The sequence below is a fragment of the Haloflavibacter putidus genome, from assembly GCF_006546625.1.
In the GTDB taxonomy this organism is placed as follows: domain Bacteria; phylum Bacteroidota; class Bacteroidia; order Flavobacteriales; family Flavobacteriaceae; genus Mesonia; species Mesonia putida.
The window spans coordinates 1-57,671 of sequence record NZ_VIAR01000001.1 but is presented as its reverse complement, the minus strand read 5'-3'; the positions used below and the strand labels follow the sequence as shown (position 1 = coordinate 57,671).

Below are 57,671 nucleotides of genomic sequence, written 5' to 3'. Positions count from 1 at the left end.
ACTGTCTAAAGCGTAGGTTATAGCTTCTTCTAATGTAAAACTGTATTTTTCGGTTTGGGCTTGAGTTACATTCGTATAACCAAAAATACAGAAAATAAAAATATAGCATAATTTCTTCATGAATCGCCGGATTTTGATAGGTTGTTTATGTATTCTAATCCTTTTTCGGAAGCTATTCCGCGAAGGTGATAATTTAAAAAGTGCTTTACTAAAAAAGGTATAGAGTAGCTTTTAAGGGTATAAAATTTACTGTTTCTTATGCCTTCTAAAGTCATAAAATAAAAGTTATAAACTACCTCTACATCCAAATCAGGGCGGTAATAGCCTTGCTGCATTCCTTTGGTAAGGTTGTTTACCATATACGAGCGCATATAAGTGATTTTTTTCTCCTGCAAAGCCGAATAAATCCTGGGATAATATTTTTCTAACTGAAATTGCGGCGAAAAATCTTCTTCGCGCAGACGTTGCAAGGTATACCTATGTACTTGCTGCAACTCAACTATTGGGTTTTGGTCTTTGGCAACAATATTATCTATATGATCTGTAATTTCCTTAAAGAGGGTTGAGGAACAATGCTGCACTAATTTGGCTTTGTTGTGGTAATGCGTATAGATGGTTTTTTTAGAAATGCCAAGTTCTTCGGCAATTTCATCCATCGTAACATTCTTAAACCCATAGTTTAAAAACAAATCGGTAGATGTTTTTAAAATCTTTTCTTTCATAGCGGCTGCAAAGATAGAAAAGAAACTTTTAGCTCTAAAAAAGTTTCCAAAGTTTTTTCCGTAAAGAATATCTTGGTAAAAGAAAATTTGAAATCTTTTTAATTATGGTATTTTTGTCTAAAACTAACAAAATAGATGAAGGCAGTTTCTTTTTACCAATCGGCTTTTTCTTCTTACTTGCAAGAAGAAATAAAAGTGCAAGAGCCTAAAAACCTATACGAGCCCATTTCTTATATTTTAAATATTGGTGGGAAACGCTTACGACCAGTAATGGTTTTAATGGCGGCAGAAGTATTTGGCACTTCGCATAAAAAAGCGTTAGATGCTGCTTTAGCTATAGAGGTTTTTCATAATTTTTCGCTTATGCATGATGATATTATGGATGCTGCACCCATACGCCGCGGTAAAGAAAGCGTTCATGAAAAGTGGAATATTAACACAGCTATTCTCTCTGGAGACGCAATGCTTATAAATGCATACCAACTTTTTGAAAATTACCAAGGCGCAACATTTAGAGAATTAGCAACCTTATTTACCAAAACAGCCATTAAAGTATGCGAGGGTCAACAGTATGATGTAGATTTTGAGACTATAGAAAAAGTGAGTTTAGAAGAGTATATTAAAATGATACGCTGCAAAACTGCCGTATTGGTGGGAGCTGCCTTAGAAATGGGCGCCATTATTGCTGGCGCTCAAGAAGATGCCAAAAAAATAATTTACGATTATGGTGTTAACTTAGGTATTGCATTTCAGCTACAAGATGATTATTTAGATGCTTTTGGAGATCCAGAAAGTTTTGGGAAGCAAGTAGGAGGTGATATTATAGAGAATAAAAAAACTTTTTTATACCTTAAAGCTATAGAAAAGTCTTCTGCACAAGAAGCCGCACAATTAGAGCATCTGTATACTATAACTCCTGCAGATGCTACCGAGAAGATAGAAACTGTAAAAAGTATTTTTGAAAGTAGTGGCGCAGCAACTTTGGCCAAAGCAGAAATAGAAAGATATACAGCTAAAGCTTTTGAAGTTCTAAAACAATTAGAGATAGAAGAAAATAAAAAAGAAATGCTTTTACAATTTGGTAACTCCTTAATGACTCGGACGGTATAAAAGCTTGTATGGTAGAAAAGAATAAAGGCATTATAAGATAAATTTATACTTAGAAGGGGCTTGTTGTTGCTAAAAGTTGTATTTTTGAAATGTTTAAAGAAAAAACATAATTGTAGTTTCCTCTTATGGATAAATATTCATTTCTCAATGCGGCGCACACCGCTTATTTCGCAGAACTTTACGATAAATACCTGCAGTACCCAGATAGTGTAGAACCTAGTTGGAGAGCTTTTTTTCAAGGTTTTGATTTTGGAAAAACGGTAGAAAATGGCACCGCTGAAAGAGATATGCCAATGGCGCAAGAAGAAGGCGTGGAAATTCCCGAAGTCTTCTTAAAAGAATTTAAAGTAGTACAATTGATTGACGCTTACCAAACGCGTGGTCATTTATTTACCGCAACTAACCCGGTGCGGGAACGTAGAAAATACCGGCCAACCTTAGCTTTAGAGAATTTTGGTCTATCTGAAGAAGATTTAGACAAAGAGTTTAAAGCCGGCGAGTTCTTAAAACTCGGTGCAACAAGCCTACGTAATATTGTAGAGCACTTGCAAAAAATATACTGTGAGTCTATCGGGATGGAGTATATGTTTATTCGTAAACCCCGTGAGATAAATTGGATACAGACATATATAAGAAGAAACGAAAATCATCCAAACTTTTCGGAAGAAAAGAAAAAACAAATTCTTAGAAAACTTAACCAGGCAGTTTCTTTCGAATCCTTTTTACATAGAAAATATGTTGGTCAAAAACGTTTTTCGCTGGAAGGAAATGAGACTCTTATTCCTGCTTTAGATACTTTAATAGAGCATGCAGCAGAAGTTGGCGTACATGAATTTGTGATGGGAATGGCGCACCGGGGTAGATTAAATACCTTAACCAATATTTTTGGTAAAAGCGCAAAAGATATCTTTAGCGAATTTGAAGGTAAAGATTACGAACAGGAAATTTTTGATGGAGACGTAAAATATCATTTAGGGTGGACTTCTTGTCGCAAGACAGAAAGCGGTAAAGAGATAAACCTTAATATGGCGCCAAACCCTTCTCACTTAGAAGCTGTTGGTCCTATTGTGCAAGGTATTGCGCGTGCAAAACAAGATGACCATCACTTAGACGATCCTAAAAGTGTATTACCTATTATTGTACACGGCGATGCAGCTATTGCTGGGCAAGGTGTAGTATACGAAACTATTCAGATGGCGCAATTAGAAGCCTATACTACTCAAGGTACAATTCATATAGTGGTAAACAACCAAATAGGCTTTACTACCAATTATTTAGAAGGCCGTTCTTCTACCTATTGTACAGATGTGGCGAAAATAACCAAATCGCCTGTTTTACACGTAAATGCAGACGATGCAGAAGCTGTAGTTCACGCTTCTATATTTGCTCTAGATTTTAGAATGCATTTTCAAAAAGATGTATTTATAGATTTATTAGGTTACCGAAAATATGGTCATAACGAAGGAGATGAGCCAAGATTTACTCAGCCAAAATTATATAAGGCAATTGCCAAACACGATAATTCTAGAGATATTTATGTAAAACGTCTTTTGCAAGAAAATGTAATTGACGAAGACTATGTAGAAAAATTAAAAGAAGAATATAAAAAAGAGCTAGAAGAAGATCTGGAAAGCTCTAAAAAAGAAGATAAAACCGTCATAACGCCAATTCTACAAGAAGAATGGGAAGGTTATAATTATGCTACCGAAAGTGATATGATGGAGCCGGTAGACACTACTTTTGATTTGGACAATCTTAGCAAAATTGCCAAAACTATAACCAAGCTGCCAGAAGATAAAAAATTTATGCGCAAACTCGGTAAATTAACTGAGACGCGCAGAAAAATGTATTTCGATAAAAATAAGCTAGATTGGGGTATGGCAGAACTCTTGGCTTATGGTACGTTATTGCATGAAGGTCACGACGTGCGTATGTCAGGTCAAGATGTCGAACGTGGAACTTTTTCCCATAGACATGCGGTTCTAAAGGTAGAAGATAGTGAAGAAGAAGTAATTTTACTTAACCAATTAAAAGAAGATCAAGGTGAATTTTATATTTATAACTCCTTATTGTCAGAATATGCAGTTTTAGCTTTCGATTATGGTTATTCCATGGCGAGCCCAAATAGTTTAACCATTTGGGAAGCACAGTTTGGCGATTTTAGTAATGGGGCGCAAATTGTAATAGACCAATATATTTCTGCCGCAGAAGATAAATGGAAATTACAAAATGGTATAGTAATGTTCTTGCCGCACGGTTACGAAGGTCAAGGAGCAGAACATTCTTCAGGAAGAATGGAGCGTTATTTACAACTTTGTGCTAAAGATAATATGTTCATAGCAGATGTAACTACCCCGGCAAACTTTTTCCACCTTTTAAGAAGACAAGTGAAAGTTGGGTTTAGAAAACCATTAATTGTCTTTACACCTAAGAGCTTATTGCGACACTCAAAAGTAGTTTCGCCAAAAGAAGATTTAGCAAACGGCAGTTTCCAAACCGTAATAGACGATGCAGACGCTAAAGTAGAAAAAATCAAAACTTTGGTTTTCTGTACGGGTAAATTCTATTACGACCTGTTAGAGGCAAAAGAAGAAAGAGAACGAGAAGATGTTGCTCTAGTACGTTTAGAACAACTATTTCCAATTCCTACCAGCAGAATAAGAGAAATAATAAGCAAATATGAAAACGCAGACGATTTGGTTTGGGCACAAGAAGAACCAAGAAATATGGGTGCCTATTCACACTTGCTACTGCACTTAGAAGAATTTAAAAACTTTAGGGTTTGCAGTAGGTTGTTTTACGGAGCTCCAGCAGCAGGAAGTTCAGTGCGATTTAAAAGACGACACGATCGTGTTATTGCGGGCGTTTTTGATAAAACATTAAACGAATAAAATTAAGTATACAGAAATAAATTAAATTATGGCTTTAGAAATGAAAGTCCCCTCACCGGGAGAATCTATTACAGAAGTTGAAATTGCAGAGTGGTTAGTAGAAGACGGCGACTATGTAGAAAAAGACCAAGCTATTGCAGAGGTAGACAGCGATAAAGCAACCTTAGAAATTCCTGCAGAAGCAAGCGGTGTTATTACGCTTAAAGCGGAAGAAGGAGACGTTGTAGAGGTTGGCGAAGTAATCTGCCTAATAGATACAGACGCAGAAAAATCTGGCGACGATAAAGAAGATAAATCAGAGGAAGAAGAGTCTAAAGATGACGATAAATCCGAAGATAAAAAAGACAAATCTGAAAAGTCTGAAAAAGATTTAGAAGACGATAAAGGCAAAAAAGAAAGTGAAAAGGTTAAAACCGATTCAAAATCACAAACGCCTTCTAAAGAATCTACACCAGAGCAAAAGCAAGACGATAAAAACTATGCAGAAGGAAGTCCTTCTCCTGCAGCTAAAAAGATTTTATCAGAAAAGGATATAGATCCTAAAGATGTAAAAGGAAGCGGTAAAAATGGTCGCATTACCAAAGAAGATGCGCAAAACGCCAAACCATCTATGGGTACACCGGGTAAAGGTAACCGCGGAGAAAAGCGCAAAAAAATGTCTATGTTGCGTCGCAAAGTAGCAGAACGTTTGGTGGGAGCCAAAAACGAAACTGCTATGTTAACCACCTTTAACGAGGCAGATATGACGCCAATTTTTGAATTGCGTAAAAAATATAAAGAAGACTTTAAAGAAAAACACGGTGTGAGCCTTGGTTTTATGTCTTTCTTTACCAAAGCAGTAGTAAGAGCTTTAGACGAATATCCTGCAGTAAACAGCATGATAGACGGCAAAGAAATGATTACATACGATTATAAAGATATCAGTATCGCGGTTTCAGGACCAAAAGGTTTAATGGTGCCGGTTATGCGCAATGCAGAAGATTTAAGCTTCCGCGGAATTGAACAGGAAGTAAAACGCCTTGCAACACGAGCAAGAGACGGTAAAATTACTGTAGACGAAATGACTGGTGGTACCTTTACTATTTCTAACGGGGGCGTTTTTGGCTCTATGTTATCTACTCCGATTATCAATCCGCCGCAGAGCGGAATATTAGGGATGCATAATATTCTTGAGCGTCCGGTAGCAGTAGATGGCAAAGTAGAAATTAGACCAATGATGTATTTGGCACTTTCTTACGACCATAGAATTATTGACGGAAAAGAATCTGTTGGCTTTTTAGTAGCCATAAAAGAGGCCTTAGAGAACCCCGAAGAACTTCTGATGGATAATGATGTAAAACACGCATTAGAACTCTAATTAATTTATTTTGTATACCAGCAAAAAAGCAACGAATGTCAATTCGTTGCTTTTTTTATTTTTATCCAGTGGTAGTAAACGTGCATTTGGTAAAAAAGTTTAACGTATATAAAGTCTTATAGAAAGCTTATTTCAGATAAACGCACTTTTGTTTATAATCTATTACTGCTTTGCTTTTTTGCAGAATATCTGCTCCAATAATGCCGTGCACGGTTTCTGCATCGTGTTGTATTAAAGCCTCATTTACATGCCGAAGATCAAAAAGTACCAAATCTACTTTTTTGGCTTTCCATTGGTCTATTTCCAAAACATTGTTGGCAGAAACCTGTGTAAGCATATTGGTTGCTCCGGCCCCCGCGGCTTTAATATCGCTATCTTCTGCAAAGAGCTTAAAATGCTCTGCCGTATTTGTGCCCACGCACGAACTGGAGGCACCGGTATCTAATAAAAAAATACCTTCAACGCCATTTATTTTGGCAGGAATCTCTAAGTGGTTGGTAGCAGTAATTTGTAATTTTATACGTTTGTAGCCTTTATCGGTTAAAAGTTTGCGTAAACTTGCCATCTCTTTTTGAGCAAATATAATTGAACAATTTAAATTACCTTCGCAAAATGACGTTAATAGACACACACGCACATTTATACAGTGAAGCTTTTGAAGAAGATAGAAAAGAAGTTGTAGATCGAGCAATAGCAGCCGGAGTAGAAAAAATATTTTTACCCGCCATAGATTCGGCTACCACACAGGCAATGTATGATTTGGCAGAAGCTTATCCAGGCAAAATGCATTTGATGATGGGCTTGCATCCGTGCTCTGTACAAGAAGCATATAAAGAAGAATTGAAGCACGTTGAAGAGCAATTCCGTAAAGATAAAAAGTTCTACGCAGTAGGGGAAATAGGTATAGATCTGCATTGGGATAAATCTACTTTGTCTATGCAACAGGATGCTTTTAGGAAACAAATAAAACTCGCAAAAAAATTAGGTCTGCCCATAGTAATTCACTGCAGGAAAGCCTTTGATGAGATTTTTGAAATATTAGAAGAAGAAAAAGACGAAAAGCTTTACGGAATATTTCATTGCTTTACCGGAAATTTAGAACAAGCCCATCAAGCCTTATCTTATAATTTAAAATTAGGAATTGGGGGCGTGGTTACTTTTAAAAATGGTAAGATAGATAAGTTTTTAGACCAAATACCACTTTCTGAAATTGTTTTGGAAACAGATGCTCCTTATTTGGCGCCGAGTCCCTTCCGCGGTAAGCGAAATGAAAGTGCTTATTTGGTTGAAATTAAAAAAAAATTAGCTGAAATTTACGGTTTGTCTTGGGAAGAAATAGCCGAGCAGACTACCAAAAATGCTAAAGAAATTTTTAGAATAGTTTAAGTATGTCTAATAATTCTAAAATATTGCTCATTTATACCGGTGGTACCATTGGTATGATAAAAGATTTTGAAACCGGAGCTTTAAAAGCTTTCAATTTTAACGAGCTTTTGCAAAAAATTCCGGAATTACGTCTGTTGGAGCACGAGATAGATACGGTGAGTTTTGAAGAACCCATAGATTCTTCTAATATGAACCCTGAATATTATATAAAAATAGCCGGAATTATAGAAGAAAATTACGATAATTACGATGGTTTTGTTGTTTTGCACGGTAGCGACACGATGTCTTATTCTGCATCGGCACTTGGTTTTATATTAGAAAATTTAAATAAACCAATTATTTATACCGGCTCGCAATTACCCATTGGAGATTTGCGCACAGACGCCAAAGAAAATCTCATTACCTCTATACAATTGGCCGGATTAAAGAAAAACGGCAAAACAGTTATAAATGAAGTAGGTCTTTATTTTGAATATAAGCTCTATCGTGCTAATCGAACTACTAAAATAAATGCTGAGCATTTTCAGGCTTTTTCTTCTTTAAATTATCCAGCTTTAGCACAATCTGGTGTGCATTTAACGGTAAACGAAAGCATTTTAAAACGCCCAAACCGGCGTAAAAAACTAATTGTACATAAAGAATTAGACAATAATGTGATGGTTTTAAAGTTATTTCCGGGAATAAATGCGCAATTAATACAGCAAATCATTCAAATAAAAGGATTAAAAGGTATTGTTTTAGAAACCTATGGTAGCGGAAATGCTTGCAACGAAGATTGGTTTATAAAATTAATTAAAGAGGCTTTGCAAAAAGGTATTTTAATAGTAAATGTAACCCAATGCATTGGCGGCAGTGTGGCAATGGGTCATTATGAGACAAGTACGCGATTAAAACGGCTTGGCGTTATCTCTGGAAAAGACATAACTACAGAGGCAGCAATAGCTAAAATGATGTATTTGCTACCCAAAGAATTGTCTCCTAAAGTTTTTAAAACTATCTATGAAACCTCCTTGCGGGGGGAAATGTTGTAAAATTAACGCAACATATTTTTAGGAGTAGTTTTTTTTTTGTTATTTGCAAGCCGTTTTTCGAGTAGAATAATGTAATTTAGAGAGGTGGCCGAGTGGTCGAAGGCGCACGCCTGGAAAGTGTGTATTCCGTTATCGCGGAATCGAGGGTTCGAATCCCTTCCTCTCTGCTAAATTTTCATTTTTCATAACTGATATTTTTTATATATATTTAACCTTTTAACTAATTAAATTAAGACAACACGTAATGAGAAGATTATTTTCTATTCTGGTAATCGCTACAATTATGGTCTTTGGAGGCCTTACTGCGAACGCGACTAATAGTGTAAATGCAATGCCTTCAGCAACAGTAAATTTTGTTCAAGATGATCAAGATGCTGCTGGTGATCAAGCAGCAACTGAGGAAAACTTAAGTTTTCACCAAACTTTGAAAAAACGATTTATAGAAGGAGGCCCGGTTTTTATGGGAATTGTTCTATTGTGTTTAATCCTTGGATTGGCAATTGCTATTGAGCGTATTATTTATTTAAACTTATCTACAACCAATTCTAAGAAATTGGCTCAAAATGTAGAAGACGCTTTAAACAGTGGTGGTATAGAAGCCGCTAAAGATGTATGTAGAAATACTTCTGGTCCTGTAGCCTCTATTTATTATCAAGGTTTAGACCGCGCAGACGAAAGTACAGAAGCAGCAGAAAAAGCTGTGGTAGCTTATGGAGGCGTACAAATGGGGCAACTTGAGAAAAACGTTTCTTGGGTAGCATTGTTTATTGCTTTGGCTCCTATGCTTGGGTTTATGGGTACTGTATTAGGTATGATTGATGCTTTTGATAGAATTGAAGCAGCCGGCGATATGCAGCCATCTTTAGTGGCAAGAGGTATTAAAATTGCCTTACTTACTACGGTATTTGGTCTTATTGTAGCGGTAATCCTACAGATTTTTTACAACTATATTATTGCAAAAATAGACAGTATTGTAAACGATATGGAAGATGCTTCCATTACTTTGATAGATATCTTAGTAGCACACAAAAACAGAAGATAATACTTAACATACAGCAATTATGACTTTACATAAAGTTTTAAAATATTTGGCAATCGTTATCGGGGTAATCGGGCTTATCTTCTTAGGAAGAATAGTCGTAGCCGGTGACGATGCTATTAAAGCCTCGGGAGACATGCAAGCCAGTATGTTAGACCCGTTTATCTATCTAACCTATGCAGTTTTAGCAGTAATTATAGTGTTGGTGGCAATATTTGTGGTAAAAGGTTTAATTACCGGCAATATTAAAAAGACCTTGTTGTCTATTGGTATATTTGCAGTGGTAGTTTTAATTTCTTACTTTATTGCAGAACCAACGGTTAATTTCGAATTAGCTGCAGGTTCAAGCGTAGATGAAACTACTTCTATTTGGGTAGATACCGGTCTTAGAACCTTTTATATACTTGCTATTGTAGCAGTAGGTACTATGGTTTTCTCAGGCGTTAAAAAATTAATTAAGTAACAAACATATTATGGCAAAAAGATCGGCACCAGAAGTTAATGCAGGATCTATGGCAGATATAGCCTTCTTGTTATTGATCTTTTTCTTGGTAACAACTACTATCGAAACCGATAAAGGTATCAACAGTAAATTGCCGCCAATAGAAGATCAACCGGAAGATCCACCACCAATTAAACAGAAAAATATTTTTATGGTATTGGTTAATCAGAATAATAAACTATTGGTAGAAGATGAGCCAATGAAGTTAACCAATTTGCGTGAAGCAGCTATAGAGTTTCTAGATAATGGCGGCGGAACTGGAGACGAAGCGTGTAATTATTGTCAAGGAGATGGTAATCCGGAATCGTCAGATAATCCTGTGAAAGCAATTATTTCTTTGCAAAATGACCGGGAGACAGAATACGGAACCTATATTGCTGTTAGAAACGAACTTACCGCAGCTTACAATGCTTTACGGAATAGAGAGGCACAGCGTTTATTCGGGACTTCTTTTGTAGAGTTGGAAAGTCGTTTTAACGATCCTGATTTTGAAGGAGATATCGATAAACTGAAAGAGAAAATAGGTCGTATACGAGATATGTATCCAATGAAACTTTCGGAAGCAGAACCCAAGAAAAGAAACTAATTAGGACTAAGAAATTAAGTTATGTCTAAATTTAAAAAGAAAAAAGACGGAGATCTACCTGCTATATCAACGGCATCATTACCGGATATTGTTTTTATGTTGTTGTTCTTCTTTATGGTTGCTACAGTAATGCGTCAAAATACTTTGATGATTCAAAACGACTTGCCGTATGCAGACCAAGTAGAGAAGCTGCAGAAGAAAGATTTAATTATGTATATCTATGCAGGAAAACCCAGCGAACGATACCAAAGTCAATACGGTTCTGAAGCCAGGGTGCAACTTAATGATAAGTTCGCAGATGTCTCAGATATACAGCAATTTGTAATAGAAGAAAGAGAGTCTAAGCGAGAAGAGTTGCAAAACAACTTAACCGCAGCACTTAAAATAGATACAGAGACCAATATGGGCTTGGTATCAGATATTAAGTACGAATTGCGTAGAGCAGAGCAATACCGGGTTAATTACACAACCAAAACAGGAGAAGCTTCTAAAAATATGCAATAAAGATTATCGTGTATAGAAAATAATTTTGAAAAAACATCCAACAAGAGTTGGATGTTTTTTTATCTTAAGCCCTATGAAAACTATCCTAATAAGTTTTTTTTTATGCTGCTTCTTGTTTCCTGCTTTGGTAGTAGGACAAGAAAATACTTTAGAAGAGTCTGAAAACGATACTATTGTTTTATCGCCAGATAAAGTAGATAAGTTGTATAGAGAAGATCAATTCTATTTTGGTTTTAGCTTTAACCTGCTTTCCAATCGGCCGCCCGGTGTTTCTCAATCCGGTTTCTCCGGTGGTTTGCATGTGGGTTTTATTAGAGATATGCCTGTAAATAAACAAAGAAATATTGCTTTTGGAGCCGGTTTGGGCTTATCTGCAAATTCGTATGGTCTTAATTTATTGATTGCCGAAGAAAACCAAAATACCATTTTTCAAGTATTAGGAAAAGATATTGGTTATGAAACCAACAGGTATTCTACCTATTTGGTAGAAGCTCCATTACAATTTAGATGGCGAACTTCTACCCCAGAAAGTCATAAATTCTGGCGCATCTACGCCGGTTTACGATTTGGTTATATGTTTCATTTTAAATCTAATTTTAAGCAAGCAAACAAGCAAATTGTACAACGCAATATAGATGAGTTAAACCGGTTTAGAACCGGACTAACCTTTAGCTTTGGGTACAATACCTTTAACTTTCACGTCTACTATAGTTTAAACCCCTTATTTGATGCAAATACCTTAGAAAATGCCAATCCGGTGGGTTTAAATACTATAAAACTCGGGTTAATGTTTTACATTTTATAGAGCATTTAATTCCGTAAAGAGAAAAATACCCTTTTTATTATTTTGTTGTTAAATTAAACTTTAAAAATTGTCCACTAATTTTATAGAGGGTTTAATAGTAGAAGAACGTATATCTTCTTATTTTTGCAGCCAAATTTTAATGCAAGACTATGTATAGAAGTCATAATAACGGAGAGTTAAGAATAGAGCAAGTTGGTAAAACGGTTAAATTAACCGGGTGGGTTCAAAAAATAAGAGATAAAGGTTTTATGATTTGGGTAGATCTTCGCGACAGATACGGCCTTACCCAATTGGTTTTTGATCAAGAACGCAGCTCTGCAAAAGTGATGGAAATTGCAGAAAAAATAGGACGTGAATTTGTAATACAAGTAGAAGGAAAAGTAATTGAGCGGGAGTCTAAAAACCCAAAAATGCCTACCGGCGATATAGAAATTCTTGTAAAAGAGATTGACGTTCTTAATCAATCTAAAAATCCACCTTTTACCATAGAGGACGCCACAGATGGCGGAGAAGAATTGCGCATGAAATATCGTTATTTAGATTTGCGTCGCAATCCGGTAAAAGAGAAATTAATCTTACGGCACAAAGTAACTATGGCGGTTCGTAATTATTTGTCTCAACAAGATTTTGTAGAAATAGAAACACCTTATTTAATAAAATCTACGCCAGAAGGCGCCAGAGACTTTGTAGTACCAAGCCGTATGAACGAAGGGCAGTTTTACGCTTTGCCACAATCGCCACAAACTTTTAAACAATTGTTGATGGTAGGCGGTTTAGATAAGTATTTTCAAATTGTAAAATGTTTTAGGGACGAAGATTTACGCGCAGACCGGCAACCGGAATTTACGCAAATAGATTGCGAAATGGCCTTTGTAGAGCAAGAAGATGTTCTTAACTATTTTGAAGGGCTTACGCGCCATTTATTAAAAGAAATAAAAAATGTAGAAGTAGGAGAGTTTCCGCGTATAACCTATGATGAAGCAATGCGACTTTACGGAAATGATAAACCCGATATTCGTTTTGGGATGCAATTTGGCGAGTTAAACGCTGTAACACAACACAAAGATTTCAAGATTTTTAATGAAGCAGAATTGGTAGTGGGTATTGCCATTCCGGGCGGAGCAGATTACAGTAGAAAAGAAATAGATAAATTAATCAATTGGGTAAAACGTCCGCAAGTTGGTGCACAAGGTATGGTTTACGCCAAATATAACACCGATGGCAGCTTTAAAACTTCGGTAGATAAATTTTATGATGAAGAAGATTTTAAGAAATGGGCAGAGAAAACCAACGCCAAACGGGGAGATTTAATATGTATTCTTTCTGGAGATATCAATAAAACCAGAGCGCAACTAAGCGCTTTACGTATGGAAATGGCAGAACGTTTAAACCTGCGCCATCCAGAAGAATTTGCTCCACTATGGGTTGTAGATTTCCCGCTATTAGAATGGGACGAAGAAACAAAACGTTACCATGCTATGCACCACCCGTTTACTGCGCCAAAAGTTGGACAAATGGCCAAGATGGCTACAGATCCGGGTTCAGTAAAAGCCAATGCGTACGATTTGGTGCTTAACGGAAACGAAATTGGCGGTGGTTCTATTAGAATTCACAATAAAAAAATACAAGCTCAAATGTTTGAGTATTTAGGCTTTACGGAAGAAGAAGCGCAAAAGCAATTTGGCTTTTTAATGAATGCTTTTGAGTATGGAGCTCCGCCACACGGTGGTATTGCATTTGGTTTAGACAGATTGGTGGCAATACTTGGCGGCCAGGAAAGTATTAGAGACTTTATTGCTTTTCCTAAAAACAATGCCGGTAGAGATGTTATGATAGATGCTCCCGCCGCAATAGATGAGCAACAACTCAAAGACCTTAACTTGCAATTACGCGAGTAATTTTGTTCTAGTTTAAAAGCGGGTAAAATTAAATTAGTGGAGATGATTGGGTAGCTTATGTTGAAAAATAAAAGTGCTTTTACCAAATTTTTAATTTGGAGGTATAAACACATCTCCAATAATAATTTTATATACATACTGGCTATAGTAATCGGGCTTTTGGCTGGTCTGGCATCGGTGGTGTTAAAAAATGCCACGCACTTTATTGCCTCTTTATTTGAACAGGGAAGTCTACAAAACTACCACCACTTGTTTTATTTTTTATTTCCATCTGTAGGTTTACTGTTGGTGTTTTTTATTAGTAAATACATTTTAAAAACCGGGGTGGGGCACGGAATCCCGATGGCGCTTTTTTCCATTTCTCAAAAGGAAGGAAAAATGGAGCGTCGCAATATAATTAGTTCCTTATTAACCGCTCCTATTACGGTTGGTTTTGGCGGTTCGGTAGGTTTAGAAGGACCATCGGTCGCTACCGGAGCTTCTGTGGGATCTAATATTGCTAAATTGTTTCATATGAATCCGCAAACCAGAAAATTACTTCTGGTCTGTGCAGCAGCTGGTTCTTTATCGGCTATTTTTAAAGCGCCCATTGCCGCAATTTTATTTGCCGTAGAAGTTTTTAGTTTAGACCTTACCTTTGCTTCTTTGGTGCCTTTGCTTTTAGCTTCCATTTCGGCAGTTATAACGCGTATGTTTTTTATAGGCGAGCAATATATTGTCAATTTTAGTAATATAGATGCTTTTAAAATCTCAGATCTTGCATTCTATGCTTTATTAGGTGTTTTAACCGCGGTGGTTTCTATCTACTTTTCTAAGGTTTATTTTGCGATAGAACGCCAGTTTTCAAAATTTAAAAATCAATTGCTAAAAGTTGGTTTGGCAGGCGTTATTCTTGGTGTTTTAACTTTTGCCGTTCCGCCACTTTACGGAGAAGGCTTTGGCTTTATGAATAATTTGATAGCCCAAGATCACGAATTAGCTTTTAGCGGATTTTACTTTCAGGAATGGTTGGGTAACAACTGGACAATTATTGGTCTAGTTTTAGGTCTTATTTTACTTAAACCCATTGCTACCGCTGTTACCCTTAGTGGTGGTGGAGTGGGAGGCGTTTTTGCACCGGTTTTATTTTTGGGGGCTGTAACCGGTAGTTTTTTTGTAAACCTTTCTAATAGTTTGGGTTTTAACCTATCTAATAGTAACTTTACTATGGTGGGAATGGCTGGTCTTATGGCCGGTGTTTTGCACGCGCCGCTTACCGCAATGTTTTTAATTGCCGAAATTACCGGCGGTTATCAATTATTTGTGCCGCTTATGATAAGTGTGGCCATTTCTTTTTTGATAAGCCGCAGCCAGTTGAGCTATAATATTTATACCAAAGAACTAAAGGAAAGCGATAAGCTCATTACTCAAGATAAAGATAAAGCGGTGTTGACTTTACTGAAATTAGATCAAATTATCGAAACTAATTTTATAAGCCTAAAGCCTAAAATGACTTTAAAGAAAATGTTGTTGCAGGGCGTGGCGAAATCTAAACGCAATCTTTTTCCGGTGTTAGATGACGAAGGTATTTTGGTTGGCGTCATTACGTTAGACGATGTGCGCGAGATTATGTTTGACACCTCTTTGTACGACTCTGTTTTGGTCGAATTTTTGATGCACGACCCACCAGAGTATATCTATTACGGGAAAGACAATATGCAGCGGGTAATGAATAAATTTCAAAATACCAGTGCGTGGAATTTACCTGTAATAAAAGAGGGTAAGTATGTAGGTTTTGTTTCAAAATCTAAAATGCTTACCGCTTACCGCAGAAAATTAATAAGTTATTAAATTATATATTATGTTGACTAAAATAATTTGGGTGATTTTTATAAGTATTGTGATAGCAGTAGGAGTTGGTTTTTATTTTAGGATAATAGAAGAAGATTTTGCTACCGGCGACAAAATAATTGGCGTAGCGGTTTTGGCTTCTTGCTTTATATTAATGCCTTTATTCTTATTTAAGACTTGGCGCGGAAAACGCCTAAAAGATTATACCTTAAGCCCGGAAAATCTGAAAAAAATGAAAGAAAAAGGAATCGATTAAAGCAATAGTTTAAAAAATATTTAAAAATAATAGAAGATTTACAAGTGTTCTCGGTTTTTTATACGTAGTTTTGTCGCTTATTATTAATTATTATTTTTATTACAATGGAAGGTACAGTTAAATTTTTCAATGAATCCAAAGGTTACGGATTTATTACTAACGACGAAACAGGTAAAGACATTTTTGTTCACGTTACCGGTCTTAACGGCGAAACTTTAGACGAAGGAGATAAAGTAGAGTACGAAGAAGAAGAAGGAAGAAAAGGTATGACCGCAGCTCAAGTGCGCGTTATCCACGAATAATATAAACCTATTATTTTTAGTTTTTTTCGTAAACACCGCTATTTTTAGCGGTGTTTTTTTATGCGTTTTAATGAGCCACCCAAAACATTTTTTTGCTCCGGTATAAAGCGCAAATGCTCCTCGTCTATAATTTCTAACCGCATTTCTGTTATTTTTTCTAAGCCTTTTTGTTCTTTAGTAAGCGGCAAATTGCGGTCTTGCTTTTTCAAATCTTCAATAGCTTGAATCTTTTCTACATTTAAATAAAACTTATCTTCTATCTTTTTATAATGGCCGCTATAAACAGAGCAACCCGTATATTTAAAAGTTTTATCCGAAAATAAAACAAGATCTCCCGCTTGCCCCAAATAACGATAACCTTGTGCTAAACTGGAAAATTTATCTAAAAAAGTGTTTTGTTCGCCTTTATAAACAATAGAATCGGTTGGGTAGGTTTCTTGGCAATAAGATTTAACGGAGGCAAAAAGCAGAGCTAACAAAACAAGATAGGATTTGAACATTTTCACAGTTTTACTAAAAATAATATTTTCCGTAAAGAGTAAGACAGTTTAGAGATATAAAATTACATAAAACAGAAGATTTGTCCGTATATCGTATTTATAAAGAAAGCAAACCGCTTTAATTTTTACCTAAACAAAAAAATTGTAAATTTAAATACTCTTGCTAACCAACCGTTTTTACTATGCAAAAAACCTGTTTAGAATGTGACGAAAAAATTATTGGCCGGGCCGATAAGAAGTTTTGTAACGATTATTGTAGAAATGCCTATAACAACAAGCGCAACAAAGACGCTAAAAATCTAATAAGAAATATAAATAACCGTTTACGGAAAAACTACCGGATTTTGGAAGAGCTAAATCCCGATAAAAAAACCAAAACCAGCCGTTCTACACTTATTAATAAAGGCTTTAGCTTTACTTATTTTACCGAACTTTATACCACCAAAAAAGGTACGGTTTACTATTTTGTTTATGACCAAGGTTATTTGCCCTTAGAAAATGATTATTACGCCTTAGTGCGAAAAACTACCAACTAATCGTGAAACAATATCTAACAAAATTATTGGTTTTAATAGGCTTGGTGCTTTTAACTTTCTACAGTTTTTACAGCATTATGCCGCACATTGGCGACCAAACAAAATTAGCTTCTGGTTTTTCTTTACGGAAAGCACAAAAGCACGTAAATAAAATTGGTGCAAAGCCACATTCCATCGGTACCAAGCAACACAGTTTGGTGCGCAATTATATTGTAGACCATTTGCAACAAATGGACTTAGAAGTGCAAACGCAAAAAGGTTATTACCTAAGTAAGTTTGGCACGTTTACCGCTCCCGAAAATATTATAACCAAAATACCCGGTACCAATCCGCAGCCGGGCAGCGATTTGTTATTATTAACACATTACGATAGTGCGGTACATTCTTCGCCCGGGGCCAGTGATGCCGGTTCTGGCATAGCAGTTATATTAGAAAGTCTACGTGTTTTTCTTGCCAAAGAAGAGAAGTTTAAAAACAATATTATAATTTGCTTTACAGATGCCGAAGAAATTGGTCTTAACGGCGCCGGCTTGTATGTAAAAGAACATCCTTGGGCGCGCGATATTGGTTTGGTTTTAAATTTTGAAGCTCGCGGCAGTGGCGGACCTTCCAACACGATTTTAGAAACCAACGCCGGTAACACCAAATTAATTCAAGCTTTTGCAAAAGCCGAGATTCCGTTTCCAAACGCTACTTCTTTAATGTATAGCGTGTACAAAAAACTACCAAACGATACAGATTCTACCATATTTAGGGAAGAAGAAAATATTCCCGGTTTCTTTTTTGCTTTTATAGACGATCATTACGATTATCATACCGCCAACGACACCGCACAAAATTTAGATAAAAATAGTTTAGCGCATCAGGCCACGTATTTAATGGGCGCGCTGCCGCATTTTGCCAATATAGATCTAAGCAATTTACGATCTGTAGATGAAGAAGTTTACTTTAATTTTCCGATTTTAAATTTTGTACATTATTCTTATTACTGGATTTTGCCGCTTTTATTACTCGCTTGGTTACTGTTTATTGGTCTTATTTTTTACGCTTTTAGAAAAAAACGTCTTAACGGAAAATACGTAGCCAAAAGCTTTATACCATTTTTAGCAAGTATGCTAATCTGCGGAGTCTTAGCATATTTTGGGATGAAGTTTATCTGGCAACTCTACCCGCAATACCAAGAAAATTTAAACGGTTTTACCGCCAATGGGCACGATTATATTGCGGCTTTTGTCGCGTTAAGTTTTGCGGTTCTGTTTTATGTTTATAGTTATAAAATAAAAAAAAGATATCGCCCTTCTTTACTAGTAGCGCCGTTATTTATTTGGCTGTTACTTAATACTATTTTGGCAGTTTTTTTAAAAGGAGCAAGCTATTTTATTTTGCCGGTATACATTAGTCTAATTGCATTTTTCTTTTCCGTAAAGCAAGGGCAACCCAATTTGTTTTTTATGCTATTACTTTCTGCGCCGGCTATTTTTATTTTTGCGCCGCTAATTCAGTTTTTTCCGGTTGGTTTAGGTTTAAAAATGTTGGTAATAAGTGCAATTTTATGTGTTTTGGTTTTTGGCTTGTTATTGCCCATTTTTAATGCTTTTAAAATAAAGAAAATTTTGGCCGGTCTGGCACTTTTAATAGCTGTATTCTATTTTGGTAAAGCGCATCTTAGTGCCGATTTTAGTAAAGACAATAAAAAACCAAACAGCTTGCTGTATTTGTATGATAAAGAAGAAAATAGTGCCTCTTGGCTTACGTATGATAAAATGCCGGACAATTGGACCGGACTTTATATGAAAGATGCGCAAAAGGCAGATCTTGGTGCAATATTTCACAGTAAATACCAAAATACATTTACCTATTCTTCGCCGGCGCCAATAAACAATATTCCTTTGGCAGATTTTAGCGTGCAAATAGATCCTTCGCAAAAAGATTTTAACCGCTTTCGCATACAGATAAAACCCCGTCGTAAAATTAATAGAATGGAGTTTTTCTTAGATAAGCAAATAGAGGTTAAACAACTTTCCCTTAACGGGAAAACGGCGTCTGCGCTAAACTCTGAAGAAGAAACACGAAATTATTTTTATGACAACCGCCAAAGCGATAGATTATTTACGTATTATGCTATAGACAGAGATATTTTGGAAATAGAGTTACAACTCAGTAAGAATCGTTTTCCTGAATTATCATTTTATTCGGCGAGCAATGATTTGTTACGGAATAGATGGTTTAATGTAAAAGCCAGGTCGAAAAGTATGATGCCCAAGCCCTTTATCTTAAACGATGCGATTATTACTAAACAAACAATAAATCTACAAGCTTATGAATAAAACTTGTGCCATATTAGGCTGCGGATGGTTAGGATTTCCCTTAGCCAGAAAACTCGTAAAAAGTGGTTATAAAGTGCACGGTTCTACCACTTCTGCAGAAAAATTAAACGCTTTGGAAGTTGAGGGAATAGTGCCTTTTCAAATTGCCTTGACGGAAAAAGCCGTGGAAGGTAAAATAGAAGCTTTCTTAGAAAACGTACATTTTTTAATTATAGATATTCCGCCGGGTTTACGAAAACAACCAACATCTGATTTTGTTCAAAAAATAAAAAATCTATTGCCGTTTATTGAGAAATCTCGTGTAGAAGAGGTGGTTTTTGTTAGCTCTACTTCTGTATTTAAAAATACAGACGAAATGCCCATTTACAAAGAAGACGATAAACCCAATGCCACCTCAGAAGCCGGTATACAATTGCGCGCAGTAGAGGAGTTGTTGTTAGAAAATTCTAATTTTAAAACAACTATCGTACGTTTTGGCGGTTTGCTTGGCGGAAAGAGACATCCCGTAAAATTTCTGGCAGGCAGAGAAAACGTATCCAATCCGGAAGCTCCTGTAAACCTTATAAGAAGAGAAGATTGTATAGCGCTTTTACAAACAATTTTAGAGAGTATAACCTATTTGCCAATTGTACACGGCGTTTTTCCTTATCATCCGCAAAAGCAATTTTATTATGCAGACAAAGCAAAAGAATTTGATTTGACGGAGCCACAATTTAACAGCGAAAAAACTTCTGTAGGCAAACACATTTCTTCGGAAATCACGATGCAAGCTTTAGATTTTAATTTTCGGTACCAACCATAAAAAAAATCCTCCGTAATTTTCCGTAAAGAAAAAACAGGAGGATTTTTATAGCTTCTAAAAAAGCATTTTTTTACCAGATAGAAACGCGTTTTTCTGGTTCTATATACATATCATCGCCTTTTTTAATGTCAAAAGCTTCGTAAAAAGCATCTACGTTTTGTAAAGGAACGTATGCTCTATACATTCCCGGAGAATGCGGATCTGTTTTGATTTTAGATTTTAAAGCTTCGTCACGCATTTTGGTTCTCCAAATAGTAGCCCAAGACATAAAGAAGCGTTGCTCTGGTGTATAACCGTCAATTTTTCCCGGACGACCATTTGCTTCGTAATATTTTTGTAAACCATCGTAAGCGGCTAAAACGCCTCCAAGATCGCCAATATTTTCTCCTAACGTAAAATCGCCGTTAATGTAAACATCTTCCAAAACTTCTATATCGCTATATTGGGTGGCAAGTTGTTTTCCGCGCACGGTAAATTGTTTAAGGTCTTCTTCTGTCCACCAATTGTTAAGGTTTCCATCGCCGTCAAAACGAGCTCCACTATCGTCAAAAGCGTGCGAAATTTCGTGCCCGATTACCGCTCCAATTCCGCCATAATTTACAGCTTCGTCTGCTTTATAATTATAAAACGGCGGTTGCAAAATAGCAGCAGGAAAAACAATCTCGTTGTTAAACGGATTAAAATAAGCATTTACCGTTTGCGGAGACATTCCCCATTCTGTTTTGTCTACCGGCTCGTTTATTTCAGATAAATTATCTTGGTAACTCCAATTGGCAATTGCTACCCTGTTTTGGTAATAATTATTATTGGCGTTAACTTCTAATTCTGAATAATCTTCCCACTTATCTGGATAACCTATTTTTACAGTAAACTTATCTAACTTTTCTATCGCTTTGGTTTTAGTATCCGGACTCATCCATTCTACTTGATTTATTCTATCTTCAAAAGCGCTTATTATGTTTGCAATCATTTTTTCTGCTTTGGCTTTTGCTTCCGGCGGGAATTTTTGATCTACGTATAATTTCCCTAAAGCCTCACCAATACTGTTGTTTACAGTTTTTAAAGCACGCTCACGAATAGGACGTTGTTTTTTTGCTCCATTTAAGGTTTTGCTGTAAAAGTCCCAATTTGCCTTTTCAATTTCTGTACTCAACTCGCTTGCAGAACTATTTAAAGTTGCCCAACGCATAAGTGTTTTTAGATCTTCCAGCTTGTCTTCTGTAAAGATTTTTTGCAACTCATCCATATATTTAGGTTGCATTACCAAAACGGTATCCAGTTCTTTTTCTACGCCCAAATCTTCTATCCATTTTTCCCAGTTTATAGCAGGAACCATTTTAGAAACTTGGTCTATAGAACGCGGATTGTTAAAATTTCTAAAGTCACGACTGGCTACTTTGTCTAAACGTGGTGTTGCCAAGCGGGTTTCTAAAGCCAAAATGGTCTTGGCTTGTTTTGCAGCTTCTACTTCAGAATCGCCTAAAAATTGTAGCATTCTAGTAATATGCTCTTTGTATTGTTGGCGTATTTTTTTTGCAGCTTCGTCTGTATCTGTATAATAATCTCTATCTGGTAAGCCTAAACCTCCCGGTGCGATGTAAGCAGAATTTATATCGCTATTGGTAGGATTAGAAAAAGCTGTTAAACCAAAAAACGGATCGGATATTACCGCTGTGTTCTTAGCTTTTACCGTCTGCAAATCTGCCAAACTTTCTATATTAGCAATTTTGTCTAAAGCAGGTTGCAAAGGTTTAATGCCGGCTTTGTTACGCGTTACCGTATCTAACTGCGACTGAAACAAAAAGATGGCTTTTGCTTGATCTGTGTTACTAGCATATTTATCGCTTTTTTCGGCAGCATCTAAAATTGCCAATACATCGTTATCGGTATTTTTACGTAAAATTTGAAAGCCGCCCCAAGAAGTGCGATCGCCGGGAATTTCGGTTTCTTTTAGCCAATTTCCGTTTACAAAATTATAAAAGTCGTGCTGCGGACTTACTGAATTATCTATATAATGTAAATCTAAACCGGGATTTTTCTCGGTGCTTTCAGCAAGTACTTCTGTATTTTGCTCGTTAGTGACATCTTGTTTTTCGCCGGTTTTACAAGCAACTAAGCTTAGACTGGCGGCGGTAAACAATAGGCCGTGTTTTAGTTTTAATTTCATTTAAAAATTGAGTTTATTGTTGATTTTCTGTAAGTAAGACTAAAATTAGTCGGTTTGGTTTAATTTTCCTAACTGTTTTTTATCTAGAGCTTCTTTAAGTTGAGTAACTTCTCGAGCTTTTTCATTGGGAATAGCAAACGACAAAACATAATGTTTTATTTTCCAATTTTTGTCCGTGCGCTCTAAAACTCCAGAACCACGTACCAAGCCCATATGTGGGGAGTCGAGCAATTCATCAAACCAAAGAAGATTTTTGTTTTCGCTATATATAATATTGCGTTTTAAAGGTACAAAAGTCCAACCTTGGCCATTATCAAAATAAGGTTTTGCAAAAACTTTAAATTCTTTTTTTGTCCAGCGTTCTGTAGCATCTGTACCAATATACACCGCATCTTTTGCCATTAATGTAAAGTATATCTCAAAATTAGCATTGGCGGCTGCTTGGTGCCATTTATCTAAAATTGCACCTGGTGTTTTTTGCGCTTTCGCGGAAAGAAACGAAGCAAGAATAAAAAAGAAAAGTAGTTTTTTCACGATGTTGGTTTAAGAGGTTCTGTAGTAGACCGCAGACTATCTTTTGCAGGAAGACTATCTGGTTGTATGGCGCGTTCCAACTCTTTTTCTATATCTTCTAAATTCTTTAAAAACACTTCGTTTAATTGAATTTTTAAATTTTGAAACGCTGCATAAATTTCTTTGGCAAGGCTTTCAATGGTTTGAGGTTTGGTGCTTGGAGTGCTCAAATTTTGTCTTAGCATAGCCGTTTTGGTTTTTAAAACACGTATTCTGGCTTGTATAGCTTTTTCTTGAAAAACTTCAGGCAAGGTCTTTTCAACTTCTTGTATACTATTTAATAAGTTATTGCAATTATTTGCTACTTCTTGCAACTTGGCTTCGTCTAAACGTTTTACTTCGTTTTGTAAGGTTAAAAAAGCCGGCCAATTGGCAAGATTTTTTTGCGCCTCCGGCAAAAGATTTACTTTCTCTAAGCTGTCTAAATTTATTTGTTGTTGCAAGGCCTCGGCATATTTTTCCGTAAAGGAAAGCGGCGCTTTTTGTTTCTCTTGAGAAGTGTTGCAGGCTGTCATCAAAATCGAGCAACCTATAATAAAACTATACTTAAAAAATCTATTCATAAAGCGGATTAATAACTGCAAAAGATACAAATTTTTATGTTAGCAATTTCCAAAATCATTTTGCAGACAGCAAGAAAAATCGTTTTTTTGACAGTTGAAATTCTTTAGCAACAAAAGTAAATAAACTATGGCGATTAAAACATTAATTATTGGCGCATGTGGCCAAATAGGCACCGAACTCACCTTAAAATTACGCGAACAGCTAGGGAGTGATAATGTTATAGCCAGCGATATTAGAGAAGGCAGCGAAGATTTGATGCAATCTGGTCCGTTTGAAACCTTAGACGCCACCAATTATAAAGCTATAGAAGATATTGTAATGCATTATGAAATTGACGAAGTGTATTTGATGGCGGCGATGCTAAGCGCTACGGCAGAAAAATTTCCTATGCGCGGCTGGAATTTGAATATGGATTCGCTTTTTAATGTGTTGAATTTAGCTAAAGATAAAAAAGTAAGTAAAGTGTTTTGGCCATCCAGTATTGCGGTTTTTGGACCTACAACGCCTAAAAATAATACGCCGCAAACCACCGTTATGGAACCTACTACCGTTTACGGAATTAGTAAACAAGCCGGAGAAAGATGGTGTGAATATTACCACAAACGCTACGATGTAGATGTACGAAGTATACGTTATCCCGGTTTGATAAGTTATAAAACCTTACCCGGTGGCGGAACAACAGATTATGCCATAGAGATTTTTCACGAAGCTTTAAAAAGCAAAAAGTACACGTCTTTCTTAGACGAAAATACCGCTTTGCCTATGATGTTTATGGACGATGCGATAAAAGCAACCATAAGTTTGATGGAAGCCCCGCCCGAAAACTTAAGCATACGTTCTTCGTACAACTTAGGCGGCATTAGCTTTACGCCGAAAGAATTGGCTGCAAGCATACAAAAAGAAATCTCGGAATTTAAAATAGACTACGCGCCAGATTTTAGACAACCAATCGCAGATTCGTGGCCATCTAGCATAAACGACGAGCAAGCACAAGAAGATTGGAACTGGAAACACGAGTACGATTTGGAAAAAATGACCAAAGCAATGCTTAATGGGTTGAAATCTAGGGATTAGGGATTAGGTGTTAGGAAATAGGAATTAGGGATTAGGGATTAGGTGTTAGGAATTAAATTCCGCTTGCAGCGAATAGCGTTTTTTGTTCGCCGTGGTATATTAAACTCCAATTCTCACTGCTGAAAGTGTTTTCCGCTTAAAGCTTATAGCGTAAAGCGTTTTTAGTTTAGCGTTATTTGCAGGATACCAAATTCTGTTTCTAAGTTTTTATTCCGCGTACAGCTTACAGCATTTTTGTTTTTAGTTGGTCGTTGAGCGTTTTTCGTTTGACGTTTTTTGCTTACAATTCAAGCAAAATTTCCGTTTGCCACAATCCCCAATGGAGCGAAAATTTGAAATTGCCGAAGCACGGTTTGAAATTTTGAACCAATAAAGGTGTTTTATATAATTAGGAGTTGTTTTTATTAAATTAATCTAAAATTTATGTAGATTTATGTTTTAAAACGACTTTTTTAGCGTTTAACCAACTTAATTATGAAAATTATCCACCTATTTCTAAACAGTTCTGTATTATGTTTCGATATATGCAAAAAAAGAAGTGTAAGGTTTTTCTTCTTTATACTACTTTTTCCAATGTTATTAAGCGCCCAAGACTGGCAATGGATAAAACGCGGTGGTTCTACCAGTACTATTAGTACTACCTCCTATCGCCAAGAAGAAGTATATGATATGCATACCGATAGCGAACAAAATGTGTATATAATATCTTCTGTAGGTTGGTGGAGCATCAATATTGATGGTAACCCAAAAGAATATTATGGTAATACTGCTTTTGAAAATCCCAACTATGCCCTTACCAGTTTTAGCTGTGACGGCACTTACCGCTGGTCCAAAATAATTGGTGGGGGGGGGCAGTCGCAAAACCCGCCTTATTTTCAAGTAGGTTCAAATGACAATATATATGTAGCGGGCAAATTTGGCAGCTGTAACGGTATGGATAGTTACCCCCCCCGCATAGAAGACGACATAATCTTGCCCCAAAGCCAAAGCAGCTGCCAAACTTTGTTTTTGGTAAAATTTGATACAGACGGTAATTTACTATGGCTTAAACAGCCCCAAGAGCCCGGGCATCAAACCGATGTACTTTCCAATACTCTTTCTCGTGATTTTACCTCGGATGAAGCTGGTAATTTATATTGGGCAGTATTTATACCGCCAGGCATTTATGCCAATGGTGCATTTGTCAACACACAAGAAGGAGTTAATTATTTTATTTTAAAATACAATACGGCAGGCGACTTTTTGGAAGCTATACCCATTGATATTACGGTGGAACTTTATGGAGTATCAAATCTCAAATTTTACCGTAACCCATACAACGGAAATTTTTATTTTACCAGCCGTCTTGACCCTACCCAAGAAAATGCGACCGTGGGGGGGCAGCCGGTCAACCATTCCTTTTTTTTGGCCTCTTTTGATGAACAGGGAAATTTCTTGTGGAAACGTGAAAATACCTCCACTACTTATGCTTTTTCCATACAAGTTTATAATTTGGCTTTTGACAGTTCCAACAATATCTACCTAGGGGGCAAACTTACCGGCTTTGAGTACCAAGATAGTTTCTTGGGATTTTATGTAGATGGAGATATCAGTCCGAGTTATGTTATGAAAACAGACCCCACAGCAGAAAATTTGCTTTGGGCTTCCCATAGTAATGGGCTTGGTGCCCCACCGGCAATTAATAGTAATGGTAATGGAAAAAATGATGGTGCAATTATAGTTGCTAACGATGAGGTTATTTTTACCGGAGGTGGCAGAGGCCAAGGCTACACCTGGGCAGGACAAACATTAGATATAAATCTTCATGCATTTGATGTTGTTTTTGCTCGGTTTGATGTGACAACTGGTAATTGTTTAGAGCTTACACATATTCCCAGTAATGACAATAATAGTGAAGGCGGCACTGCCCTAGCCGTAGATGCCGCAGGGGATTATTTGGTAGGCGGTGGTTTTAGTTATAATTTAATAGATGCCGCTGGCAATGAGGTTTATAACGTTGGCGGACAAAGTGATTTTTTTGTTGCCAAATATGCCACCCAAGACTGTAATACGCCCGTGGCAAGTGTAGAAGGTTTTGGGTACGACCTTATTAAAGCCTACCCCAACCCCACCAAAAGCAGTTTAAGTATAGAAGTACAACAACCTACCCGTTACCAGCTTTTTACCCTAAACGGACAGCTCTTGGCAAAAGGCAAGCTCAACAAAACCCAAAATAACATTTCTTTAGAAAATTTATCCAGCGGTTTGTATTTATTGGAATTGCAAACTAAAGACGGCAAAAAACAAACCCTAAAAGTGGTAAAAGAATAGGCTTAGTCGTGGTAGGGATTAGGTGGTAAGAATTAGGTAGTAGGAATTAAATACAGCTTACAGCATAAAGCGTAGAGCCTATAGCGTAAAACTTACAGCTAAAAAAACTAATACGCTACTTTCAGGTAAAAAAGATACAAAGCTACTTGCGGTAAAGCGCCAACCAAAATACCAACCAATAATTGGGTATTGGTATGCGCTTTTGCATGTAAACGGGAAGCTGCGGTCCAGCCTAAAGCAAAAATGAGTAAGGCCAACCAATAGCCTAAATTGGTGGAATAGAGCAAACTTAAATTGATGATAAATAATAAAAGTCCGCTTATGCCAATCATATGCAAGCTTAATTTATAACCAATTATCGAAAGGAAAAGTGCAGCGCAACACGCATATAAAATACCGCTAAAAAAATAGAACAACTCCGGAAAAACCTCGCTATCTACTATAAAATTATTGGTGGTTAAAATCAGTAACGAAAAAAACAATAGGGGTAAACGTCTTTCCTTTACTTTTTCTATCTCTAAGCTTTTTATAAGTCCTAAGTTTTTCAGTAATAAGAAAAAAACTATGGGTATAAATACGGTAAGAATACTAATGGCAAGAATTTTTGCTTTAACCAAAGAAACCGGAAAAAACCGCGGACTTAAATAAAAGTAGAAAATACAGCCAACAATTGGCATCCAAAGCGGATGAAATAAATAGGAACCGAGCTTTAAGAAAAACCGCATCTTAGATTTCTTTGCGTAAACGTGCCACAGGAATATCTAACTGCTCGCGGTATTTGGCAACCGTTCGGCGGGCAATTGGGTAACCTTTATCTTTTAAAACCTTAGCCAGTTTTTCATCGGTTAGGGGCTTTTTCTTGTCTTCTTCGTCTACGCTTATTTCCAGAATCTTTTTAATCTCGCGGGTAGAAACATCTTCTCCCTGATCGTTTTTCATCGACTCTGAAAAGAATTCTTTAATCAGTTTTGTACCGTAAGGCGTATCTACATATTTACTGTTGGCAACGCGCGATACGGTAGAAACATCCATATCTATTTCTTCTGCAATGTCTTTTAAAATCATAGGTTTTAAGTCGCGCTCATCGCCACTTAAAAAATATTCTTTTTGGTGCTCTATAATCGCGCTCATCGTTACAAATAAGGTCTCTTGGCGTTGCCGTATTGCCTCAATAAACCATTTTGCGGCATCTAATTTTTGTTTGATAAACATTACCGCATTTTTCTGCTCTTTGGTTTTTTTCTTGCTTTCTTTATAGCCTTTTAGCATATTGTTGTATTGGCGCGAAACGTGCATTTGCGGTGCGTTTCTTCCGTTTAGGGAAAGTTCTAATTCACCATCTTTAATCTTTATGGTAAAATCTGGCACCACGTGTTCTACAATTCTTGTATGACTACTATAAGAGCCTCCCGGTTTCGGGTTTAAATGTGCTATTTCTTCTATAGCTGCCCGCAACTCGTCTTCAGAAATATTGAATTTATGCAGTAGTTTTTTGTAATGTTTTTTACTGAAAGGGTCAAAAGCATCGGTCAAAATTTCGATAGCCAAATCTACAGCTGCGGTAATTTTTTTTCGCTTTAGCTGAATAAGCAAACATTCTTGTAAAGAACGCGCAGCAACGCCTGCCGGATCTAATTTTTGTACCAGGCCCAAAATACGTTCTACGGTTTCTTCGTCTGTATATATGTTTTGCGTAAAAGCCAAATCGTCTACAATATCTGCTACTTCGCGTCTTATATACCCGCTTTCGTCAACGCTGCCAACTAAAAACTCTGCAATTTTGCGCTCTTCTTCTTCCAGACGAAAGGTTTGCAATTGTGTTTTTAAATATTGCGCAAAAGAAGTTCCGGAAGCATACGGCACTTTTTTATCGTCGTCATCGTCTTTGCTGTAATTATTGGCTTGTAAACGATAACTTGGTATCTCATCATCGCTTAAATATTCGTCTACATCAATTTCTGTTTCGATTACTTCGTGCTCGTCTTCGCTGCCTTCGTTTTTAAACTCTTCGTCAAATTCTGCCTCTTCATTTTTTTCTTTTCCGCTGTCTAAAGCCGGATTGTCTTCCAATTCTTGCTTAACGCGTTGTTCAAACGCTTGCGTGGGTAATTGTATCAACTTCATCAGCTGTATTTGCTGTGGTGATAGCTTTTGCGAGAGCTTAAAATTTAATTGCTGTTTGAGCATAATGATTTATCTAAAAGGCTTCTTACAAAAATAACAAAATTGGTATGACAATTGCTACCAAAATTTTGTTAAGCTTCGGAAAAGATAAGATAAGAAGAAAAATCTATTTTCTTTCTATAAACTTTTTAAAAGACTTTAGAATTTCGTAATCAAATTACTTTTAAGGGGTTGAAGAGGCAAGGGGTTAAAACCCCTTGTAGTAGGATTTTCGCATAGTTTAACGGGAATAGATATTAACCAAACTTAGTTAAAACCCCTTGTTATGTTTTTTACTGTTTCTATTTTTCTTCCATAAACTTTTGAAATGCTTTAGGGATTTCTGCTGTAAAGTTTAGTTTTTCTTTGGTGATAAAATGTTTGAATTTTAAAGAATGCGCGGTAAGCAAAATGCCTTTTACCGTTTCTGTAGAGCCGTATTCTTTATCGCCAACAATAGGAAAATTGTTGGTAGATAGGTGAATGCGCAATTGGTGCGTCCTGCCACTTTCCGGAAATAATTCTACCAAGGCATATTCTTTTTCTGCTTTACGGAAGTTTTTTAGGCGAGTAAATTCCGTAAAGGCATTTTTATTTTCAATGGTATTATCAAAACTACCTTTTTTCGGTATTTCTCCCGAAACAATTGCCAAATAGCTTTTTTCTACCGTGCGATTTTCGAAAGCCAAGCTTAAATGGGTTTTGGCGTTTTGGGTTTTGGCAATTAGTAGAAGTCCGCTGGTAGGATTATCTAACCTATGTACGGCAGTTGGGTAAGGGAGGGCGTCTTTTTGCGTGGAAGTTTTTAAATTATACGCCAAGGCATTTTCTATAGTTTTAAAATAATTGCCATTGGTTGGGTAGCCGGCCGGTTTATGAATTACCGCCAAAAAATCGTCTTCAAAAACTACCGGTAATCTTAATTTAAAAATTTTCTTTTGCTTAATTTCTTCCGCCAAGAGCTCTAAAATCTGCCCTTCTTGTATCCAATCTCCGGTGTTTGCCGCTTTTCCGTTAAGTAAAATACGTTCTTTTTTAATGGCTTTTTTTACCGAAGAACGCGTGGGTAAGCTATCAAAAACTTTAGAAGCATATTCCTGCAAACGTATTTTTTCAACGTCTGCAGGAACTATATGTTTTTCTATGCTGAACAAAGTCTAAAATTCGGCATTTTTTGGGGTTCTTGGGAAAGGAATCACATCGCGAATATTGCTCATTCCGGTTGCAAATAAAACCAAACGCTCAAAACCTAAACCAAAACCGCTGTGTACGCAAGTACCAAATTTGCGGGTGTCTAAGTACCACCACAATTCTTTTTCGTCTACATCTAACTCTTTCATTTTGGCTTGCAAGACATCCAAACGCTCTTCTCTTTGCGAGCCGCCAACCATTTCGCCAATACCGGGAAATAAAACATCCATAGCGCGTACGGTTTTGCCGTCTTCGTTAAGACGCATATAAAAGGCTTTGATGTCTGCCGGATAATCAAATAAAATTACGGGACATTTAAAGTGCTTTTCTACCAAATAGCGTTCGTGCTCGCTTTGTAAATCTGCTCCCCAATCTTCAATTACATAATCAAATTTCTTTTTCTTGTTGGGTTTAGAATTGCGTAAAATTTCGATAGCCTCGGTATAACTCACGCGTTTAAAATTGTTTTCTGTAATAAAACGCAATTTCTCGCGCAATTGCATAGGAGCGCGGTCTTTTTCTGGCTTGCTTTTATCTTCTTGGATTAACCTATTTTCTAAAAACTCTAAATCGTTGTCACAGTTTTCTAATACGTAGTTTAAAATGTATTTTATAAATTCTTCGGCTAAATCCATATTGCCATCCAAATCGCAAAAAGCCATTTCGGGTTCTATCATCCAGAATTCTGCCAAGTGGCGCGAGGTGTTGGAGTTTTCTGCTCTAAAAGTTGGTCCAAAGGTGTAAACTTGTCCTAAACCCATGGCGTAAGCCTCGGCTTCTAACTGGCCGCTAACGGTAAGATTGGTTTCCTTGCCAAAGAAATCTTGTTTAAAATCTATTTTGCCGTCTTCGGTTTTTGGTAAATCTTCTAAATTGAAATTGGTAACCTTAAACATTTCGCCGGCGCCTTCTGCATCGCTACCGGTAATAATGGGCGTGTTTACGTAGTAAAAACCTTTTTGGTTAAAATATTGGTGCACCGCATACGAAAGTTTGGAACGCACCCGCATAATTGCTCCAAAAGTATTGGTGCGAACGCGTAAATGCGCTTGCTCGCGCAGTTTTTCTAAACTGTGGCGTTTGGGTTGTAAGATGGTTTTTTTAACTTCATCCGGATTGGCTTCGCCCAAAATTTCTATTTCTTTTACATCTATCTCTACGCGCTGGCCTTTGCCTTCGCTTTCTTTTAGCTCTCCTTTTACAGCTATGGCGGCGCCAATATTTATGCGTTTTAAAACTTCTTCCGGGGTATTATCAAAATCTACCACGCATTGCAAATTATGTAAGGTAGAGCCATCGTTTAACGCGATAAAGCGATTACTGCGAAATGCGCGTACCCAACCTTTTACGGTATATTCTTGTAACAAATGCTCGGTTTGCAATAAGTCTGCAATCTTGGTATCTCTCATGCTTTCAAATTTTAATAAGCCACAAATATAGTTGTTTGGGCAAAGCTTATAAAATAACCGACCTAAAATTAGGGCAAAATCTGGTTATGGGATTTTAAGTTAATTATAAAATTAAAAATGAAGGCTTTAACGGGATAGGAATTCTTGTATAAAATTAAGCTTTTCGGTAAGCTACGACTTGCTTTTGTCTTTTTTAAGAACGGGTTGCTAATTTATTTTTTATGGAAAAGTCACGTATTATTCCACGCAAAGAGCGCAAAGGAAAAAACGCAAAGCAGCGCAGAAGTATTCTTGCTATAAATTCATGTCTTTGCTTGTTTTGTGATTGCGTGAATTCGTTGCGAGGAACATCTTTATGCTTTAAAGGTAAGTTTTCTACAGAAAAATAAGTAAAGCGTATTTACAAAGAGAAATTATTATTCTAACCTATATTTTACCGAAAAATGTGGGTAGTTGATAAAGTCTTTAAAAACTACGCCGCCTTCAAAATCTTCTTTCCCTGAAAAGTTTGGTAACGAAGAATGGTAACTCAGCACATCTTTAAACACTACTAAAAATAACCATTGTTTAGAGGCGGCCAAGCTAACGCCCACGTCTAGATACGATTTAAAATACGAATTATCACCGCTTAGTTGCAAGTTGCTATTTTCTTCTTTTGTTTTAAAATAGTTATAATTTCCTCCGATTTCCGTAAAGATATGTACTTGTTCAATTATTGGTAAATGGTAAGCTGCTTGCAGACCAATTTTATAATTTTGCGATGCGCTGCTAAAATTGGCGCTGTCTTCTTCAAAATAGGCATAGCCAAAACCCAGTTGGGCGCCAACCAAAAAATTATCGAAGAGGGCATAATCTATTTGCGGAACGATTTCTGCCTTTACGGAATTATTGATTTCTTGACCTAAATAAGTGGCTTCGTTAAGGCGCGCGAGTTCATTATCATAAAAAGTGAGACCTGCTTTTGCGCCAACCCAAATACTGTTTTTAGGAATATAGGAAGTATTGTTAGCGTTTTGTGCCAAAATGCTTACAACGGGAAACAACCCGGCAAGGAGAAAAAATAGAAGTTTGCGGTGTATCATACAATTTAAAAAATGGCATTATCCCAAATATCGGGAATATTATGGAGTTCTTCCAAATCCATAGAAACAATTATAAAATTGATGTTGTATTTTTCTTTTAAGTCTTTTACACGGTTGAGTTCCGGTTGCATAAAAGCTCCTACTTTTTTGCTGTATAAAACGAACGAAACAATTTCATCTTCCGGAAAAGTATAGTTTTCTTTAGTTTTAATTGACTTTAAGACCAAGTCATCGTACGTTTTTTCGCCTTTTAAAAAATCTTCTATTTCTTCTTTAGATATAGATTTATCGGCTCCGCAAGTATTTAATGGCACGGTAGCGCCATTTTTATTAGTTACCATAATTTTATCTATAGAAGTAGATTGGTTTCCTTTTACAAAAGACACTATAGAAGCCTGTATGTTTTGTAAAAAAGTACTATCAGATTCCGTTGAAACGTAATAAAAATGCTTCTTGTCTATTTTTGTAGCTTTAGAAAGGCTATCTAAGTAAACTTCTGAAGAAGGTCTCTTTTCGGAAGTTTTACTTGGGTTTTTAAATTCTATGCTTATACAAGAACTGCAAAAAACCACGATGCAGATCAAGCATAGGTTGTAAAATTTATTCATAATTTTTTTTAATCACTTAGTAAATTACGAAAATTATCTATAAAGGTAGAATTAGCTTGAGCTAAAAATTTATTCGTGATTTTTCTTAATTTAAGAAAGTTGAAGATAGCAAGACAAATCTTACGCAGCCTTAGTTTAAATTAACAGCATGCGTACGGCCTTTTAACTTGCGTTTATTAAAGGCTGTAACCCGGAGTTGATCTTGTTTGCTTAGAATTACGTAAACAACAACGGGAAGGCCAAAAGCAAAATATACCAAATCGTTTTCTGTAAAAAACCAAAAATAAAGGCTGATGAATAGTGTTGCCGTGAAAGTAATTCCGGTGAGCAAAACAGGTGTTTTTGACTCTTTGGCATATAATTCATCTACGTGAAATTGCCTATTAGAGCCACAATTCTTGCAATTAATTTTTTTTGTTTCGCCATCGCGCATTGCAAACTCTACCCGGGTCGTGGCTTCTGTACGATAACTTATTTCAGCTTTACAACTTTTGCAATTTCCGTAAATTTTCATTTTATATATTATCTAATTACTGCTTTCCTTATAACAATTAGTATACGATTCTTAATCAGACCTAACTTTATAAAGCATTAATTTGTTTTTAAGCACAGTTCATTTTGAAGAAATGAATTTTGCTTTTTTATAGAAATTAAATTGGTAATTATTCCTTATTATCCGCAATCTCTTCTTCCTCATCGTCTATAATTTTAAGATGAGGTTCTTTTAAAGTTTCTTTGTTGGCGATGCTTTTTTCCAACGAAAGTAGAAGAGAAGGTAAAAGCAATAAATTAGATAGCATAGCAAAAAGCAAGGTGGTAGAAACCAGGCCGCCCAAAGCAACTGTGCCGCCAAAGCTACTTATCATAAATACCGAAAAGCCAAAAAACAAGACAATAGAAGTATAAAACATACTCACCGAAGTTTCGCGTAAAGCGGCAAAAACAGATTTTTTAATCTTCCAGTTATTCTGTTTAAGCTCCTGCCGGTATTTTGCCAAAAAGTGAATGGTATCATCTACAGATATCCCAAAAGCAATACTAAACACCAAAATGGTAGAAGGTTTTATCGGGATGCCAATAAAGCCCATCATTCCGGCGGTAATTAGAAGTGGTAAGAGGTTTGGAATAAGCGAAATTATTATCATTTTAAACGACCGGAACATCCAGGCCATAAAAAGTGCAATTAACAAAATGGCAAGCGAAAGCGATATAATAAGGTTTTTGATTAAATATTTGGTTCCTTTTTGAAAAACCAAGGCTTTCCCGGTCATTTTTACATCGTAACGCTCCGGCGGAAAAATCTTGTTTATTTTAGGCCATAAATTGGCTTCAATGCGCTCCATTTCATCCGTGCCAACGTCTTTCATAAAAACGGTCATCCGTGCGAATTGGCCGGTACTGTCTACATAAGCATCTAATATATTACCTTCGCCTTCTAAAGTTTTTAGGTACGGAAAGATAAAATTACGCTCTTGCCGGGTAGGGAGCTGGTAGTATTTTGGCTTGCCGTTATAATAGGCTTGCTTACTGTATTTTACCAAATTTAAAACCGAAACAGATTTAGAAAGCTCCGGAATATCTACCATAAGCTCGTCTAATTTTTGCATCTTTTTTAAAGTAGAAAGTTTTAAAACGCCTTGTTTGCGGTTGGTGTTAATTAAAAACTCCATTGGCATAATGCCATCAAATTCTTCTTCAAAAAACTCAATATCTTTAAAAAATTGCGCTTCTTTTGGCATATCTTCCAACAAACTGCCGGAAACTTTTATGGTATAAATGCCAATTATACTGGCTACCAGAGCTATAATTGACACAATATAAATACTTATACGACGGTTTTTTACCATCCCGGTAATCCAGTTTACAAAACCTTCTAACCAGGTTTTGCCCAAATGCTTTAAATGCCGCTCTTTTGGTAAGGCCAGATAACTGTAGATTATGGGGATAATAAGCAAACTCAATATAAAAATGGCCAGAATGTTTATAGATGCCACAATACCAAATTCTTTAAGAAGCGTACTTTCGGTTAAAATAAAAGTAGCAAAACCCGAAGCGGTAGTTACGTTGGTCATTAAAGTAGCATTACCAACTTTGGTAATAACGCGCTGCAACGATTTGGCTTGGTTCCCGTGGTTCTTAATTTCCTGCTGGTATTTATTGATAAGAAAAATACAATTGGGAATACCAATTACAATAATAAGTGGCGGAATTATAGCAGTTAAAACCGTGATTTCGTAATGCAACAAACCTAAAATTCCAAACGCCCACATTACTCCAATAATTACGGTAAGCATAGAAATTAAGGTTGCCCGGATAGAGCGAAAAAAGAAAAAGAAAATAAGGCTGGTAACCAAAAGTGCTCCGCCAACAAACCACTGTATTTCGTCTATAATGTTTTGCGAATTAAGCGTGCGAATGTAGGGCATTCCGGACACGCGAATATCCATTCTGGTTTCTGTTTCAAAATTTTCTATTAGCGGTACCAAATCGTTTAGAACAAAGATCTTTCGTTCTTTAGAATTGACTACTTCTTTATCCATATACACCGCGGTTTGCACGGTGTTAGAATGTTTGCTGTAAACCAAACCTTCGTAAAAAGGCAATTTTTCAAACAGCTCGTTTTTATAGTCGGCAATGGTATCTTTAGAAGAAATACCGGAATCTATGAGCGGTACCAACTCAAACCTGTTGGGATTACTGAATTTTTTTAACTTTTTTAAATTGCCAATGCCAATGGTATATTCTACCGCAGAAAAAGAATCTAATTTTGTGGCTAACTTATTCCAAGCTTGAAAGTTTTTTGGCGTAAATAGAGCAGAATCGTTGGTGGCAATAACGATGAGGTTGCCTTCTTCTCCAAATTTATCTAAAAATTTTTGGTATTCTTGGTTTACCGGATGGTCGTCCGGCAGCAAGTTGGCTTCGGTGTAAGAGAAGCGCATATTTTTCCATTGCATTGCCAAAAAAACAGTCATTCCCAAAACCAGTAATAAAATAATTACCCGGTTTCTTAAAATAGTTCTGGCTACAATGTTCCAAAATCCGAAGCTGAATAGTTTAAACATAGCTTAAAATTAGCGGTTGCAAAGGTATAAAATGCTTGTTAATTAAAGCTTAAAAACGCTAATTAAAGCTTAAAATAAAAAGTAAACTTAAACGAAAGGTTGTCGTCCCACTGGGGTAAATGATAAGCACCATAGCGGTAAGCAAAGCTTAAACCAAATCCGTAAAGTATTTTATTAATTTCAAAACCAGACTCAGAGTAGCCGTGTTCTAAGGTGTTGAAGTTTAGTCCGTAATGTTTATCTACATCGCTCATATTGCCAATGGCGTGTCTGCTAATCAATACCACTTGCGGCTTGCTGTATTTACCGAAATCAAATTCCCTAAAAAAATGTTTCACCTGTAAGCTAGCCAAACGATCGCTAAAAAATTCGCTAAAAAACATGGTTTCAAAAGTTCTTCGTCCTGCTACTGAAAACCTGTTTAAAACTGTTTCTTTATTAGGATTATTGGGAAAAGCGTGAAAACTATGCGTAAGCGGAACCTCGCCGGTTACATAATCTCCTTCTAAAATAAACTCGGTGTTGTTTTGGGTAATCCGATTGATGGTATAATTTATTTTGGCGCCCAATTTGGTAAAGCTGTAATCGCCATCTAAGACATTGCTAAAAGCTTGCGTGGCTTGGAAAGAGATTTGTGGGTAGCCAACTTCCAGCTCTATCGTTTTATCCGGTGCTTTTAAATAGGTGCTAAAAGGCGACCATCTTAACGATACGGTAGCTTCTGAAAGCGTATAATCTTTGTAAAATTTGCCTTCATGCTCGTAGCGGTATGAGCCGGTTTGGGTAATATCGCTTTTAGAAATTTTCCACTCACTCATTAAATTGGGAGAAAAACGGTGCTGCAATGCGGCGCGCCATTGTTTGTATTTGTAGTAAAAATTAATGTTTACCAAACGCGGCTCAAAAAGCGAATATACGCGGGCATCTGTAAGGTAAAAATAAGAGCCAACTTCGTTAACATCGTCTGTGTAATTTAGGTTTAGCCAAGTGTTTTTTTCTTTGTTAAGTCTAATTCCGCCGCCAAGGCTATACTTAATTGCCCCATCTTTAAAACCGTAAACGCCATAGCCCTCTAATCTAAACTTTTCGGAAAGCTTTGCGTTTGTTTTTCCGCCAAAACCAAGACGTAAACCTTCGTAATCGTTGTATTTTATGAGGGTGCGTAAGTCTACATCAAAAAAACCAATGGGAAAATAACCAATATTAAAGTTTTGAATAATATCTATCTTTCTGGCAATATTCTCTTTTTTTATAATGCTATCTACTTTTTTAAAAGTGGCTTTGTCTCTTGCGGTAAAAGGCAAACTTCTGTTTTCTTGCCAATAAGCTGCAGGTTTTTTAGCAGCATTTGGTACTATAGAAACGGCGCTTTTATTTTTAGGAATGTCTAATTGCGGGTTAAATTGTATGTTTTGATTAGTGCTAACCGATTGTAAAAAAAGGTTTTGTGTTGTTTTTTTTCTTTCGGGAAGGCTTCCTAAAGAAATATTTCCGCCAAAGATGGAAACTTTTTTACCACTTGTACCGGGTTTTAGGGTTAGCGTATTCTTTACGGGAAACCAAATGTCTTCTTCCGGAAAGTATTTAAAATCTTGTTGCGCTTTAATATCTACTTCTCCAACCAATTGCCCCACAGCTTTTTGCAATCCGAAGTTTAAGGTATCTATATATAAAACGCCTTCTAGACCGGCAACTGCTTTTTGCCGCTTGGGCTGAAAGTAAACCAAATAAGCAGGACGTTTGGTTTGGGTAGTGTCTAAAATTTTGTAGCGGTAATTCCTAAAGGAGTTTTTGGTTAAAGGGCCGGCATAATCTGTTCCAAAAACGGTATAATCTTTTTCGTACCAAGATTCCGATTGTATTTTTAGGCTTAACAATTCGTACACAGGACTTTCAAAACCTGCCGTTCTGGTTGCTTTTATTGTTTTTTTTAAACCTTTTTTTTGAGTAAATTTATAAACACTTACTTGCTCTGATAAGTAGGAGCGTCCTTGATTAAAAATGGTTTGTACTTCTGTATTGGTGGTGTCTACTCGTAAAGTTAATAGGCTATCTTCGTCGTCTATAATAGTTTTGCTGTAGTTTTTATAGCTATAGGCATCAAATCTTTCTCTACTATTGTTTTGGGATTTTCTGGCAATAACTTTTGCAATAATTTCTTCGGCAAGTTTGCGGGTTGGGGTAAGAACAATATTTTGCAAAGCTTCACGCTTGGGCGATAAGTTTACCAATAGCTCTTTTTTATCTTTTATTGTAATGGTTTTATTTTGAAAACCGAGATAACTTACAATTATTTTAGAAACCGAATCTGCTACTTTTAAAGTAAATGTGCCATCAACATTGGTAAGACTTGGCGTAAGCGAATGTTGGGTATAAACATTGGCATACGGAAGCGGTTTTTGCGTGTTGGCGTTTAGTACCTTTCCGCTAATTTGCCGGTGTTGACTTACCATAAATAATGGCAGTAGAAACAAACCTATTCCGATAAGGAAACGCAGCATTTATTTATTTTTTAAGTTATCGAAAAATATAAAAAAAAGCGACACTAAGGTCGCTTTAAGTCTTAAATTAGGAATAAAGTCAATTATACCGTCATAATCTCTTTTTCTTTATTCTCTAAGATGTTATCTATTTTTTTGATGTATTTATCGGTAAGTTCTTGTATTTCATTTTCGGCACTTCGCAGTTCATCTTCAGAAATATCTAATTTCTTAAGATCATTATTGGCAGCTTTTCTGTCGTTTCTAACACCAATTTTGGCCTCTTCGCCTACTGCTTTTGCCTGTTTAGCTAGTTCTTTACGGCGTTCTTCGGTAAGTGGCGGCACGCTAATAATTACCATATCGCCATTGTTGGAAGGGTTAAAACCTAAATTGGCTATTTGAATACCTTTTTCAATTTCTTGAATCATAGATTTTTCAAAAGGGGTAACTGTAATAGTCCTGGCATCTGGAGCGTGCACGTTACCAACTTGATTTAAGGGTGTTTGCGAGCCATAATAATCTACCATTACGCTGCTAAGCATAGTAGGGCTGGCTTTGCCGGCACGTATATTAAGCAATTGTTTTTCTAAATGCTTAATGGCCATTTGCATAGACTCTTCTGTACTTTCTATTATAAAATTAACATCTTCCATCTTGTAAATTTATTTTAGGTCTTTTTTGTTATAATTAGGTTTAAAGATTTACTTTGGTGCCTACATTTTCTCCCGAAACTACTTTTAGCAGATTGCCGGGTTTATTCATATCAAAAACTATAATGGGCAATTCATTTTCTTGGCTTAGGGTAAAAGCAGTGGTATCCATAACTTTTAAACCTTTTCGTAATACATCGTCAAAAGTGATAAAATCAAATTTGGTTGCTTCGCGATTTTTTTCCGGATCGGAGGTGTAAATGCCGTCTACCCGGGTTCCTTTTAAAATAACATCGGCATTAATTTCTATTGCTCGCAAAACCGCTGCCGAATCTGTGGTAAAATAAGGATTTCCTGTGCCACCACCAAAAATTACTACGCGACCTTTATCTAAATGGCGCATAGCTTTACGTCTAATAAAAGGTTCTGCAACTTCGTTTATTTTTACAGCAGATTGCAATCTTGTTGGTACATCTGCATCTTCGCAAGCGCTTTGTAAAGCCAAACCATTTATTACGGTGGCCAGCATACCCATATGGTCTGCTTGCACACGATCCATACCTTTACTGGCACCGGCTACGCCTCTAAAAATATTTCCGCCGCCAATTACTATGGCAACTTCAATACCTTTATCGGTTACGCTTTTAATTTCTTGGGCGTAATCTGCCAAGCGCTCGGGGTCAATTCCGTACTGGCGTTTTCCCATTAAAGCTTCGCCGGAGAGTTTTAAAAGAATTCGTTTATATTGCATAGGTTGTGTTGATAAGTTTTGCAAATATAGTGATAATCTTTTTGCGCAAAAGCATTGCATAAAAAAACCACTTTATCAAGATAGATAAAGTGGTTTTTTCTAGAATTTTAATAAAAATTTTAGCCTAAAGCTACACGCTCGAAACCTACAACTTTTACGTCTTTTCCTAAAGATTGTACGTGTTCTTGCACGGTAGTTTTACTGTCTTTAATAGATACTTGGTTTACCAAAGTATTGTCTTTATAAAAACGTTTTATTTTACCTTGAGCAATTTTATCTAACATTTCTTCTGGTTTGCCTTCTTTGCGCAACGTTTCTTTTGCTATTTCTATTTCTTTATCTACAACGTCTTGTGGTACGCCGTCTTCGTTTAAAGCAATAGGATTCATAGCAGCAGCTTGCATAGAAACGTCTTTTGCAACATCTTCTGCGCCATCAACCGCTTTAGACAAGCCGGTTAATACAGCAATTTTGTTACCGGCGTGAATGTAAGAACCTACAAATGGAGCTTCTAAAGTTTTAAAAGCACCAATTTCTATTTTCTCACCAATAACTCCGGTTTGCTCGGTAAGTTTTTCTTCTACGCTAAGACCTTTAAAATCTGCGTTTAAGAATTCTTCTTTAGAATTGTAATCTAAAGCCAAGCCAGCAAAATCGTTAGCCAATTGTATAAAGTCTTCATTTTTAGCAACAAAGTCTGTTTCGCAATTTAAAGAGATAATTACTCCGCGGGTTTTGTCATCGTTTACTTTTGCAATAGCAGCTCCTTCAGAAGATTCTCTGTCGGCGCGCTTAGCAGCAATTTTCTGACCTTTTTTACGAAGCACTTCAATTGCTTTATCATAATCACCATCTGCCTCTACAAGAGCTTTTTTACAGTCCATCATTCCGGCACCGGTGGTTTTTCTTAATTTATTTACTTCAGCAGCAGTTATCTTAGCCATATTTTTTGTGTTTTATAGTTTGAAAAAATAAGTCGTTTGTTAAAAACTTAGTTTACAAAACGACTTATCCCATAAAAGATTTTATTTTTTGTCTTCTTTTTTGTCTGACAAAGCTTTGTCTAAGGTTTCTTGTTTAGACTCTAATTTCACGTCTTCCTTAGCCTCTTTCATTGCTTTTTTGTCTTCTTTATCTGTAGAAGGCGCTTCTGCTTTTGGCTGTTTGGCTTTGGCAGCTTTTTTAGTAGCTTCTTCTTTTTTGGCAGCTTCTTTCTTTGCTTCTTTTTCTGCTTTGCGGTCAGATAAACCGTCTACAATAGCATCAGAAACATAAGAAACCACTTTTTTGATAGATTTGGAAGCATCATCATTTGCTGGAATGGCATATTCTACCTCTCGCGGATCTGAGTTGGTATCTACCATTGCAAAAATAGGAATGTTTAATTTCTGTGCTTCCTTAATCGCAATATGTTCGCGGGTAATATCTACCACAAAAAGTGCGCCCGGTAAACGGGTCATATCTGTAATAGAGCCTAACTGCTTTTCTAATTTTGCGCGCAAACGGCTTACTTGCAAACGCTCTTTTTTAGAAAGAGAATTAAAGGTGCCGTCTTTTTTCATACGGTCTATAGAAGCCATCTTTTTAACCGCTTTTCTAATGGTTACAAAGTTGGTTAACATACCACCGGGCCAACGCTCGGTAATGTATGGCATGTTTGCTTTTTCTGCTTCTTCAGCAACAATTTCTTTTGCTTGTTTTTTGGTAGCAACAAATAAAATTTTTCTACCACTGGCTGCTATTTTGCTAAGCGCGTCTCCGGCTTCTTGCATTTTTGCAGCACTTTTGTATAGGTTTATGATGTGAATCCCATTACGCTCCATATAGATATAAGGTGCCATATTTGGGTTCCATCTTCTGGTAAGGTGACCAAAGTGTACACCTGCATCCAGTAAGTCTTTTACTTCTATGTTTTTTGCCATTTTTGTAATAGTTTACGTTCTGTTGAGATAGCAATAAACAAGTGGCTTACAAATTATTTGTAACGGCCTTGCCTATTTAGATGCTAAACTAACTCCCAAAATTTTGGCCTTTGGGATAACAACAAACTTTATTGTTAAAATTAAATACTTTTTGAAAAGCAAAAGCTTTCCAAAACCAATTAACGTTTTGAGAATTGGAATTTTTTACGGGCTTTCTTCTGACCGAATTTCTTACGCTCTACCATTCTTGGGTCACGCGTTAACAGACCTTCTGGCTTTAAAACACTACGATTTTCGGCATCTAGCTCACACATTGCTCTAGATAAAGCCAAACGTATTGCTTCTGCTTGCCCAGTAATTCCACCGCCAAATACATTTACCGAAACATCAAAATTCTCTTCGTTGCCGGTTAACATTAAAGCTTGGTTCACTTTGTACTGAAGTGTACCGGTGGTAAAATAATCTTTTAGGTCTTTGGTGTTTACGGTGATGTTTCCTTTACCTTCCGATAAGTAAACACGCGCAACAGCAGTTTTTCTACGACCTATTTTGTGAATTGTCTCCATTTACACCAGTTCGTTTAAATTAATACTTTTTGGTTTTTGCGCATCATACTTGTGCTCTCCGCCTACAAAAACCTTTAAATTGTTAAAAAGTGCCGATCCTAATTTGTTTTTAGGTAGCATTCCTTTAACCGCTTTCTCAACAACTCTTGTTGGATCTTTGTCAAATAATTCTTGCGCGGTTAAACGTCTTTGTCCCCCTGGGTAATTGGTGTAACGAATATATTCTTTCGCTTCCCATTTTTTACCGGTTAAGTTGACTTTCTCTGCATTAATGATTATTACATTGTCGCCGCAGTCAACGTGTGGGGTGAAATTTGGCTTGTGCTTACCTCTAATATACTTTGCAGCAATAGAAGCAAGGCGACCAAGCGATTGTCCGTCAGCATCCATTACAACCCACTCTTTATTTACAGTTTGGTTGTTGGCAGATACTGTTTTGTAACTTAATGTGTCCACACTAACTTTTTTTAATAATTAAACATTCCTTGCCCTTTCCCAATTTAGGGAAACGGGGTGCAAAAATACAATTATAAATTTATTTAGCAAGTAGCCTAAGCTATTATTTTAAAATAACCACTCAGTCACAAGTAGTTGAAAGTGAATACGCTTTATGCGATAAGCTGTAAGGCGAGAAAAGTTTTCTGTCCAATACGTCATTACTTTGAAAAAGGAGCCACGAACTACGATAAAAAAGAATCAAGACAAAAAAGAACCACGAACCACGACGAAAGAGAATCATGACAGAAGAAAGAAGAAATGGTACTAAAAAAGAACAACAAATAACGCTTTATGCACTACGCTTTAAGCTGTAAGCGGAATAAAAATAGTATAGTGTATAATGTATATTGAAGCTTTTCAAGGAGTTTAAGCAAAAAACACATTAATCTAAAATTAACCAATTAACAAATCACTACTACTCGATTACACGAATAAGCGATTACACGCCAAACAAAGAACGAGCAACGCTTTATGCCATAAGCTATAAGCTATAAGCGGAAAATATTATTAAAAGTAGGAATTGGGATTTAAAGAAAATCGAAAAACGCCCAGCAAATATCGCTAAATGCGAAACTCCCAACGCGAAACGAACACTTCTAAACCGAGAGATTCTGAATAAAATCTTTCCGTTGATCAGATTTTTTCAGAATGACAGTTTTTTTGATGGTTTTCTTAAATCAATTTCTACCATCTAATCTCAAATTAACCAATTAACAAATCACTACTACTCGATTACACGCCAAACAAAAAACGAGCAACGCTATATGCAATAAGCTATATGCGGAAAATATTATTAAAAGTAGGAATTGGTATTTGATGAACGACGTTCAACCAAAAACACCCAACGAAAAACGAAAAACAAACAACGCTTAGCGCAAGAACCCCATTCGTTTTACTTCTTTTTGTATTTCTGCAATATCTTCGGGGATGTTGTTTTCTAAAATCAACCAATTTACGTCTAAACCGTGGTTAATGGCAGTTTTCATCAGCAAATGTTCGCTGGCAATGGCCTTTCCTAATTCCGGTAAACTGTCTTCAAATTCTAAAAGTATATCTTCATGCATTTTTTGTAAAAGAACCAAAATCTTAAACGAACGCGCTATTACGTAAATACAGAATTTTTGTGCGTGGACCGGATGGGTCTTTTCGAATAATTCTTCCGCGTTTTTTATTACCGTAGTGAGCAGAAGTATTGTTAGCGAAATTTCCCCAAATTTATCTTTGGTAGTGCGCACGTGTTCGGCTATATCGCCACTTAAAAAACTGGTAAGCACTTTAAGCTGATTAAGCGATTTTGCTTCTTGTGCGATTTCCCGGCCTCGCTCTCGAATCTGTTCTTCTATAAGCTCGCGCCGGTCTTCCAAACTTTTATCGTCTAAAAGTTCAAAATATAACTGGTTTACTAAATTTTTATCCTTTTTCAGTAAACGTATAAGCAATTTATCTTTTTCCTTTTCAGATAAATGCAATACTGCTTCTTTAAATTCTTTACTGAATTTCATAAGCGTTTTTTTATCTTGTAAACTTAAAATAGTTATTTCCTGCTTGTTCTTTTCCCTAAAAAATACGAAAGCGTCGCAAAACCCAAGAAAACAATAATTTTTCCAAATAAATAAGCATAGCCATAGGTGGTTAATTGTTCTAAACCTTCTATAAAAATAAAAACGATGTTTACCAACAAAGCAATTGCAATTAATAAACAAGCATAAAATATAATCGTTTTCATCTGCCTAAATTTTTACTAAACCTAATACCCACCGCCTAAATCTAATGCGCTTCCAGCCAATCTTGCCCAACTCCAATTTCTACATCTAACGGAACTTCTAGTTTAAAAGCATTTTCCATTTCGGTTTTGATTAGGGCTTTTAATTCTTCCAACTCGTCTTTATGTACATCAAACACCAACTCATCGTGCACTTGCAGCAACATTTTAGATTTATAATTTTTATCTTTTAATTTCTTCTGAATGTTAATCATTGCCACCTTTATAATATCTGCCGCACTTCCTTGTATTGGCGCATTTACCGCGTTGCGTTCTGCTGCGCTTCGTACCACGTGGTTACGAGCGGTTATGTCTTTTAAATAACGTCTTCTTCCCATAACGGTAGAAACATAACCGTGCTCGCGGGCAAATTCTACTTGCTCGTGTATATAACTGCGCAATTTTGGATAAGTTTTATAGTAGGTGTCAATCAATTCTTTTGCTTCTGCGCGACTTAAATCGGTTTGGTTGCTTAGGCCAAAAGCAGAAACGCCGTAAATAATCCCAAAATTTACGGTTTTGGCATTGCTACGTTGGGCGCGGGTAACTTCTTCCATAGGAACATCAAAAACTTTGGCTGCGGTAGAAGCGTGAATATCTTCGCCGTTTTTAAAAGCTTTTATCATCGTGTCTTCCTTGCTTAAAGCAGCTATTATTCGTAATTCTATTTGCGAATAATCGGCGGCGAGCAAAACATAATTTTCGTCGCGTGGTACAAAAGCTTTACGGACTTGTCTGCCGCGCTCGGTACGAATTGGGATGTTTTGTAAATTAGGATTGTTAGAACTTAACCTGCCAGTTGCCGCTACGGTTTGCATATATTGGGTATGCACACGTCCGGTTTTTTCTTCTATTACTTCCGGCAAGGCATCTATATACGTATTTTTAAGTTTTACCAAACCGCGCCATTGCAAAACGTCTGCAACAATTTGATGTTCGCCGGCCAAGTCAGATAAAACTTCTTCTCCGGTAGAAAACTGACCGGTACGGGTTTTCTTGGGTTTTTCTACCAGCTGCATCTTCCCAAACAAAATCTCGCCCAGCTGTTTTGGCGAACCTATATTAAACTCTTCCTCGGCTTCTTGGTAAATGGTTTTTTCCAGTTCTGCAATGTCTGTGGTCAAAGCTTCTGAAAGTTGTTTTAGAAAATCGCGGTCTATACGAATGCCTTCCAATTCCATTTCTGCTAAAACGCGTAGTAAAGGAATTTCTATTTGGTTAAACAGTTTTTCATTATCGGCGTCTTTTAGTTCTTCCGTAAAGAATTGTTTTAATTGCAAGGTAATATCAGCATCTTCTACGGCATACTCGGTTTGTTTTTCTAGGGGGACGCTACGCATAGATTTTTGGTTTTTCCCCTTTTTGCCAATAAGCTTTTCTATAGAAAGCGGTTGGTAATTTAAATACGTTTCCGAAAGTACGTCCATATTATGGCGCATATCCGGATTGATGATATAATGCGCCAACATTGTATCAAATAACTTGCCTTTTACTTCTATGTTGTAATTGGCCAAAACCTTAATGTCGTATTTTAAATTCTGACCAACTTTTTCGATTGCTTCCGACTCAAAAAATGCACGGAATTGCTCTATTTTTTCTTGGGCTTCTTTTTGATCTTCCGGAAAACTCACATAATAACCCTTGCCGGTTTCCCAACTAAAGGCAATACCCACCAAACTTGCTTGGTTGGTATTTAGGCTAGTGGTTTCGGTATCAAAACAAACCGATTTTTGTTTCATCAAACGTTCTAAAAACAACTTGGTTGCCATTCCCGGTTCTACCTTTTGATACAAATGCGGCGTGTTTTCTAAATTTTTGTAACCTTGAAAATCTTCGGCATCCAAATCTCCTTTAGAAGTATCGTTTCCGAAAAGAGAAAATTGTCCGGCGCCGGCTACCTTTTCGTCTTTTTGCTTAGCTTTTGCGTTAGTAGTAGTAAGACCTTTATCTGATTCACTCCCTTCGTTAAACATTTTTACAAATTGATCTGTCAATCTTCTAAACTCCAATTCTTGAAAAATTTCCACTACTTTTTCTGCATCGGGTTTGGAAAGTTCATAATCTTCTTCGTTAAAAGTTACGTCACATTCCGTAAAGATAGTAGCGAGTTTTCTGGACAAGCGACCCAATTCTTCATTGGCAATTACCTTTTCTTTCATCTTGCCTTTTAGCTCGTCTATATTTTCGTACAGACCTTGCATGCCGCCATATTTTTTGATAAATTTTTTGGCGGTTTTATCGCCCACGCCGGGCAATCCCGGAATATTATCCGAGGCATCGCCCATCATTCCTAAATAATCTATAACCTGCTCCGGTTTTTCTACACCAAAGCGTTTTTGCACTTCCGGAATTCCCCAAACTTCAATACTATTTCCCATTCTTGCCGGGCGGTACATAAAAATATTTTCAGAAACCAACTGCGCAAAATCTTTATCTGGTGTTACCATAAAAACCTGGTAATTTTCTTTCTCGGCTTGTTTTGCCAAGGTGCCAATAATATCGTCTGCTTCCAGTCCCGAAAGTTCTACCACCGGAATGTGCATGGCTTTTAAAATGTCTTGAATTATTGGGATAGATTGTTTTATTACATCTGGCGTGGCGTCTCTGTTGGCTTTATACTCTGCAAAAAGCTCTGTGCGTTCTGCACTGCCATCTTTGTCAAAACAAACGGCCAAATGGTCTGGTTTTTCCCTTTTTATAACATCAAACAAAGAATTTACAAAACCCATTATGGCAGAAGTGTCCTGGCCTTTAGAATTTATAATCGGGTTTTTGATAAGGGCATAATAGCCTCTAAAAATTAAAGCATAAGCGTCTAATAAGAAAAGGCGTTTTTGATTGGCCATAACATTCGGGAATTTTAATATTGAAAGTCAAAATTACGGGTAATTTAAACAAAATAGAAAAAATGTGGCAATTCCTTTTTTAGTAATATGAACTATATGAAATTTAAATTTTTTAAATCCTTTTTCTTCAGTATAGCGAAGCTTTTCCGTAAAAAATTTTTGTCTTCCCAAATCTATTTGGGAATTGGCTTGATTTATCTTAAGCTTAAGCCAAAGGGTTTTCGCCTGTATCCGACGAGTAAAACGAGAGGAATACACAGCAAAGAAAATGAACAAAAGCTTCTTAGAATGCAAAATTTTTGTGTTTTAAGAATTTTTATGAAGTTCAAATCAAAAACTAATTCTTTCACACACGTTAAAATATTGAGAAAGTAAGTTTTAGGAACAAGTATTGCGTTAAATTTGCCGACTCAAAATTTTACTATGCGCTGGTTTATTTTTATAACGCTTTATTGTTTACTCACTTGGTACAGTTTTCAAGCCGTAAAAACCCTTACTAAAAATACGTATTTGCACTTTGGTTTTCTTGGGGTGGTAACTTTGGTGCTTTCTTATTTTTTATACTATTGGCTGCAACCTTCTTCGGGCAGTGCTTTTACGGGAAACAGAAGTTTGGCTTTTGGCTTTGTTCTGGCAGTTTTGGCTGCCGAAGTAGTGATTGTACTCTTTATGTTTGGCGAAGATATTTTGCGATTTCTTTATGCAGGGTATCAGAAAATATTTACAAAATCTGGTGCAGAAGCTTTGCCGTCCCGTAGAAATTTTGTGAGTACTTTGGCATTAGGAATTGCGGCAATACCATTTGCTTCTTTGCTTTACGGAATGTGGCGCGGCAAGTATAATTTTAAAGTTTTGGAGTACGAATTAACTTTTGATGATCTCCCCGAAGCTTTTGACGGCTACCGAATAACCCAGATTAGCGATGTACACAGCGGAAGTTTTGACAACCATAAGAAAATAGAATACGCTGTAGATTTGATTAACCAGCAACAAAGCGATGCCATATTTTTTACCGGAGATTTGGTAAACAACCGCGCAGACGAGATGAAAAGCTGGAAAAACCTCTTTAAAAATCTGGAAGCCAAAGATGGCGTTTTTTCTATTTTAGGAAACCACGATTATGGCGATTATGTAAAGTGGAATTCCACTAAGGAAAAAGAGGAAAACCTACAACAGCTAAAACACACCCAAAAAGAAATGGGCTGGGATTTACTTTTAAACGAGCATAGAATACTAGAACGCAACCAACAAAAAATAGCAATTGTTGGGGTAGAAAATTGGGGTACCGGCGGTTTTGTAAAACACGGCGATATAGATAAAGCCGGTCAAAATCTTTCTGATAAAGATTTTAAAATAGTGCTTAGTCACGACCCGTCTTATTGGGAAGAGCGCATTAGAGATCACCATAAAAATTACCAATTAACCTTAAGCGGTCATACACACGGCATGCAATTTGGCATTGAAATTCCCGGTTGGTTTAAATGGAGTCCGGCACAATTTAGATATAAACATTGGGCAGGTATTTATAAAGAAAAAAACAGGTTTATAAATGTTAACCGCGGTTTTGGTTTCTTAGCCTATCCGGGTAGAGTTGGTATGTGGCCAGAAATTAGTGTGTTAAAATTAAAGAAATCAGTAGTTTAACATTTATTTATACATTTAATCTGTATTTTTGTCTCTTAAACGGACAAAAAGATTAAATGATGAAGAAGAGAATACTACTAATTTTTTTATTGAGTTTTCCAACACTTATGCTTCAAGCGCAAGTTGGTATAAATACTACAGAGCCGGACAAATCTGCGAGTCTGGACATTCAATCGCAAGACAGTGGTTTGTTGGTTCCACGAATGACTACCGCTCAAAGAGAAGCTATTGTAGACCCGGCTAATTCGTTACTTGTTTATGATACAGATTTAGATGGTTATTATTACAATCAAGGAACTAAAGCAGATATCCAGTGGGTAAAATTCTTGAATAGTGAGAAGAATGCACGCGACAACTTTAAAATAATTAAAAAGGAAAGTGATTTTCCAGAAGCTAGCGGCGGGAAAATAACCTTAGACGAAAACGTTTTATATGAAATAAACGGGAGTGTTGCGGTAAACACTCCAATAGATTTAAATGGGGCTTATCTTAGTGGAAAAAATACCAACAGGGATATTCTAATTAATAACACTGGATCTTCTCTATTTACCGGTAATAAAGGAGGTGTTATTCGGAATATGATTATAAATGGAAATGGTAATCAACTCTTTCAAATTACTGGTACCGGTGTAGAAAACTTGATTCTAAACAATCTCTTTTTCACAGGAGCTGGCAGTATTGGTAAACTGGAAGGCTTTAACCTTGTTCTTTTAACTACCGTACAATTTTTAAATAACCAGAATGGGCTAGAGGCCGTAAATATTTATTCGTTTTTACTTTCCAATATTTTTTGGACAGAACAAAATGATGGCACTTTTTTAAGTTTAAACGGTACGTTTACTGACGTGCAATACAGTGGAGGTAGAGTAGTTACAGATGCTGGAGAAACCGGTATAGATGTTAGTTCTAATCCTACTATTAATAATTCTGCTTCTATAGACGGCGTGAATTTTTCAGGCTCCGGAACAAGGGTTAATGGTTATACAACTAATTCTTATCCTAATTATAATTTTGATAATAAATGGGAAGTTAATACAGCAGGGATTACCCGGGAAGAAGATGCAGTTGCTAATGCTAGTATGTTTTATCAAGGTTCTGCGGTAAACAGTAATTATAACTCTTCCAGCGGGACTAAACTTAACGTTATCACACAAGTAACTAATAGGCTGCTATTTAGTCATGATAATAATGAACTCACTTACAATGGTCTGCGAGGACGTACATTCCAATTAAATGGTTCTTTATCTTATAGCGCTGCAGATGCGCCAGAATTAGTCTTTTATGTGGTAAAGAAAAATAGCTCTGAAGTTGTTGCTTTAAATAATACCAAAGTTTTTTCAAAAGGTAGTACCGGGTTTTTTACAAATTCTGGCACTTTGGCTGTGCCGTTGCACGGTACTGTACGCTTACAGCCGGGAGAATCTGTTGAAGTTTGGGTGCAAGCTAATTCTGGGTCAGGAACCATGAATATCCGATCTTTTAACTTAAGTATTAACTAATAGTAAATTTTATTAAATTAAACAAAGCCTTTTTGCCGTAGTACTGCAAAAAAGGCTTTATGTTTTTGAAAAACTTGGAGAGGTAATAGAATTAATCTTAACAATTTCCTAATCTTTTGGTGGTTTTAAACACCTTGCTTAATTTTATTTTCAAAATAAAAATTTATGGCAAAATTTGGGAGTTTAATACAATCTGAAAAACCGGTCTTGCTTTGTTTTTACGATAGCGAAAACCCAGAGCAAGTAGAGGGTCTTAAAGACAAGCTTAAAAAAGTGGCGGCCGCTCCAAACTTAGATTCCAGGGTTATTAAAATAGATGCACAAAGCAACGAAAAGTTAGTGCAAGCTTTGAAAATTAACCACCTCCCTAATTTTATGATTTATAAAAACGAAAAATTACTGTGGCAAGAAGCGGGTAACCTTGCGGTGGAAAGTTTGGTGGAGGCTGTTCAAAAAAATGCTTAAAGTTTTTTAAATAAATACCCTTTTTTGCTGTAAAAGTCTAAAACCTTCGGTAAAACATAGCGTAGGTTTTTCTCTGCTTTTAGGCTGTCGTGAAACACAACGATGCTTCCCGGTTTTGCATAGTACAATACATTTTTAAGACATCTTTCTCGCGATACAGAAGCGTCGTAATCTCTGCTCAAAACACTCCACATTATAATTTTATATCCTTTTTGTAGCAAATAATTAGCTTGCTTTGCGCGAATTTTTCCGTAAGGAGGTCTAAATAATTTGCTTTGTATTATTGTATTGGCTTGCTCTGTATTTTCTAAATAGGTTTTGGTATTGCTTTTCCAACCGTTTAAATGCTTATGTGTATGATTGCCAACCGCATTTCCCGAAGCTAAAAGTTGTTTAAATAGTTCGGGATGTTTTTCTGCATTTTCGCCAATACAAAAAAAAGTTGCTTCGGCTTGGTATTCTTTTAGGGTTTTTAAAACCCAGGGAGTGACTTCAGGAATTGGGCCATCGTCAAAAGTTAAGTATAAGTTTTTTTTAGAAACGCTTTTATTCCAAACATAGTTGGAATAAAAGCGTTTCATTATGGCCGGTACGCGTATAAACTTTAAGTAATCTAAAAACTTACGGTAGCGGGGTGCTTTGGGCAGAGTCAACTGGTAATGGCTTTTGGTTGTTATCTGGCAGCAAATCTTCTTGATTTGGGTCTATTTGCTCTTGTTGCTGCGCCGGATCATAGTCTTCTTCATCTTCGTAAAAGTGTTCAAAGAGTTGCAAATGCTCATTAAACTTTTTGGCTTCTTGCTCTATTAATTGCTCGTCTTGGTTATACAGCAACAAATCTACCAAGCTGCGGTAACGCTCTATATTGGTAATTATCTCTTCGCCCATTTGGTATTGTCTGTCTAAGCTAAGCTGACTGTAATATTGCAGGGTTTCTTTGTACTTTCCTGCTACTTCTCGCCAAATTTCTCGCGCTTTTTCTTTTTCTCCAATTTGATAATAACCACTAATAAAGGGTTCTAAAAGTGTGTAATAGCCAAATTTATCTACCGGCATTTTTTCCATACCCAAATTTAAAATCTCTTTTGCTTTTTGGGTTTTACCTTCTTTCAGTAAATTTTCTACCAAACGCGCCAAGTTACCACGATAAGTAATCGAATTTTTACGGGTTTCCGGATCGTGATAAATGTCATCGCTACCATTATTGTCCCAATCCCAATTGGTAACAATCTCGTACATTTTTTCGGTATCTATTCTTCCCATATCGTATGGGGTTTCCGGATCTATTTTGGTTTGTATTGGCACCAATTTATAGCAAACGCCGTCTAATTGTAAGTAATCTTTCATCCATAAATAGTTGGCATCGCCAAAGCTGCCGCCGGTAAAGTAAATAGGTCTTTCCCATTCTGCGTTGGCTACAATGTCTAACATTAGTAAAGTGTTTTTATAAATAACTTCACTACCAATCTCTAAATCGATATGCGGTACAATTTTATCGCGGTCTTCCTCCTTTACAATTCCGCTGGCAATCGCTTTTTCCGGGTTAACCGGAATGCGTACATTTTTGGTAGGAAAAGTATTAATTGTTTGCCCATTTTGCATTTCTGCTTGGGTGGTTGGGTTATCACTCGCAATATATTGTATCCACTTTTTAATAAGTAAGGTATCTTTAATTCGTGGATCTTCGTAATAGCGTATATAATCGTTGGTGCCGTAATGAAAATCTTCTCTCTCTAAAATAGTTTCTACCGGTTTACTTTTGTAAGCGGCTTCTTTCATTTGCGAGATATACCAAGAAGTAGCCAATAAACTGGTGTTTATAATGCGTACATCTGTGCGGTAGCCTTCAATTTCTTGCGCATACCAAAGCGCAAAAGTATCGTTGTCTCCAATGGTAAACAAGATGCCGTTTTGCTCTACAGAGTCTAAATACATTTTTGCCATAGAACGCGCGGTATATCTATCTGAACGATCGTGATCGTCCCAGTTTTGAGAAACCAAAATCCCGGGAACGGCAAGTAAACAAACCACGGTAACCAGTGGCGCTACTATTTTGGGTTTTAGGCGATCGCGCAGCAAATCGAATAAGGCATAAACCCCAAAACCAATCCAGATGGCAAATACATAAAAAGAACCAACCAAGGCATAATCGCGTTCGCGTGGTTCAAAAGGACGTTCGTTGAGGTAAATTTTTAGTGCAATTCCCGTAAAGAGGAAAAACACCAATAATACCCAAAAGTTTTTATTGTCGTTTTTTAACTGAAAAACCAAACCGAGCAATCCTAAAATAAGCGGTAAAAAGAAATAAGTATTACGGGCTTTATTATTTTTTACATCGGAAGGTAAATTTTCTTGTGAGCCCAATCTTATCTCGTCTAAAAAGTTTATTCCGCTAAGCCAATTACCGTGTACGTCGTTATATTTACCTTGTACATCGTCTTGACGCCCAACAAAATTCCACATAAAATAGCGCCAATACATATAACCTACTTGAAACTCGAACAAATAACGAAGATTGGACGCCATAGTAGGTTTTTCGACATTTAAATACTGACTAAATTGCTGAAGGAAAGAAATATAATCTTCGTTGGTAATCTGGTTTAAGGCATAAGCTTTTTTAAACTCCCGAACGGTTTGCACCAACTGCTGTTCACTTCTGTATTCGGGTTTTATGCTAAAATCTAAAGCCCCGGTAAACTGCATATAATTAGAGGCGTGTTCTGTACTCCACATTCGTGGTAACAAAGCTTTGTGCTGCGGACCGGAGTTTTGCTTAGCATTTTTGTAGTTGTTTACAATCTCGTAGGTGCCGGTTTCGTAGTTTTCTTCGTATTTCGGTTTGTCGTCTATATATGGAGTGTCCGGGTCTAAAGTGCCAAAAATATCGGAGAATTGCGGACCGTAAAACAAGCTATTGTCCGGGTATTGTTCGCGGTTATAATACGCCAATAATTCTCTGGCGTTATCCGGACTGTTTTCGTTAATTACCGTCCCGGCGTTGGCACGAATTGGTAACATAATCCAGCTGGAAAATCCTATAAAAATAAAGAGAATGCACAGCACAAAAGTGTTGGCGTGTATAAAGTCTTTTTTTCGGGTGTACCGAAGCAAATAATAAAATGCAGCAATTACAAGAAGACCGGCTATTATAGTACCGGAGTTAAACGGCAAGCCAATACTGTTTACAAAAAACACTTCTGCTTCCGCAAAGAAAGTAAGCGTGTACGGTAGCAATAATAGAAAGATAAACAGTAAGATGGCCACCACGATAAGATTGGCGAAAATGAAATTCTTAACCGTTATTTTTTCTACGTTTTTAAAGTAATATAAAAAACCGATTGCAGGAATGGTAAGCAAAGCCATAAAATGCACCCCAAAAGAAAGTCCAATAATAAATGCGATTAAAATAAGCCAACGGTTGCCGCGGGGTTTAAACATATCGCGTTCCCATAAAAGGCCCAGATAAAACATAATAGCCATTAAACAACTTGCCATTGCATAAACTTCGGTTTCTCCTGCATTAAACCAAAAACTATCGGTAAAACTAAAGGCCAAACTGCCAACGGCAGCACTGCCAAGAACGGCAATTTTTTCTGAACCGGATAAAGTCTCTGCCGGTCCCGAAATCTTTCTTACCAAGAGCGAGATAGACCAAAACATAAATAGAATGGTAAAAGCACTAGCTACAGCCGAAAGCATATTTACCATAAAAGCTACATTTTCTGCGTCTGGGGCAAACATAGAAAAGAAAGCGCCCATCATTTGAAAAAACGGCGCTCCCGGCGGGTGACCTACTTGTAACTTTGCGGAGGTAGAAATATATTCTCCAGAATCCCAAAAACTGGTAGTGGGCTCTACCGTTAACGTATAGGTAATTAAAGCTATTAAGAAAACGGCCCAACCTAAAATTTGGTTCCACCGGCTAAAGTTGAAATTCTTCATTATAATGGTTTAAAAATCACTCGAGGGCGAATTTAATAATATTTGCTTGTTTTAGGAACGAAAATTAATCTATAAAATTTTATGGAGAGGTATTTTCGTGGTTTGGGGATTAGTTAATTAGTAATTAGTGATATGTAAATTAGTTAATTTGGTATATTCGGGATTGGTCAATTAGTTAATTTCTTTCCTATAAAATTTATAAAATACAATATTACATTATACGCTATACACTATACAATTGGCGGATTGGAAATTAGGGATTCAGTTAATTGCTAGGCGTTGTGCGTTGTTCGTTTTTCGTTGCTCGTGGGGCGTTTTTCTTATAATGGTATAATCGAATATTCGTGTATTAGTGATTTATAAATTAGTTAATTTGGTATATTCGGGATTGGTCAATTAGTTAATTTCTTTCCTATAAAATTTATAAAATACAATATTACATTATACGCTATACACTATACAATTGGTGCTAATTTTAATTCATTTAATATAGACTATAGCTTACAGCTTATCACCAACACCTAATTTAATCTACCGGAAAATTTACGCTAAAAGCGCGGTATTTTAAGAGAGCTACAAAAACAGCTCCGCCAAGGGCGTTGCCCAATAAAGCTAAACTCTGAAATTTTGCATAGTCTAAAAGCTGTATTTTTTCTGAACTCACCAAACCCGCAAAAACCTCTACATTACCAATTATACTATGGTGTAAACCGGTAAAAGACATGGTAGCGGTTATCCCGAATATAATTAAAATACGACTTACCGTATCTTTTGAGGAGGTAATAAGCCAGGAGAGTAAACCCATTAACCAACCCGCTAAAATGGCGCTCACAAAAATACTAAACGATGCAGCTTCAGTTACGTGCATTGCGATTTTTTCTACGGTTTTCATATCGAAAATATGTAGCTTGGGACCAATCCATAACAGAACCAAGGCAATAAGATAACCACCAATTAAATTGCCGATAATTACAATGGTCCATAACTTTAAAAGTTTCCATACAGATTGCTTCTTGTTAAGAACCGGTAGGCTCAAAAGCGAAGTTTGCTCGGTAAACAAAATAGATTGTCCTAAAATAACCATCAAAAAACCAAACGGATAAACCAGAGCAAGCATTTTAAAATTTACTTCTTCCGTAAAAATACCGGTTAGAAAATAGAAGAGGGTGCAAAGCAAAAGATAACTAAAGCCAATTTCTAAACCGGCGGTAAACGAACTTAAAAATATACTCTTTGAACTTCGTTTGTAGATTTCCTGACCTTCAGAAATTTGTTCTTTTAATATTTGTCCGTGACTTTTTTTCGTGTTTTTTTCTTCTGAATTTGTTTTCTTTAACTCAGAGTCGATGTTTTTTTGCCGTTCTTCTTCTTGTTGGTTTTCTTCCATATAGTTTTTTTTGCTAAAAGCGTAAACGCCTTTTTTAAAATTTATATTGCAAAATACTATTTATTTTGGGATTGTTTGTTAAATGGTATTGAGTAGTTAGTATTGCGAATTGAGTAACGCGTATTTACTAAATATTGGCTTTACAAACAGCCAAATAGATTATTCGTATTTTTGAAACTGAACTTTGTTGGGTATTGAACTAAAATAAAACAAATTATACATTTATAAATTCTTTATTCTGAATACTTTATTTGTCTCTGAAAAATGCTTTAGTCAAAAATTGCAATAATTTTTATTTTTTTATTTGGTATAATCAAAGTTTCTATTAAATTTGCATCGCATTGACGCATTGGCCTATGGTGTAACTGGCAACACGTCTGGTTTTGGTCCAGAAGAGTCTAGGTTCGAGCCCTAGTAGGCCAACAAGAATTAAATCCCGATCATTAATTTGGTTGGGATTTCTTTTTTGAAAGAAGTAGAAATGTGGGCGAGAAGTTTATGCTGAGCATTCTAAGTTAAAAACAAACTTTTAAGCAGATAATTTTACAAAAGGTTCCTCTCTTTTGGCTACTGCAAATATTCTTAATACAAGTTTATTAGCTACAGCATTAATTACGCTCATATGATGTTTTCCATCTTTCACTTTACGGTTATAATAAGTTTTCA

At 36.5% G+C, this 57,671-nt stretch carries 50 protein-coding genes and 2 tRNA genes (1 of these 52 running past the window's edge); 24 read left to right on the top strand and 28 right to left on the bottom strand.

Annotation, left to right across the window (positions count from 1 at the left end; translation table 11 throughout):
* Both FKR84_RS00265 and FKR84_RS00260 read right to left on the bottom strand, forming a co-directional pair.
* A protein-coding gene (locus tag FKR84_RS00265; protein WP_141420178.1) for a TolC family protein crosses the window boundary here: on the bottom strand, nt 1-120 show its beginning. It extends 1,245 nt beyond the left edge of the window; only the first 120 of its 1,365 coding nucleotides appear in the window; its start codon is at nt 118-120; the stop codon falls past the left edge of the window.
* Nucleotides 117-722, bottom strand: a complete 606-nt coding sequence (locus FKR84_RS00260; protein ID WP_141420177.1) for a TetR/AcrR family transcriptional regulator — start codon at nt 720-722, stop codon at nt 117-119. Before FKR84_RS00260 ends, FKR84_RS00265 begins: the two co-directional genes overlap by 4 nt.
* A 135-nt stretch (nt 723-857) precedes the next feature.
* On the opposite strand from FKR84_RS00260, the gene FKR84_RS00255 reads away from it, so the two are divergent.
* The 3 genes from FKR84_RS00255 to odhB all read left to right on the top strand — a co-directional run bounded on the left by FKR84_RS00255 (nt 858) and on the right by odhB (nt 6,080).
* Entirely contained in the window at nt 858-1,832 is a 975-nt protein-coding gene (locus FKR84_RS00255; RefSeq protein WP_141420176.1) for a polyprenyl synthetase family protein, read from the top strand.
* 125 nt (nt 1,833-1,957) lie between these two features.
* Nucleotides 1,958-4,723: a 2-oxoglutarate dehydrogenase E1 component gene (locus tag FKR84_RS00250; protein ID WP_141420175.1), complete on the top strand. Its 2,766-nt coding sequence runs from the start codon at nt 1,958-1,960 to the stop codon at nt 4,721-4,723.
* Nucleotides 4,724-4,751: 28 nt separating this feature from the next.
* On the top strand, nt 4,752-6,080 hold the full coding sequence (odhB, locus tag FKR84_RS00245; protein ID WP_141420174.1) for a 2-oxoglutarate dehydrogenase complex dihydrolipoyllysine-residue succinyltransferase: 1,329 nt from the start codon (nt 4,752-4,754) through the stop codon (nt 6,078-6,080).
* Nucleotides 6,081-6,207: 127 nt separating this feature from the next.
* Here the strand turns inward: odhB and FKR84_RS00240 are convergent, their stop codons facing one another.
* The gene (locus FKR84_RS00240) at nt 6,208-6,645 is read right to left on the bottom strand and encodes a retropepsin-like aspartic protease (RefSeq protein ID WP_141420173.1); all 438 of its coding nucleotides are present in this window, start codon (nt 6,643-6,645) and stop codon (nt 6,208-6,210) included.
* A gap of 47 nt (nt 6,646-6,692) precedes the next feature.
* Here FKR84_RS00240 and FKR84_RS00235 point away from each other — a divergent pair, with 47 nt between their 5' ends.
* From FKR84_RS00235 to FKR84_RS00180, 12 genes are all read left to right on the top strand, one after another.
* On the top strand, nt 6,693-7,466 hold the full coding sequence (locus FKR84_RS00235; RefSeq protein ID WP_141420172.1) for a TatD family hydrolase: 774 nt from the start codon (nt 6,693-6,695) through the stop codon (nt 7,464-7,466).
* A gap of 2 nt (nt 7,467-7,468) precedes the next feature.
* The gene (locus FKR84_RS00230) at nt 7,469-8,497 is read left to right on the top strand and encodes an asparaginase (RefSeq protein WP_141420171.1); all 1,029 of its coding nucleotides are present in this window, start codon (nt 7,469-7,471) and stop codon (nt 8,495-8,497) included.
* Nucleotides 8,498-8,575: 78 nt separating this feature from the next.
* Nucleotides 8,576-8,664, top strand: a tRNA-Ser gene (locus tag FKR84_RS00225).
* Between the two features lie 77 nt (nt 8,665-8,741).
* Nucleotides 8,742-9,539: a MotA/TolQ/ExbB proton channel family protein gene (locus FKR84_RS00220; protein WP_141420170.1), complete on the top strand. Its 798-nt coding sequence runs from the start codon at nt 8,742-8,744 to the stop codon at nt 9,537-9,539.
* A 19-nt stretch (nt 9,540-9,558) separates the two neighbouring features.
* Entirely contained in the window at nt 9,559-9,999 is a 441-nt protein-coding gene (locus FKR84_RS00215; protein WP_141420169.1) for a hypothetical protein, read from the top strand.
* A gap of 10 nt (nt 10,000-10,009) precedes the next feature.
* A complete protein-coding gene (locus FKR84_RS00210) occupies nt 10,010-10,624 on the top strand; it encodes an ExbD/TolR family protein (RefSeq protein WP_141420168.1) in 615 nt (204 codons plus the stop codon).
* Nucleotides 10,625-10,645: 21 nt separating this feature from the next.
* The gene (locus tag FKR84_RS00205; RefSeq protein ID WP_141420167.1) at nt 10,646-11,128 is read left to right on the top strand and encodes an ExbD/TolR family protein; all 483 of its coding nucleotides are present in this window, start codon (nt 10,646-10,648) and stop codon (nt 11,126-11,128) included.
* Nucleotides 11,129-11,201: 73 nt separating this feature from the next.
* Entirely contained in the window at nt 11,202-11,933 is a 732-nt protein-coding gene (locus FKR84_RS00200) for a porin family protein (protein ID WP_141420166.1), read from the top strand.
* Between the two features lie 149 nt (nt 11,934-12,082).
* Nucleotides 12,083-13,831: an aspartate--tRNA ligase gene (aspS, locus tag FKR84_RS00195; RefSeq protein WP_141420165.1), complete on the top strand. Its 1,749-nt coding sequence runs from the start codon at nt 12,083-12,085 to the stop codon at nt 13,829-13,831.
* A 57-nt stretch (nt 13,832-13,888) separates the two neighbouring features.
* Nucleotides 13,889-15,661, top strand: a complete 1,773-nt coding sequence (locus FKR84_RS00190; protein ID WP_141420164.1) for a chloride channel protein — start codon at nt 13,889-13,891, stop codon at nt 15,659-15,661.
* 10 nt (nt 15,662-15,671) lie between these two features.
* Nucleotides 15,672-15,917: a hypothetical protein gene (locus FKR84_RS00185; RefSeq protein WP_233357611.1), complete on the top strand. Its 246-nt coding sequence runs from the start codon at nt 15,672-15,674 to the stop codon at nt 15,915-15,917.
* A 104-nt stretch (nt 15,918-16,021) separates the two neighbouring features.
* Nucleotides 16,022-16,219 (top strand): cold-shock protein, encoded by a 198-nt coding sequence (locus tag FKR84_RS00180; protein ID WP_141420163.1) that lies wholly within the window; start codon nt 16,022-16,024, stop codon nt 16,217-16,219.
* A 44-nt stretch (nt 16,220-16,263) separates the two neighbouring features.
* On the opposite strand, the gene FKR84_RS00175 is transcribed toward FKR84_RS00180, so the two are convergent.
* Entirely contained in the window at nt 16,264-16,719 is a 456-nt protein-coding gene (locus FKR84_RS00175) for a hypothetical protein (RefSeq protein WP_141420162.1), read from the bottom strand.
* Between the two features lie 182 nt (nt 16,720-16,901).
* Here FKR84_RS00175 and FKR84_RS00170 point away from each other — a divergent pair, with 182 nt between their 5' ends.
* The 3 genes from FKR84_RS00170 to FKR84_RS00160 are packed head-to-tail and all read left to right on the top strand — an operon-like array spanning nt 16,902 to nt 20,384.
* A complete protein-coding gene (locus tag FKR84_RS00170; RefSeq protein ID WP_141420161.1) occupies nt 16,902-17,255 on the top strand; it encodes a hypothetical protein in 354 nt (117 codons plus the stop codon).
* A gap of 2 nt (nt 17,256-17,257) precedes the next feature.
* Complete coding sequence (locus tag FKR84_RS00165) at nt 17,258-19,582, top strand: M28 family peptidase (RefSeq protein WP_141420160.1); 2,325 nt, start codon at nt 17,258-17,260, stop codon at nt 19,580-19,582.
* Nucleotides 19,575-20,384 (top strand): NAD(P)H-binding protein, encoded by an 810-nt coding sequence (locus FKR84_RS00160; RefSeq protein ID WP_141420159.1) that lies wholly within the window; start codon nt 19,575-19,577, stop codon nt 20,382-20,384. The genes FKR84_RS00165 and FKR84_RS00160 overlap by 8 nt, the downstream gene beginning before the upstream one ends.
* 70 nt (nt 20,385-20,454) lie before the next feature.
* Here FKR84_RS00160 and FKR84_RS00155 read toward each other — a convergent pair whose 3' ends face one another.
* Genes FKR84_RS00155 through FKR84_RS00145 form a run of 3 tightly spaced genes read right to left on the bottom strand, consistent with a single transcriptional unit; the run spans nt 20,455 to nt 23,687 of the window.
* Nucleotides 20,455-22,551: a M13 family metallopeptidase gene (locus tag FKR84_RS00155; RefSeq protein ID WP_141420158.1), complete on the bottom strand. Its 2,097-nt coding sequence runs from the start codon at nt 22,549-22,551 to the stop codon at nt 20,455-20,457.
* A gap of 45 nt (nt 22,552-22,596) precedes the next feature.
* Entirely contained in the window at nt 22,597-23,085 is a 489-nt protein-coding gene (locus tag FKR84_RS00150; RefSeq protein WP_233357610.1) for a nuclear transport factor 2 family protein, read from the bottom strand.
* Nucleotides 23,082-23,687: a hypothetical protein gene (locus FKR84_RS00145; protein ID WP_141420156.1), complete on the bottom strand. Its 606-nt coding sequence runs from the start codon at nt 23,685-23,687 to the stop codon at nt 23,082-23,084. Before FKR84_RS00145 ends, FKR84_RS00150 begins: the two co-directional genes overlap by 4 nt.
* 127 nt (nt 23,688-23,814) lie before the next feature.
* Between FKR84_RS00145 and FKR84_RS00140 the strand changes: the two genes are divergently transcribed.
* Together FKR84_RS00140 and FKR84_RS00135 are read left to right on the top strand one after the other, a co-directional pair.
* On the top strand, nt 23,815-24,762 hold the full coding sequence (locus FKR84_RS00140; RefSeq protein ID WP_141420155.1) for an NAD-dependent epimerase/dehydratase family protein: 948 nt from the start codon (nt 23,815-23,817) through the stop codon (nt 24,760-24,762).
* 573 nt (nt 24,763-25,335) lie between these two features.
* Nucleotides 25,336-27,072 (top strand): T9SS type A sorting domain-containing protein, encoded by a 1,737-nt coding sequence (locus tag FKR84_RS00135; protein ID WP_233357609.1) that lies wholly within the window; start codon nt 25,336-25,338, stop codon nt 27,070-27,072.
* Between the two features lie 107 nt (nt 27,073-27,179).
* On the opposite strand, the gene FKR84_RS00130 is transcribed toward FKR84_RS00135, so the two are convergent.
* From FKR84_RS00130 to polA, 18 genes are all read right to left on the bottom strand, one after another.
* Nucleotides 27,180-27,797: a hypothetical protein gene (locus tag FKR84_RS00130; protein ID WP_141420153.1), complete on the bottom strand. Its 618-nt coding sequence runs from the start codon at nt 27,795-27,797 to the stop codon at nt 27,180-27,182.
* 1 nt (nt 27,798) lies between these two features.
* Nucleotides 27,799-29,259 carry an RNA polymerase factor sigma-54 gene (gene rpoN / locus FKR84_RS00125; RefSeq protein WP_141420152.1) on the bottom strand — a complete coding sequence of 487 codons (1,461 nt, stop codon included), beginning with the start codon at nt 29,257-29,259 and terminating at the stop codon, nt 27,799-27,801.
* A gap of 278 nt (nt 29,260-29,537) precedes the next feature.
* On the bottom strand, nt 29,538-30,389 hold the full coding sequence (locus tag FKR84_RS00120) for an RluA family pseudouridine synthase (protein ID WP_141420151.1): 852 nt from the start codon (nt 30,387-30,389) through the stop codon (nt 29,538-29,540).
* A 3-nt stretch (nt 30,390-30,392) separates the two neighbouring features.
* The gene (gene asnS / locus FKR84_RS00115) at nt 30,393-31,835 is read right to left on the bottom strand and encodes an asparagine--tRNA ligase (RefSeq protein ID WP_141420150.1); all 1,443 of its coding nucleotides are present in this window, start codon (nt 31,833-31,835) and stop codon (nt 30,393-30,395) included.
* 416 nt (nt 31,836-32,251) lie between these two features.
* Nucleotides 32,252-32,917 carry a hypothetical protein gene (locus FKR84_RS00110; RefSeq protein ID WP_141420149.1) on the bottom strand — a complete coding sequence of 222 codons (666 nt, stop codon included), beginning with the start codon at nt 32,915-32,917 and terminating at the stop codon, nt 32,252-32,254.
* Between the two features lie 5 nt (nt 32,918-32,922).
* A complete protein-coding gene (locus tag FKR84_RS00105) occupies nt 32,923-33,525 on the bottom strand; it encodes a hypothetical protein (RefSeq protein ID WP_141420148.1) in 603 nt (200 codons plus the stop codon).
* A gap of 130 nt (nt 33,526-33,655) precedes the next feature.
* On the bottom strand, nt 33,656-34,039 hold the full coding sequence (locus FKR84_RS00100; protein ID WP_141420147.1) for a hypothetical protein: 384 nt from the start codon (nt 34,037-34,039) through the stop codon (nt 33,656-33,658).
* Nucleotides 34,040-34,187: 148 nt separating this feature from the next.
* The gene (locus tag FKR84_RS00095) at nt 34,188-36,590 is read right to left on the bottom strand and encodes an efflux RND transporter permease subunit (RefSeq protein WP_141420146.1); all 2,403 of its coding nucleotides are present in this window, start codon (nt 36,588-36,590) and stop codon (nt 34,188-34,190) included.
* 62 nt (nt 36,591-36,652) lie between these two features.
* Nucleotides 36,653-39,091 (bottom strand): DUF5686 and carboxypeptidase-like regulatory domain-containing protein, encoded by a 2,439-nt coding sequence (locus tag FKR84_RS00090; protein WP_141420145.1) that lies wholly within the window; start codon nt 39,089-39,091, stop codon nt 36,653-36,655.
* Nucleotides 39,092-39,174: 83 nt separating this feature from the next.
* Nucleotides 39,175-39,726: a ribosome recycling factor gene (frr, locus tag FKR84_RS00085; RefSeq protein ID WP_141420144.1), complete on the bottom strand. Its 552-nt coding sequence runs from the start codon at nt 39,724-39,726 to the stop codon at nt 39,175-39,177.
* Between the two features lie 40 nt (nt 39,727-39,766).
* Nucleotides 39,767-40,474 carry a UMP kinase gene (gene pyrH, locus FKR84_RS00080; RefSeq protein WP_141420143.1) on the bottom strand — a complete coding sequence of 236 codons (708 nt, stop codon included), beginning with the start codon at nt 40,472-40,474 and terminating at the stop codon, nt 39,767-39,769.
* A gap of 119 nt (nt 40,475-40,593) precedes the next feature.
* Nucleotides 40,594-41,418 (bottom strand): translation elongation factor Ts, encoded by an 825-nt coding sequence (tsf, locus tag FKR84_RS00075; protein ID WP_141420142.1) that lies wholly within the window; start codon nt 41,416-41,418, stop codon nt 40,594-40,596.
* A gap of 81 nt (nt 41,419-41,499) precedes the next feature.
* Nucleotides 41,500-42,396 (bottom strand): 30S ribosomal protein S2, encoded by an 897-nt coding sequence (gene rpsB, locus FKR84_RS00070; RefSeq protein WP_141420141.1) that lies wholly within the window; start codon nt 42,394-42,396, stop codon nt 41,500-41,502.
* Between the two features lie 179 nt (nt 42,397-42,575).
* Nucleotides 42,576-42,962, bottom strand: a complete 387-nt coding sequence (gene rpsI / locus FKR84_RS00065) for a 30S ribosomal protein S9 (protein ID WP_141420140.1) — start codon at nt 42,960-42,962, stop codon at nt 42,576-42,578.
* On the bottom strand, nt 42,963-43,418 hold the full coding sequence (gene rplM / locus FKR84_RS00060; RefSeq protein WP_141420139.1) for a 50S ribosomal protein L13: 456 nt from the start codon (nt 43,416-43,418) through the stop codon (nt 42,963-42,965).
* A gap of 911 nt (nt 43,419-44,329) precedes the next feature.
* Nucleotides 44,330-44,962 (bottom strand): hypothetical protein, encoded by a 633-nt coding sequence (locus tag FKR84_RS00055; RefSeq protein ID WP_141420138.1) that lies wholly within the window; start codon nt 44,960-44,962, stop codon nt 44,330-44,332.
* A gap of 32 nt (nt 44,963-44,994) precedes the next feature.
* The gene (locus FKR84_RS00050) at nt 44,995-45,186 is read right to left on the bottom strand and encodes a hypothetical protein (RefSeq protein WP_141420137.1); all 192 of its coding nucleotides are present in this window, start codon (nt 45,184-45,186) and stop codon (nt 44,995-44,997) included.
* Between the two features lie 41 nt (nt 45,187-45,227).
* Complete coding sequence (gene polA / locus FKR84_RS00045; protein ID WP_141420136.1) at nt 45,228-48,068, bottom strand: DNA polymerase I; 2,841 nt, start codon at nt 48,066-48,068, stop codon at nt 45,228-45,230.
* A 423-nt stretch (nt 48,069-48,491) separates the two neighbouring features.
* Here polA and FKR84_RS00040 point away from each other — a divergent pair, with 423 nt between their 5' ends.
* The 3 genes from FKR84_RS00040 (at nt 48,492) to FKR84_RS00030 (ending at nt 51,676) form a co-directional block, all read left to right on the top strand.
* On the top strand, nt 48,492-49,712 hold the full coding sequence (locus FKR84_RS00040; RefSeq protein WP_141420135.1) for a metallophosphoesterase: 1,221 nt from the start codon (nt 48,492-48,494) through the stop codon (nt 49,710-49,712).
* Nucleotides 49,713-49,771: 59 nt separating this feature from the next.
* Entirely contained in the window at nt 49,772-51,211 is a 1,440-nt protein-coding gene (locus FKR84_RS00035) for a cell wall anchor protein (protein ID WP_233357608.1), read from the top strand.
* A gap of 165 nt (nt 51,212-51,376) precedes the next feature.
* Nucleotides 51,377-51,676, top strand: a complete 300-nt coding sequence (locus FKR84_RS00030) for a thioredoxin family protein (protein ID WP_141420133.1) — start codon at nt 51,377-51,379, stop codon at nt 51,674-51,676.
* Here FKR84_RS00030 and FKR84_RS00025 read toward each other — a convergent pair.
* The 3 genes from FKR84_RS00025 to FKR84_RS00015 all read right to left on the bottom strand — a co-directional run bounded on the left by FKR84_RS00025 (nt 51,673) and on the right by FKR84_RS00015 (nt 57,005).
* On the bottom strand, nt 51,673-52,329 hold the full coding sequence (locus FKR84_RS00025; protein WP_317129095.1) for a polysaccharide deacetylase family protein: 657 nt from the start codon (nt 52,327-52,329) through the stop codon (nt 51,673-51,675). The two genes, FKR84_RS00030 and FKR84_RS00025, sit on opposite strands and share 4 nt — an antisense overlap.
* Nucleotides 52,298-55,618, bottom strand: a complete 3,321-nt coding sequence (locus tag FKR84_RS00020) for a glycosyltransferase family 117 protein (protein ID WP_141420132.1) — start codon at nt 55,616-55,618, stop codon at nt 52,298-52,300. Before FKR84_RS00020 ends, FKR84_RS00025 begins: the two co-directional genes overlap by 32 nt.
* Nucleotides 55,619-56,144: 526 nt before the next feature.
* Nucleotides 56,145-57,005, bottom strand: coding sequence for a formate/nitrite transporter family protein (locus FKR84_RS00015; RefSeq protein ID WP_141420131.1), 861 nt, complete (start codon nt 57,003-57,005; stop codon nt 56,145-56,147).
* Nucleotides 57,006-57,355: 350 nt separating this feature from the next.
* Here FKR84_RS00015 and FKR84_RS00010 point away from each other — a divergent pair.
* Nucleotides 57,356-57,428, top strand: a tRNA-Gln gene (locus FKR84_RS00010).
* The last annotated feature ends 243 nt before the right edge of the window (nt 57,429-57,671 follow it).

Excerpts from the sequence above, each read along its gene's own strand:
- FKR84_RS00090 (WP_141420145.1), bottom strand. The coding sequence starts at position 39,091 with ATGCTGCGTTTCCTTATCGGAATAGGTTTGTTTCTACTGCCATTATTT.
- FKR84_RS00175 (WP_141420162.1), bottom strand. The coding sequence starts at position 16,719 with ATGTTCAAATCCTATCTTGTTTTGTTAGCTCTGCTTTTTGCCTCCGTT.
- FKR84_RS00255 (WP_141420176.1), top strand. The coding sequence starts at position 858 with ATGAAGGCAGTTTCTTTTTACCAATCGGCTTTTTCTTCTTACTTGCAA.
- FKR84_RS00180 (WP_141420163.1), top strand. The coding sequence starts at position 16,022 with ATGGAAGGTACAGTTAAATTTTTCAATGAATCCAAAGGTTACGGATTT.
- FKR84_RS00170 (WP_141420161.1), top strand. The coding sequence starts at position 16,902 with ATGCAAAAAACCTGTTTAGAATGTGACGAAAAAATTATTGGCCGGGCC.
- tsf (WP_141420142.1), bottom strand. The coding sequence starts at position 41,418 with ATGGCTAAGATAACTGCTGCTGAAGTAAATAAATTAAGAAAAACCACC.
- FKR84_RS00130 (WP_141420153.1), bottom strand. The coding sequence starts at position 27,797 with ATGCGGTTTTTCTTAAAGCTCGGTTCCTATTTATTTCATCCGCTTTGG.
- FKR84_RS00215 (WP_141420169.1), top strand. The coding sequence starts at position 9,559 with ATGACTTTACATAAAGTTTTAAAATATTTGGCAATCGTTATCGGGGTA.
- rpsI (WP_141420140.1), bottom strand. The coding sequence starts at position 42,962 with ATGGAGACAATTCACAAAATAGGTCGTAGAAAAACTGCTGTTGCGCGT.
- FKR84_RS00250 (WP_141420175.1), top strand. The coding sequence starts at position 1,958 with ATGGATAAATATTCATTTCTCAATGCGGCGCACACCGCTTATTTCGCA.
- FKR84_RS00260 (WP_141420177.1), bottom strand. The coding sequence starts at position 722 with ATGAAAGAAAAGATTTTAAAAACATCTACCGATTTGTTTTTAAACTAT.
- asnS (WP_141420150.1), bottom strand. The coding sequence starts at position 31,835 with ATGAGAGATACCAAGATTGCAGACTTATTGCAAACCGAGCATTTGTTA.
- aspS (WP_141420165.1), top strand. The coding sequence starts at position 12,083 with ATGTATAGAAGTCATAATAACGGAGAGTTAAGAATAGAGCAAGTTGGT.
- FKR84_RS00020 (WP_141420132.1), bottom strand. The coding sequence starts at position 55,618 with ATGAAGAATTTCAACTTTAGCCGGTGGAACCAAATTTTAGGTTGGGCC.
- FKR84_RS00145 (WP_141420156.1), bottom strand. The coding sequence starts at position 23,687 with ATGAATAGATTTTTTAAGTATAGTTTTATTATAGGTTGCTCGATTTTG.
- FKR84_RS00210 (WP_141420168.1), top strand. The coding sequence starts at position 10,010 with ATGGCAAAAAGATCGGCACCAGAAGTTAATGCAGGATCTATGGCAGAT.
- FKR84_RS00160 (WP_141420159.1), top strand. The coding sequence starts at position 19,575 with ATGAATAAAACTTGTGCCATATTAGGCTGCGGATGGTTAGGATTTCCC.
- FKR84_RS00110 (WP_141420149.1), bottom strand. The coding sequence starts at position 32,917 with ATGATACACCGCAAACTTCTATTTTTTCTCCTTGCCGGGTTGTTTCCC.
- FKR84_RS00135 (WP_233357609.1), top strand. The coding sequence starts at position 25,336 with ATGTTATTAAGCGCCCAAGACTGGCAATGGATAAAACGCGGTGGTTCT.
- FKR84_RS00095 (WP_141420146.1), bottom strand. The coding sequence starts at position 36,590 with ATGTTTAAACTATTCAGCTTCGGATTTTGGAACATTGTAGCCAGAACT.
- FKR84_RS00055 (WP_141420138.1), bottom strand. The coding sequence starts at position 44,962 with ATGAAATTCAGTAAAGAATTTAAAGAAGCAGTATTGCATTTATCTGAA.
- frr (WP_141420144.1), bottom strand. The coding sequence starts at position 39,726 with ATGGAAGATGTTAATTTTATAATAGAAAGTACAGAAGAGTCTATGCAA.
- FKR84_RS00155 (WP_141420158.1), bottom strand. The coding sequence starts at position 22,551 with ATGAAATTAAAACTAAAACACGGCCTATTGTTTACCGCCGCCAGTCTA.
- FKR84_RS00190 (WP_141420164.1), top strand. The coding sequence starts at position 13,889 with ATGTTGAAAAATAAAAGTGCTTTTACCAAATTTTTAATTTGGAGGTAT.
- FKR84_RS00035 (WP_233357608.1), top strand. The coding sequence starts at position 49,772 with ATGAAGAAGAGAATACTACTAATTTTTTTATTGAGTTTTCCAACACTT.
- FKR84_RS00140 (WP_141420155.1), top strand. The coding sequence starts at position 23,815 with ATGGCGATTAAAACATTAATTATTGGCGCATGTGGCCAAATAGGCACC.
- FKR84_RS00220 (WP_141420170.1), top strand. The coding sequence starts at position 8,742 with ATGAGAAGATTATTTTCTATTCTGGTAATCGCTACAATTATGGTCTTT.
- FKR84_RS00100 (WP_141420147.1), bottom strand. The coding sequence starts at position 34,039 with ATGAAAATTTACGGAAATTGCAAAAGTTGTAAAGCTGAAATAAGTTAT.
- FKR84_RS00185 (WP_233357611.1), top strand. The coding sequence starts at position 15,672 with ATGTTGACTAAAATAATTTGGGTGATTTTTATAAGTATTGTGATAGCA.
- FKR84_RS00030 (WP_141420133.1), top strand. The coding sequence starts at position 51,377 with ATGGCAAAATTTGGGAGTTTAATACAATCTGAAAAACCGGTCTTGCTT.
- odhB (WP_141420174.1), top strand. The coding sequence starts at position 4,752 with ATGGCTTTAGAAATGAAAGTCCCCTCACCGGGAGAATCTATTACAGAA.
- FKR84_RS00230 (WP_141420171.1), top strand. The coding sequence starts at position 7,469 with ATGTCTAATAATTCTAAAATATTGCTCATTTATACCGGTGGTACCATT.
- FKR84_RS00205 (WP_141420167.1), top strand. The coding sequence starts at position 10,646 with ATGTCTAAATTTAAAAAGAAAAAAGACGGAGATCTACCTGCTATATCA.
- rpsB (WP_141420141.1), bottom strand. The coding sequence starts at position 42,396 with ATGGCAAAAAACATAGAAGTAAAAGACTTACTGGATGCAGGTGTACAC.
- FKR84_RS00240 (WP_141420173.1), bottom strand. The coding sequence starts at position 6,645 with ATGGCAAGTTTACGCAAACTTTTAACCGATAAAGGCTACAAACGTATA.
- FKR84_RS00105 (WP_141420148.1), bottom strand. The coding sequence starts at position 33,525 with ATGAATAAATTTTACAACCTATGCTTGATCTGCATCGTGGTTTTTTGC.
- rpoN (WP_141420152.1), bottom strand. The coding sequence starts at position 29,259 with ATGCTCAAACAGCAATTAAATTTTAAGCTCTCGCAAAAGCTATCACCA.
- FKR84_RS00200 (WP_141420166.1), top strand. The coding sequence starts at position 11,202 with ATGAAAACTATCCTAATAAGTTTTTTTTTATGCTGCTTCTTGTTTCCT.
- FKR84_RS00015 (WP_141420131.1), bottom strand. The coding sequence starts at position 57,005 with ATGGAAGAAAACCAACAAGAAGAAGAACGGCAAAAAAACATCGACTCT.
- FKR84_RS00040 (WP_141420135.1), top strand. The coding sequence starts at position 48,492 with ATGCGCTGGTTTATTTTTATAACGCTTTATTGTTTACTCACTTGGTAC.
- pyrH (WP_141420143.1), bottom strand. The coding sequence starts at position 40,474 with ATGCAATATAAACGAATTCTTTTAAAACTCTCCGGCGAAGCTTTAATG.
- FKR84_RS00050 (WP_141420137.1), bottom strand. The coding sequence starts at position 45,186 with ATGAAAACGATTATATTTTATGCTTGTTTATTAATTGCAATTGCTTTG.
- polA (WP_141420136.1), bottom strand. The coding sequence starts at position 48,068 with ATGGCCAATCAAAAACGCCTTTTCTTATTAGACGCTTATGCTTTAATT.
- FKR84_RS00235 (WP_141420172.1), top strand. The coding sequence starts at position 6,693 with ATGACGTTAATAGACACACACGCACATTTATACAGTGAAGCTTTTGAA.